The sequence below is a fragment of the Neorhizobium alkalisoli genome, assembly GCF_007829835.1.
Classification (GTDB): Bacteria; Pseudomonadota; Alphaproteobacteria; order Rhizobiales; family Rhizobiaceae; genus Neorhizobium.
On record NZ_VIWP01000014.1, the window covers coordinates 57,672 to 115,091 of the forward strand.

Annotated in this window: 54 protein-coding genes (2 of these 54 running past the window's edge); 33 read left to right on the top strand and 21 right to left on the bottom strand. The window is 60.3% G+C overall.

The window, feature by feature from the left end:
• Positions 1 to 52, bottom strand: partial view of an enoyl-CoA hydratase/isomerase family protein gene (locus FHW37_RS29760; RefSeq protein ID WP_145643140.1) — the beginning only. The gene continues 722 nt to the left of window position 1, outside the view; the window shows 52 of its 774 coding nt (coding positions 1-52); the start codon lies at positions 50 to 52; its stop codon lies beyond the left edge, outside the window.
• 213 nt (positions 53 to 265) lie between these two features.
• Between FHW37_RS29760 and FHW37_RS29765 the strand changes: the two genes are divergently transcribed.
• The gene (locus FHW37_RS29765) at positions 266 to 721 is read left to right on the top strand and encodes a hypothetical protein (RefSeq protein ID WP_145643142.1); all 456 of its coding nucleotides are present in this window, start codon (positions 266 to 268) and stop codon (positions 719 to 721) included.
• Positions 714 to 1,169 (top strand): MaoC family dehydratase, encoded by a 456-nt coding sequence (locus FHW37_RS29770; protein ID WP_145643144.1) that lies wholly within the window; start codon positions 714 to 716, stop codon positions 1,167 to 1,169. The genes FHW37_RS29765 and FHW37_RS29770 overlap by 8 nt, the downstream gene beginning before the upstream one ends.
• Positions 1,170 to 1,252: 83 nt before the next feature.
• Here FHW37_RS29770 and FHW37_RS29775 read toward each other — a convergent pair whose 3' ends face one another.
• From FHW37_RS29775 to FHW37_RS29815, 9 genes are all read right to left on the bottom strand, one after another.
• Positions 1,253 to 1,951, bottom strand: a complete 699-nt coding sequence (locus FHW37_RS29775; protein ID WP_145643146.1) for an ABC transporter ATP-binding protein — start codon at positions 1,949 to 1,951, stop codon at positions 1,253 to 1,255.
• A complete protein-coding gene (locus FHW37_RS29780; RefSeq protein ID WP_145643147.1) occupies positions 1,938 to 2,654 on the bottom strand; it encodes an ABC transporter ATP-binding protein in 717 nt (238 codons plus the stop codon). Before FHW37_RS29780 ends, FHW37_RS29775 begins: the two co-directional genes overlap by 14 nt.
• The gene (locus FHW37_RS29785) at positions 2,651 to 3,640 is read right to left on the bottom strand and encodes a branched-chain amino acid ABC transporter permease (protein ID WP_145643149.1); all 990 of its coding nucleotides are present in this window, start codon (positions 3,638 to 3,640) and stop codon (positions 2,651 to 2,653) included. Before FHW37_RS29785 ends, FHW37_RS29780 begins: the two co-directional genes overlap by 4 nt.
• Positions 3,637 to 4,506 (bottom strand): branched-chain amino acid ABC transporter permease, encoded by an 870-nt coding sequence (locus FHW37_RS29790; RefSeq protein WP_145643151.1) that lies wholly within the window; start codon positions 4,504 to 4,506, stop codon positions 3,637 to 3,639. Before FHW37_RS29790 ends, FHW37_RS29785 begins: the two co-directional genes overlap by 4 nt.
• Before the next feature lie 4 nt (positions 4,507 to 4,510).
• A complete protein-coding gene (locus FHW37_RS29795; RefSeq protein ID WP_145643152.1) occupies positions 4,511 to 5,698 on the bottom strand; it encodes an ABC transporter substrate-binding protein in 1,188 nt (395 codons plus the stop codon).
• A 45-nt stretch (positions 5,699 to 5,743) separates the two neighbouring features.
• Positions 5,744 to 6,532, bottom strand: a complete 789-nt coding sequence (locus FHW37_RS29800; RefSeq protein ID WP_186458472.1) for an SDR family NAD(P)-dependent oxidoreductase — start codon at positions 6,530 to 6,532, stop codon at positions 5,744 to 5,746.
• 114 nt (positions 6,533 to 6,646) lie between these two features.
• Entirely contained in the window at positions 6,647 to 7,363 is a 717-nt protein-coding gene (locus FHW37_RS29805; RefSeq protein WP_145643155.1) for an SDR family NAD(P)-dependent oxidoreductase, read from the bottom strand.
• Entirely contained in the window at positions 7,360 to 7,950 is a 591-nt protein-coding gene (locus tag FHW37_RS29810) for a nuclear transport factor 2 family protein (RefSeq protein ID WP_145643157.1), read from the bottom strand. The genes FHW37_RS29805 and FHW37_RS29810 overlap by 4 nt, the downstream gene beginning before the upstream one ends.
• Before the next feature lie 54 nt (positions 7,951 to 8,004).
• On the bottom strand, positions 8,005 to 9,168 hold the full coding sequence (locus FHW37_RS29815; RefSeq protein WP_145643159.1) for an ABC transporter substrate-binding protein: 1,164 nt from the start codon (positions 9,166 to 9,168) through the stop codon (positions 8,005 to 8,007).
• Between the two features lie 171 nt (positions 9,169 to 9,339).
• On the opposite strand from FHW37_RS29815, the gene FHW37_RS29820 reads away from it, so the two are divergent.
• Entirely contained in the window at positions 9,340 to 10,374 is a 1,035-nt protein-coding gene (locus FHW37_RS29820; protein WP_145643255.1) for a cyclase family protein, read from the top strand.
• A 56-nt stretch (positions 10,375 to 10,430) separates the two neighbouring features.
• Here FHW37_RS29820 and FHW37_RS29825 read toward each other — a convergent pair whose 3' ends face one another.
• Entirely contained in the window at positions 10,431 to 11,636 is a 1,206-nt protein-coding gene (locus FHW37_RS29825) for a CaiB/BaiF CoA transferase family protein (protein ID WP_210249344.1), read from the bottom strand.
• A 246-nt stretch (positions 11,637 to 11,882) separates the two neighbouring features.
• Between FHW37_RS29825 and FHW37_RS29830 the strand changes: the two genes are divergently transcribed.
• Together FHW37_RS29830 and FHW37_RS29835 are read left to right on the top strand one after the other, a co-directional pair.
• Complete coding sequence (locus FHW37_RS29830; protein WP_145643162.1) at positions 11,883 to 12,791, top strand: LysR family transcriptional regulator; 909 nt, start codon at positions 11,883 to 11,885, stop codon at positions 12,789 to 12,791.
• Positions 12,792 to 12,931: 140 nt separating this feature from the next.
• Positions 12,932 to 14,998 carry a 3-hydroxyacyl-CoA dehydrogenase NAD-binding domain-containing protein gene (locus FHW37_RS29835; RefSeq protein ID WP_246690994.1) on the top strand — a complete coding sequence of 689 codons (2,067 nt, stop codon included), beginning with the start codon at positions 12,932 to 12,934 and terminating at the stop codon, positions 14,996 to 14,998.
• Between the two features lie 169 nt (positions 14,999 to 15,167).
• Here the strand turns inward: FHW37_RS29835 and FHW37_RS29840 are convergent, their stop codons facing one another.
• Positions 15,168 to 16,064 carry a LysR family transcriptional regulator gene (locus tag FHW37_RS29840; RefSeq protein ID WP_145643164.1) on the bottom strand — a complete coding sequence of 299 codons (897 nt, stop codon included), beginning with the start codon at positions 16,062 to 16,064 and terminating at the stop codon, positions 15,168 to 15,170.
• Between the two features lie 100 nt (positions 16,065 to 16,164).
• Between FHW37_RS29840 and FHW37_RS29845 the strand changes: the two genes are divergently transcribed.
• Genes FHW37_RS29845 through FHW37_RS29860 form a run of 4 tightly spaced genes read left to right on the top strand, consistent with a single transcriptional unit; the run spans position 16,165 to position 19,986 of the window.
• Positions 16,165 to 16,677, top strand: a complete 513-nt coding sequence (locus tag FHW37_RS29845) for a lactoylglutathione lyase family protein (RefSeq protein ID WP_246690995.1) — start codon at positions 16,165 to 16,167, stop codon at positions 16,675 to 16,677.
• A gap of 1 nt (position 16,678) precedes the next feature.
• On the top strand, positions 16,679 to 17,680 hold the full coding sequence (locus FHW37_RS29850) for a zinc-binding dehydrogenase (RefSeq protein ID WP_210249345.1): 1,002 nt from the start codon (positions 16,679 to 16,681) through the stop codon (positions 17,678 to 17,680).
• Positions 17,681 to 17,701: 21 nt separating this feature from the next.
• Entirely contained in the window at positions 17,702 to 18,817 is a 1,116-nt protein-coding gene (locus FHW37_RS29855) for an NADH:flavin oxidoreductase/NADH oxidase (protein WP_145643168.1), read from the top strand.
• Between the two features lie 35 nt (positions 18,818 to 18,852).
• Entirely contained in the window at positions 18,853 to 19,986 is a 1,134-nt protein-coding gene (locus tag FHW37_RS29860; RefSeq protein WP_145643170.1) for a hypothetical protein, read from the top strand.
• Positions 19,987 to 20,101: 115 nt separating this feature from the next.
• On the opposite strand, the gene FHW37_RS29865 is transcribed toward FHW37_RS29860, so the two are convergent.
• The 4 genes from FHW37_RS29865 to FHW37_RS29880 form a co-directional block, all read right to left on the bottom strand.
• On the bottom strand, positions 20,102 to 21,076 hold the full coding sequence (locus tag FHW37_RS29865) for an aliphatic sulfonate ABC transporter substrate-binding protein (RefSeq protein WP_432442913.1): 975 nt from the start codon (positions 21,074 to 21,076) through the stop codon (positions 20,102 to 20,104).
• Between the two features lie 47 nt (positions 21,077 to 21,123).
• The gene (locus tag FHW37_RS29870; RefSeq protein WP_145643173.1) at positions 21,124 to 21,897 is read right to left on the bottom strand and encodes an ABC transporter ATP-binding protein; all 774 of its coding nucleotides are present in this window, start codon (positions 21,895 to 21,897) and stop codon (positions 21,124 to 21,126) included.
• Complete coding sequence (locus tag FHW37_RS29875; RefSeq protein ID WP_145643258.1) at positions 21,894 to 22,649, bottom strand: ABC transporter permease; 756 nt, start codon at positions 22,647 to 22,649, stop codon at positions 21,894 to 21,896. Before FHW37_RS29875 ends, FHW37_RS29870 begins: the two co-directional genes overlap by 4 nt.
• Before the next feature lie 93 nt (positions 22,650 to 22,742).
• Positions 22,743 to 24,179 (bottom strand): sulfatase family protein, encoded by a 1,437-nt coding sequence (locus tag FHW37_RS29880; RefSeq protein WP_145643175.1) that lies wholly within the window; start codon positions 24,177 to 24,179, stop codon positions 22,743 to 22,745.
• 173 nt (positions 24,180 to 24,352) lie between these two features.
• Between FHW37_RS29880 and FHW37_RS29885 the strand changes: the two genes are divergently transcribed.
• A complete protein-coding gene (locus FHW37_RS29885) occupies positions 24,353 to 25,420 on the top strand; it encodes a LacI family DNA-binding transcriptional regulator (RefSeq protein ID WP_145643176.1) in 1,068 nt (355 codons plus the stop codon).
• 12 nt (positions 25,421 to 25,432) lie between these two features.
• On the opposite strand, the gene FHW37_RS29890 is transcribed toward FHW37_RS29885, so the two are convergent.
• Positions 25,433 to 26,929 (bottom strand): sulfatase family protein, encoded by a 1,497-nt coding sequence (locus tag FHW37_RS29890; RefSeq protein WP_145643178.1) that lies wholly within the window; start codon positions 26,927 to 26,929, stop codon positions 25,433 to 25,435.
• Between the two features lie 169 nt (positions 26,930 to 27,098).
• Between FHW37_RS29890 and FHW37_RS29895 the strand changes: the two genes are divergently transcribed.
• Complete coding sequence (locus tag FHW37_RS29895) at positions 27,099 to 27,770, top strand: SDR family oxidoreductase (RefSeq protein ID WP_145643180.1); 672 nt, start codon at positions 27,099 to 27,101, stop codon at positions 27,768 to 27,770.
• A 10-nt stretch (positions 27,771 to 27,780) separates the two neighbouring features.
• Here the strand turns inward: FHW37_RS29895 and FHW37_RS29900 are convergent, their stop codons facing one another.
• Together FHW37_RS29900 and FHW37_RS29905 are read right to left on the bottom strand one after the other, a co-directional pair.
• The gene (locus FHW37_RS29900; protein WP_246690996.1) at positions 27,781 to 28,698 is read right to left on the bottom strand and encodes a formylglycine-generating enzyme family protein; all 918 of its coding nucleotides are present in this window, start codon (positions 28,696 to 28,698) and stop codon (positions 27,781 to 27,783) included.
• 149 nt (positions 28,699 to 28,847) lie between these two features.
• Positions 28,848 to 29,819 carry a helix-turn-helix transcriptional regulator gene (locus FHW37_RS29905; RefSeq protein ID WP_246690997.1) on the bottom strand — a complete coding sequence of 324 codons (972 nt, stop codon included), beginning with the start codon at positions 29,817 to 29,819 and terminating at the stop codon, positions 28,848 to 28,850.
• A 128-nt stretch (positions 29,820 to 29,947) separates the two neighbouring features.
• Between FHW37_RS29905 and FHW37_RS29910 the strand changes: the two genes are divergently transcribed.
• From FHW37_RS29910 to FHW37_RS29990, 17 genes are all read left to right on the top strand, one after another.
• Complete coding sequence (locus tag FHW37_RS29910) at positions 29,948 to 31,996, top strand: TonB-dependent receptor (RefSeq protein WP_246690998.1); 2,049 nt, start codon at positions 29,948 to 29,950, stop codon at positions 31,994 to 31,996.
• A gap of 6 nt (positions 31,997 to 32,002) precedes the next feature.
• Positions 32,003 to 33,265 (top strand): MFS transporter, encoded by a 1,263-nt coding sequence (locus tag FHW37_RS29915; protein ID WP_145643185.1) that lies wholly within the window; start codon positions 32,003 to 32,005, stop codon positions 33,263 to 33,265.
• Positions 33,262 to 34,461 (top strand): FAD-dependent monooxygenase, encoded by a 1,200-nt coding sequence (locus FHW37_RS29920; RefSeq protein ID WP_145643186.1) that lies wholly within the window; start codon positions 33,262 to 33,264, stop codon positions 34,459 to 34,461. Before FHW37_RS29915 ends, FHW37_RS29920 begins: the two co-directional genes overlap by 4 nt.
• 458 nt (positions 34,462 to 34,919) lie before the next feature.
• Positions 34,920 to 35,414, top strand: a complete 495-nt coding sequence (locus tag FHW37_RS29925) for a sigma-70 family RNA polymerase sigma factor (RefSeq protein ID WP_145643189.1) — start codon at positions 34,920 to 34,922, stop codon at positions 35,412 to 35,414.
• Positions 35,415 to 35,502: 88 nt separating this feature from the next.
• Positions 35,503 to 36,465, top strand: a complete 963-nt coding sequence (locus FHW37_RS29930) for a FecR family protein (RefSeq protein ID WP_145643190.1) — start codon at positions 35,503 to 35,505, stop codon at positions 36,463 to 36,465.
• A gap of 125 nt (positions 36,466 to 36,590) precedes the next feature.
• The gene (locus tag FHW37_RS29935; protein ID WP_246690999.1) at positions 36,591 to 39,014 is read left to right on the top strand and encodes a TonB-dependent siderophore receptor; all 2,424 of its coding nucleotides are present in this window, start codon (positions 36,591 to 36,593) and stop codon (positions 39,012 to 39,014) included.
• 386 nt (positions 39,015 to 39,400) lie between these two features.
• Complete coding sequence (locus FHW37_RS29940) at positions 39,401 to 39,925, top strand: RNA polymerase sigma factor (protein ID WP_145643192.1); 525 nt, start codon at positions 39,401 to 39,403, stop codon at positions 39,923 to 39,925.
• Positions 39,926 to 40,030: 105 nt separating this feature from the next.
• Positions 40,031 to 41,029, top strand: coding sequence for a FecR family protein (locus FHW37_RS29945; protein ID WP_145643194.1), 999 nt, complete (start codon positions 40,031 to 40,033; stop codon positions 41,027 to 41,029).
• Between the two features lie 146 nt (positions 41,030 to 41,175).
• Positions 41,176 to 43,647 (top strand): TonB-dependent siderophore receptor, encoded by a 2,472-nt coding sequence (locus FHW37_RS29950; protein WP_145643196.1) that lies wholly within the window; start codon positions 41,176 to 41,178, stop codon positions 43,645 to 43,647.
• A gap of 143 nt (positions 43,648 to 43,790) precedes the next feature.
• Complete coding sequence (locus FHW37_RS29955; protein ID WP_145643198.1) at positions 43,791 to 44,993, top strand: PepSY-associated TM helix domain-containing protein; 1,203 nt, start codon at positions 43,791 to 43,793, stop codon at positions 44,991 to 44,993.
• Entirely contained in the window at positions 44,990 to 45,535 is a 546-nt protein-coding gene (locus FHW37_RS29960; RefSeq protein WP_145643200.1) for a thiamine pyrophosphate-binding protein, read from the top strand. The genes FHW37_RS29955 and FHW37_RS29960 overlap by 4 nt, the downstream gene beginning before the upstream one ends.
• Complete coding sequence (locus FHW37_RS29965; RefSeq protein WP_145643202.1) at positions 45,532 to 45,861, top strand: hypothetical protein; 330 nt, start codon at positions 45,532 to 45,534, stop codon at positions 45,859 to 45,861. The genes FHW37_RS29960 and FHW37_RS29965 overlap by 4 nt, the downstream gene beginning before the upstream one ends.
• Complete coding sequence (locus FHW37_RS29970) at positions 45,858 to 46,454, top strand: DUF6162 family protein (RefSeq protein WP_145643204.1); 597 nt, start codon at positions 45,858 to 45,860, stop codon at positions 46,452 to 46,454. The genes FHW37_RS29965 and FHW37_RS29970 overlap by 4 nt, the downstream gene beginning before the upstream one ends.
• Positions 46,451 to 47,410, top strand: a complete 960-nt coding sequence (locus FHW37_RS29975; protein ID WP_145643206.1) for a metal ABC transporter solute-binding protein, Zn/Mn family — start codon at positions 46,451 to 46,453, stop codon at positions 47,408 to 47,410. Before FHW37_RS29970 ends, FHW37_RS29975 begins: the two co-directional genes overlap by 4 nt.
• Entirely contained in the window at positions 47,407 to 48,135 is a 729-nt protein-coding gene (locus FHW37_RS29980) for a metal ABC transporter ATP-binding protein (protein WP_145643208.1), read from the top strand. Before FHW37_RS29975 ends, FHW37_RS29980 begins: the two co-directional genes overlap by 4 nt.
• Positions 48,132 to 49,037: a metal ABC transporter permease gene (locus FHW37_RS29985; RefSeq protein WP_145643210.1), complete on the top strand. Its 906-nt coding sequence runs from the start codon at positions 48,132 to 48,134 to the stop codon at positions 49,035 to 49,037. Before FHW37_RS29980 ends, FHW37_RS29985 begins: the two co-directional genes overlap by 4 nt.
• Positions 49,034 to 50,002 carry a metal ABC transporter solute-binding protein, Zn/Mn family gene (locus FHW37_RS29990; protein ID WP_145643212.1) on the top strand — a complete coding sequence of 323 codons (969 nt, stop codon included), beginning with the start codon at positions 49,034 to 49,036 and terminating at the stop codon, positions 50,000 to 50,002. Before FHW37_RS29985 ends, FHW37_RS29990 begins: the two co-directional genes overlap by 4 nt.
• Positions 50,003 to 50,314: 312 nt before the next feature.
• Here FHW37_RS29990 and FHW37_RS29995 read toward each other — a convergent pair whose 3' ends face one another.
• Together FHW37_RS29995 and FHW37_RS30000 are read right to left on the bottom strand one after the other, a co-directional pair.
• Positions 50,315 to 51,433, bottom strand: coding sequence for a mandelate racemase/muconate lactonizing enzyme family protein (locus FHW37_RS29995; protein WP_145643214.1), 1,119 nt, complete (start codon positions 51,431 to 51,433; stop codon positions 50,315 to 50,317).
• A 30-nt stretch (positions 51,434 to 51,463) separates the two neighbouring features.
• Positions 51,464 to 52,480, bottom strand: a complete 1,017-nt coding sequence (locus FHW37_RS30000; protein ID WP_145643216.1) for a GntR family transcriptional regulator — start codon at positions 52,478 to 52,480, stop codon at positions 51,464 to 51,466.
• A gap of 118 nt (positions 52,481 to 52,598) precedes the next feature.
• Between FHW37_RS30000 and FHW37_RS30005 the strand changes: the two genes are divergently transcribed.
• The 5 genes from FHW37_RS30005 to FHW37_RS30025 form a co-directional block, all read left to right on the top strand.
• Entirely contained in the window at positions 52,599 to 53,684 is a 1,086-nt protein-coding gene (locus FHW37_RS30005) for an Ldh family oxidoreductase (protein ID WP_145643218.1), read from the top strand.
• A 70-nt stretch (positions 53,685 to 53,754) separates the two neighbouring features.
• The gene (locus FHW37_RS30010; RefSeq protein WP_145643220.1) at positions 53,755 to 54,468 is read left to right on the top strand and encodes a FadR/GntR family transcriptional regulator; all 714 of its coding nucleotides are present in this window, start codon (positions 53,755 to 53,757) and stop codon (positions 54,466 to 54,468) included.
• Positions 54,469 to 54,530: 62 nt separating this feature from the next.
• Positions 54,531 to 55,505 carry a sialic acid TRAP transporter substrate-binding protein SiaP gene (locus tag FHW37_RS30015; RefSeq protein ID WP_145643222.1) on the top strand — a complete coding sequence of 325 codons (975 nt, stop codon included), beginning with the start codon at positions 54,531 to 54,533 and terminating at the stop codon, positions 55,503 to 55,505.
• Positions 55,506 to 55,578: 73 nt separating this feature from the next.
• On the top strand, positions 55,579 to 56,157 hold the full coding sequence (locus FHW37_RS30020; protein ID WP_145643224.1) for a TRAP transporter small permease: 579 nt from the start codon (positions 55,579 to 55,581) through the stop codon (positions 56,155 to 56,157).
• 3 nt (positions 56,158 to 56,160) lie between these two features.
• Positions 56,161 to 57,420 carry the 5' portion of a TRAP transporter large permease gene (locus FHW37_RS30025; RefSeq protein WP_145643226.1) on the top strand. It continues 147 nt past the right edge of the window, so only the first 1,260 of its 1,407 coding nucleotides appear in the window; its start codon is at positions 56,161 to 56,163; its stop codon lies off the right edge, out of view.

Consider the following 57,420-nt stretch of genomic DNA (forward strand, 5'->3'; position numbering starts at 1 on the left):
TCACGGTCGCAATGTTGCGCTCCACCTTCAGGGTCAAGGTTTCAAATTCCATCAGATGTCCTCCTCAATTCTGAGCGGACGATAGAGGAGCTTTCGGCGAGCCGACACATACGCCGATGGAGAAGCTTGTTTGCGCCAACTGCAAAACGTTGATGGTTCTCCGCCCTGGCTTTCCGCAACCGGCAAAGGTGATGTTCAATTCCCGCGGCTTATCGGTCGGCGGTCAGCTGCTATCCAGACATATCGCAAAACAAGGAGGATTTCCGTGACCACCGGAAGATATGTCAGCGATCTCGACGAGGGGGATGTCTTGGGCCCCGTCGAATATACGATCAGCCGTTTCGTCATACGCGAATATGCCCATGCTGTTGAGCTGCACGAGGACTGCTTTCAGCATAAGAACGGGCAGATCGCGCCGCCCACCATGGTGCATCTCGACAAGCTGCGTCTCTACAAACATGCCTGCCCGGCAGGCACCGGACCGCATGCGCGCGTGCATGTCGAATATGACGCGACCATACATGCGCCGGTTCCGGCAGAGGCCAGACTGAAGATCGAAGGCCGTGTTTCGTCGCGTTATCTGAAGCGCGGCCGCGACTATGTGCATATGGAGATCGAAATGCGCCTGGCGGAGACCAATGCCCTGCTCGTCTCCTACCGCGATACGGTCATCCTTTCCTACAAGGGTGAAGAGAAGGAAGGAAATCGCGCCAATGGCTGACACGACCAAAAGCTTCGAACCGGGGCAGGAATTTACCAGCCGGATGCGCATGATGACGCGCGAAAGAATGCGCTGGTATGTCGATGCCCAGCCGACCGTCGCACTCGATACCGGCCGCATCGAGCGCCAGGAACCGACGATCCACGATGATGACGACTATGCCCGTTCCCAGGGCTTGCCCGGCATCATCGCCGATGGCATGGTTTCCACGAACTGGATCATGGGCCTGCTGATCGATACCTTTGGCGACCATGTCGCCCGCGGCGGTTCTCTTCGCACCCGCTATATCAAGCCGGTCTACGAAGACGACAAGCTCACGTCACATGCCCGCGTAACTTCCGCCGAGAAGGCAGACGGCAAGACCGCCTACAAGCTCGAAGTCTGGTGCTCGAATGGCAATGGCGACCCGGTGACCGTTGGCGAAGCAACGGTCGTCGTTCCGAACTGACGCCTTCATGGCAATGAAAAGCCCGGCTCCTTGAAAAGGGAGCCGGGCTTTTTTGGTTGTCGCGTTTGAGGCAGATCGCAGCCTCAGTGCCCCAGATAACTCGCGGCGACGGCATCGGACGACAGCAGTTCGGCAGCCGGTCCTTCGAGCGCGCAACGTCCGGTCTCAAGCACATAGGCCCTTTCACCGACCGCTTCCGCGAGCGAAAGGTTCTGCTCCACGAGAAGAATACTGACGCCCTGTGCCCGGATCGAGATCAGTGCCGTCGCGACCTGTTCGATGGCGACAGGCGACAGGCCCTGCGTCGGCTCGTCCAGAAGGAGGAGCGAGGGACGGGCCATCATCGCACGCGCAAGAGCCAGAAGCTGCTGCTCGCCGCCGGACATCAGGCCGGCATTCTGGTTCCTGCGCTCCGCCAACCGCGGAAAGAGATCGAAGGCCTTCTGCAGATCCGGGCCTTTCGGCTCGCCATGGATCCAGCTGCCGAGCCTGAGATTTTCCAGCACGGTCATGTCCGGAAAGACCTGCCGCCCCTCGGGCACTTGCACGATGCCGGCGCGCACGCGGTCCGCCGGGCTCGCACCCGTCATGTCCTTGCCGTCGAAGACAATTTTCCCGTGTCGGCAGGGCAGAAGGCCTGAAATGGCGCGGCAAAGGGTCGATTTGCCGGCGCCGTTCGGCCCCAGCACGACGACGGAACCCGCTTCCTCGACCTTGATGCTGATATCGTGCAGCACTTCCAGCCGATCGTAACCGGCGGCCAGATTTTCAATGCTCAACATGTTTCAGTCCCCTGCCGAGATAGGCGTCGATCACGGTCGGATTGTTCTGGCATTCGGCCGGTGTTCCCTCGAACAGCAAACGTCCCTGCACGAAGACGCTGACGCGCGAGGCAAGCTCCATCAAAAACCGCATATTGTGCTCGACGAGCAGCACGGTCAGCCCCTGGCCATGGAAATGCCGGATGACCTCCGCCATTTTCGTAATCTCGTCGGGTGCCAGACCAACGGCCGGCTCGTCCAGAAGCAGGAGTTTTGGCCGCAAGCCGAGCGCAAGCGCCAACGACAGACGGCGCAGTACCGCGTAGGGAAGTTCGCCAGCGACGCGGTCGAGCACATCGCCAAGCGCCAGCGCCTCGATCAGATCGTCGGCATTGGCATCGCCAGCACCGGCCACATGGGCAATGCGCAGGTTTTCGCGTGCCGTCAGTCCCATGAAGACACGGGTCTGCTGAAAAGTGCGGACAATGCCATATTGCACGGCGCTTGCCATCGGCCAGGGCCCGTTCTGACGACCATTGAATTCCATCGATCCTTCGCTCGGCTTGACCAGTCCGGAGAGGATGTTGATGAGCGTGGTCTTTCCCGCACCGTTCGGCCCGATCAGGCCATGGATCGTACCTTCCTCGACCGACATGGTGATGTCACTCAAGGCGGTGATCCCGCCAAAACGTTGGGTAATCGCATTTATGGAAAGAAGGCTCATCGCGCTTCGGCCTCCTTTGATATCACGACGCGTCCTGACCGGCTCATCCGTTTGGCGGCAGCCAGCAGGAAGCCGGCTATTCCCTTCGGTGCGAAGAGAATGAAGAAGAGCAGGATCAGACCGTAGATGAACACGGCATAGGTGCTTGCACCGCGCAGGATTTCGGGAAGAGCGACGATGAGGACGGCACCAAGCACCGGCCCCCAGAGCGTTCCCATGCCGCCAACCACGACATACACGACCGTCTGGAACCCTGTTGCCATGACCGAGAAATCGTCAGGACCGACGAAGTTCGAAATGGCGGCAAACAGCGATCCCGCCGCGCCGGCAAAAACGGCGCTGAAGCTGAAGGCGCAAAGGCGCGCCATGCCGATCCGAATGCCGAGCGACTGTGCCAGGACGACATCCTCCCGCACGGCAAGGCATGCGGCACCGATCGAGCTTCTGAGGAAGAGCATCGAGGCACCGTAAGCGACGGCCAGCACGAGGAGCGCGATGACGAGATTGTTGCGCTGTGGCGCATCCGCGAAACCCGGCAGCGAAGGCAGGCCCGGAATGCCGATGAAGCCGCCGACGCCGCCCGTGATCGGTTCCAGCACGAGAAAGAGCTGGTAACCGACAAGGCCGATACCGAGCGTCAACACGGCAAAATAGATGCCACGCGTGCGGAAGGCGACCAGGGCTATGACCGTTCCCATCACGCCGCTGATCACGGCGCTGGCAACCAAAGCCGGCCAATAACCCCAGCCTGAATTTGTCGTCAGATAGGCCGTCGTATACGCGCCGACACCGTAGAGAAAACCATGCGCCAGCGAGAGATAACCAGTGAGGCCGAGCAGCACGTCATAGGAGACGGCCAGGATGGACATCAGCACGATGATTGTCGCGACATAGAGCAGATAGTCGTTGGCGAAGGGAATGCCGATGACGGCGAGCAGCACGACGATGGCCGGAATGACCCAGCGGAAGGTGATTTCCTGTTTCATCGCAGAACCTCCGCGCGTCCGAACAGACCGTTGGGCCGAACGATAAGAACGATGACGAGAACCGCGAACGTGCCGATATCCTGCAGCTGGCTCGAAATATAGGCCGAGACGAGGATTTCGAGAATGCCGAGTACGAAGCCGCCGACAATCGCGCCCCAGAGGTTGCCGACACCGCCGATGACGAGAATGACAAAGGCTTTCAGTACCGGGTTAAGACCCATGGTCGGATAGATCGGAAAACTTGCGCCGAGCAGCGAGCCGGCAAAACCGCCGATCAATGCGCCGATCGCAAAGGTGGCGATGCGGATCCAGATCAGGTCGATGCCCATCAGCTGCGCCGCCATCTTGTTCTGCGACATGGCGCGGATGGCGAGGCCAAGGCGCGAGCGGTGCAGCACCACCCAGACGAAAAGCCAGCAGGCGATCGTCGCCGCGAAGATCAGCATCTGGTAATAACCGATGCTGAAATAGGCGGTGCGCAAAACGCCGGGAAGCGGCGACAGGGTCGTATGCGGCTCGGCACCCCAGATCAGGGTCGCGACCTGCTGCAGGACGGTCGACATGGCGAGCGCCGAGATCATCAGACTGAGATTGCCGCCGGTATCGATCCGCCGGTAACCGACCTGATCGAGCAAGATGCCGACGATTACGACGGCAAGGCTGGCGATCGGAACCGCCACCCAGAAATTCATGCCATAGGCCACGAGCACATAGGTGAAGCTCGCACCGAGCATATACAGCTCGCCATGGGGAAAGTTCGGGATCTGCAAGACCCCGAAGACGAGGGTCAGGCCGAGCGCGATGAGAGCATAGCTGCTGCCAAGCGCAAGGCCGTTGACCAGTTGCTGTGGAAGAAGTTCGAGCATTTTCTCAGTTCTTCGTGGTCATTTCGATTTTGTCGCCGGGCGGGTTCTGCCAGCTTTCACCCTTCCACACCTGGCAGGCGCTGGGCGGGTTTGCCTGGCCATCCTTGAAGAGGAGACCGTTTTCATAAGGCTGGTACTGGATGATGAGGTTGGGGACATCCGTCACCTTCATCTCCGTCAGGGCCTTGGCGACATCGGGTGCCTTGATGCTGCCGGCCTTCTGCATGGCCGTCGTCAGGATCCAAAAGGCGTCATTGCTGAAGGAGGCGTTTTCACCCGGATCCTCGCCGTACTTCTTCTTGAACTCTTCCTGCAGCTTCAAGGCATTCGGAACATTGAGCCGGACATAATCGGCCATCATGCGCGGGATGCAGTTCGTCACGCCGTCCATCTGCGCCGACGGAATATTCTTCATCACCGTCGAAGGCGGCGCGCCCATTTCCCAGACGATCTGGCCCTTGAAGCCGAGGGCTTCGGCCTGTTTGGTGATCAGCGCGCCCTCGCCCGGATAACCGCGCAGAACCAGCGCATCCGGCATGGAGGCCCGCAGATTGGTCAGCTGTGCCGAGAAATCGGTGTCGCCGATCTGGAAATGTTCAAGACCCGTGACCTTCACGCCCGCCTTTTCGATGGATTCACCCATGCGCTTTTCGGACATGACGAAGCCCTGATGGCTGCGATCGGTCATGACGGCAACGCTCTTGACCTTGTTTTCGGTCAGATAGTTGAGAACCGCATTGTTGTAGGTATCGGCGCTGGCCTGAACGCGAAAACTGTTCTTGCCGTTGACGACGCCATCGGCGATCGACCCGTCGATGATCTGCAGGAGGTCGGTCTGCTTGTCGATGATCGGCTTGACCGCAGGCGCGACGGCGCTGGCGAGCGGGCCGAATATGAAATGCACATCATCCGTCATCAGCTTGCGCAGGGCCGCGACGCCCTTGGTCGCCTGGGCCTGGTCGTCGCCGGTCGCAATCGAAAGCGTGTATTTCGTTCCGCCGACGTCGAGACCGCCCTTCTCGTTCGTCTGCTCGGCGCGCAGCTTCAGGGTCTGGCTCATGACTAGACCGTAGAACGAGGCCGGGCCGGTCACCGGATGCAGCTCGCCCAGGGTCAGGTTTTCGGCAAAGCTGCCAACGGCGCTGGCAGACAGGAATGTCGCTGCCGTCAGCAGGGTCTTCATCATTTTCATGTTTTCCTCCTCCAGGAAATAGTTCGGGTAATCAGGCCTGTCTTGTTAGCGTGTCCTCGGCTCCGCGATCCCGGCGGATGCGCCGCAATCCAGAACGAGCGTCTGTCCGGTAATGCAGCGCGCTTCCTGCGATACGAGGAAGACTGCCGAATCGGTAAAGTCCTGTGGCGTCGGCATGCGGCGCAGGGGAAGATTGTCCGCCATCGCGGCTATGCGCGCGTCGACATTGTCCGTGGTGCGCGAAAGCTGGTCGCGCAGCAGCGGCGTGTCGATGCCGACAGGCGCAAGCGCGTTGACGCGCACGCCCGCAGGCCCGAACTCCAGCGACAGGCTTTTCACAAGACCGGTGATCGCATGTTTCGTCGCGGTATAGGCGCTGCGCCCCGGGCGACCGAGCACGGCTTGCAGCGAGCTGGTGAACAGCAGCGCCGGCTTTTCGCTTCTGCTGAGGCTTCGAAGCGCCGCCTGGGCCGAAAAGATCGCACCGATCAGGTTGATCTGGATCGCCCTTTCGATCTTTTCAGGCGCGATTTCGAGAAGATTGCCGCTGAATGCAACGCCCGCATTGGCATGGAAGATATCGACCGGGCCGCCGAAAAAGGCTTCCGCCTCGTCGATCAGCGTCTCGCATTCCTCGCTTTTCGAGATATCACAGGCCAGCGCCTTTGCGGTCTTGCCGTCCACATCAAGATCCGCCGCAACCTTTTCGGCTTTCGCAAGGTCGATATCGGCAACGATGACGCGTGCCCCTTCCTTGTGAAAACGGCGAACGGTTGCTTCTCCCAAACCGCTTGCCGCACCGGTAACGATCGCTGTCATGCCAGCCAGACGCATTTCATCCTCCTCATGCAATGGCCAAATCATGTTGGCCCGTCTTCAGGACCATAGCTATCCTGTCTTGGGCCAATGCACCTTTGCAAAAAACAAAAAGATAGGTTTCGGATCTGTTCAGAACCGGCCGCCATTCGCATCAACGACGGAACCGGTGACGAAACTCGCACGATCACCGGCAAGAAATGCAACGACATCGGCGATCTCGCTCGGGTCGGCCGGGCGCTTCATGCCGATGCGGGCCGAATTGATCGCCCGCTGTTCCGGACTCATCTCGGCATTCATGTCCGTCACCACCTGGCCGGGAGCAACGGCATTGACCCGGATCTGCTTGTCCGCCAATGCCTTGGCAAGGCTCAGCGTTGCACCGATGACGCCGGCCTTGGAGGTTCCATAGTCCGGCCAGATCGAACCGAAGCGGCCGGCGGAAGACGCCACGTTGACGATCGAACCGGGGCGGTCCTCGGCAATCAGCCGCCGTGCCACATGCTGGCTGGCAAAGATGACCGGCCGCAGGTTGATCGCCACCGTCCTGTCGAATGTCTCGGGCGTCAGTTCAAACAGCGTCTTGGAGGAAAGGATGCCAGCATTGTTGACGAGCACCCGCACAAGGCCATGTTCCGCCTCGATTTTCTCCAGTGTCGCGATCAGCGCCGCAAGATCGGAAATATCCGCGACATAACCTTCGAGATGATCCTGCTTTGCAGTTGTTGCAATGTCGACCGCTGCAACCCAATAGCCGTCTGCAATCAGCGCATCGCAGATCGCGGCACCGATGCCCTTGGCACCGCCTGTCACGACGGCAACCGGCCTGCGCTCTTTCACGGCTGTCATCTTGCCTCTCCCAGCCCGAGTTCGATGCGCAGAAGTTCGAGCGGATCGCGGCCATCACGAGACGAGATCGTCCAGTTATCGCGAAGCCTGCCGCCCGGTATCGTCGGCATGCCGCGATAGACTTCGTAGATGACGGCGCGTTTTTCGATGCGCCATACACCATCGCGCCGCGTTACCCGGTCCGCATAGCGCCCGATCGCCTGACCTTGAACGGCCTCGTCATCCGCCAGCGGTTCGCGCAGAAAATAATTCGCCCGCGCATCGCCGGCGCTCGGCAGGACGCGCTGATAGGTGATGAAATAGCTCTCCACCAGCGCGCTGTCGGGCGTATCAAATTCGATGATGCAATTGGCGATCACATGCATCGATTGTTCGATATGGGCATGCCGCTGCTGCAGGCTGGCGATGAAGCCGTCGATATCGCCCTTGTAATTGCCGTGGTCGTCGAATGCGTCCGGATGATAGACCGCCCGTACGGCGTCCCAGTCCTTTCGATCGACGCCCCGCGCATAACGGTAGAGCAGTTCCTGGATTTCGATACGGTCATACAGACGCGCGAGGCGTTCGTTCGTCATGGCAGATGACATGAGATGCTTCCGATTGTGTCTGGGTAAATTTGGCGGCGCTTCCCGCCGGAGAGATCAGTTGACCAGATGCCAGGCGCCGTCTTTCCAGACCTGCGCCAGCGTCGGCAACTTGGCTTGCCCTTCCTCGAACAGGAGCCCATCCTTCTGCGGCACGAATTCCGTCACGAGGCGCGGGATTTCGCTGACCTTGACGGTCTTCAGCGCTTCCGCCACCGCCTTGGGATCGGTGCTTTTTGCCTTCTGCAAGGCAACGAACAGAAGATTGGCGCTGTCATAGCTGATCGCCGAGTTCTCGCCGAGATCGGCGTTGAACATCGCCTTGTAGGCTTCACGCAAGGCCATCGCCGCGGGCGTTTTCCGGTCCACGAAATAGTCGGTCTTCGGCGGAATGCCATTATAAACGCCGTTCATATCCTCGTCGGTGATGTTCTTCACCACCGTCGTCGCCGGCGCATTGACCTCCCAGACGATGTCACCCTTGTAACCGAGCTGGCGGGCCTGCTTGGTGATCAGGGCATCCTCGACCGGCGCATCCCGCAGGAACAGGGCGTCGGGCTTCAACTGCATGATCTGGGTGATCTGGGCGGAGAAATCGGTATCACCAACCTTGAAATAGGACTGGCTGACGACCTTGTGGCTGCCTTTCTCCAGCTTGGCGACAAGATCCTTTTCCGTCACCATGAAACCGGCGGCGAGCCGGTTGGTCAGGAAGGCGATCGTCTGCGACTTCCTGATATCGGCAATTTTTACGACGGCGTCGTCATAGGTGCCGGCTGTCACCGTCGTGCGGAACGTATTGACGTTGTTGACGATGTTTTCGGCGGTCGAACCGTCGATGATCTGCACGACATCAGCCGATTTCATGATCGGCGCAACGGCGGATGCGACCGGGCTCGACTGCGGGCCGATGATGTATTTCACGCTGTTAGCGATCAGTTTTCGCGTCGCGGCGACACCGGCCACGCCGGTCGCCTGGTCATCACCGGTTTCGAGCCTTACCTGGTAGGTTTCATCACCGATCTTCAGGCCGCCCTGGTCGTTGATCTGCTTGATCGCAAGCTGCATGCCACGGCTCATCGGAATGCCGTAATAGGACGCCTGACCGGTGATCGGGTGCAATTCACCGATCACCAGCTCGGCAGCACTGGCCGATGGCGTGGACATTGCCGTTGCGCTGAAGAGCGCAAAAGCTGCAAAAGACGTGTGCAAGTGGCGCATGTGATCCCTCCCGGTTTTTTATCTATTGTGTCGGCGTCGGAAACCTTGCGTGGCTTCTGTCTGGCCCCGCCTCCTCCGACAGGCCCATCGACCGCTTCCGATGAAAGACTTCGCCGTTTCACCGGCAGGAACAAGTCGCGTTTTGAAGAAAGGAACTTTGCGTTGAACGACATGCCGAGATGGAAAAACCGCCCGGAGGGTTCGAACTGGGGTGATTTCGGACCGGACGATCAGATTGGCAGGCTCAATCTCGTGACCCCCGACAAGGTTCTGGCAGCCGTCCGGGAGGTTCGGGAAGGCCGCAGCTTCTGCCTGAGCCTGCCGCTCGACTTTCCCGGTGGTACCGCCATCAACGCAAGCCGCAAACCGCCGGAAGTGCAGCCCGTGATGGATCAGGGCCGACCGAACATGAACTTCCCCTATTCCTGCAACAACCCGCACCATCTCGACGTGCTCTGCGACGACCAGGTCCTGCTGACGCTGCAATATTCGACGCAATGGGACAGCCTTGCCCATATCGGCCAGGAATTCGATGCCGACGGCGATGGCGTGGCCGAGCTCGTCTATTACAACGGCTTTCGCGGTGGCACGCATATTTCCGGCCCCGCCGACCACCAGACTGGCGGTGACAGCGGCGCCCCGAGCGGCGCCCGTGCCCTCGGAATAGAAAAGATGGCCGAGACCTCCGTGCAGGGGCGCGGTGTGATGATCGATTTCAAGGCGCATTTCGGCGAGGAACGCGTCTATGTGAATTACGATCAGCTGATGCGTGTGCTCGAGGCCGACAAGGTTGTCATCGAAAAAGGTGATTTCGTCTGCTTCCGCACCGGTTTCGACGAGATGCTCCTGTCGATGAACCGGCAGCCGGATGCCAAGAAACTTCGATCCTCCTTCGCAGCCCTGGACGGGCGCGATGAACGCATTCACCGCTGGATCGAGGAGACGGGCCTCGTTGCCCTGATTGCCGACAACATCGCCGTCGAAGCGACGCCGGCAAAGGCAAGCACCGCCGATCGATTCACGGCGCTGCCGCTGCACGAGGTCTGCCTGTTCAAGCTCGGCGTCTATCTCGGAGAATTCTGGCTTCTTTCGCCGCTGGCCGACTGGCTGCGCGAGCGCGGGCGCTCACGTTTTCTGCTAACGGCACCGCCGCTTCGCTTGCCGGGCGCCGTCGGCTCGCCGGCAACGCCGGTCGCAACCGTCTGATGCACAAGAGGGGCTCGCCAGGCGAGCCCCTCTCTCAGCATCTCCCCGTATCAGTTTTACCGGGACGGGCCAAGCGCGCCTTCATCCCACAGGGCCTTGATCCTGTCGGCATCGAGCCCGAATTCCGCCAGAAGCTCTTCCGTATGCTCACCGCAGACGGGCGGGATCCGTGTCGCAATAGCCGGCGTCTCGCTCATGCTGAAAGGCATGTTGACCGATTTCAGCACATGATCGCCCATGCGTTGCTCGACCACGCCGCCGATCGCGGCAAGCTGCGCGTCGTCTGCCGCTTCGCCGATATCGTTGACCTTGGAGACATTGACCTTGGCATCGCCGAGACGTTTGACGAGTTCGGCACAGCTCATCGTCTCGGTCACACTGGTCAGCGCGGAGATCAGCGCATCACGGTTCTGGCGACGATCGAAGGCCGTGTTGAAGATCGGCAGATCCAGGCTTTCCGGATTGAGCGCATGGGCGCAACGCCGCCACATGTCATCCGCCGGTGCGATGATGATGACCGTTCCATCGGTTGCCGGAAATGCCTGATTGGGGACGCTCAAATGGTTCGCCGTCCCCATTCGTCCGCGAATCGTGCCATCCAGCCAGTATTCGGTGTAGAAATAATTGAGCAGATGCGCGCCGCTTAACAGAAGCGAGGTCTCCACAAGCTGCCCTTCACCGCTCTTTTCCCGATGCAGCAGGGCCGCAAGAATGCCTGAAACGAGGCCGAGGCTTGCATGCAGGTCGATGATCGCCGAGCCGGCCCGCACCGGCGGCCGATCGGCCTCGCCGGTCAGGCTCATCAGGCCGCTATGGGCCTGCAACGCGATATCGTTCGCGCCGAGATGGGAGAGTGGCCCCGTCGGGCCGTAGGCCGAGAATTCGCAATAGACCAGACGCGGATTGATGGCATGCAAGGTCTCGTAATCGAGCCCGAATTTCGCCATCGCGCCAGGGCGAAAATTATGCACCAGCACATCGCATTGTTTTGCCATCTCGATGGCGAGATCGCGGGCCGACTGGCGCCGAAGATCCATCACGATGCTGCGCTTGTTCCGGTTGAGCGCCAGAAAGGAAGGGCTTGCGCCGAAATTCGCCATGCCCTCTTCGGTGACGCCGAATGTTCTTGCATCGTCACCATGGCCGATATCCTCAACCTTGATGATATCGGCACCGAGATCGCCAAGGATCTGGGTTGCCGCCGGACCGGCAAAAATCCTCGAAAAATCGAGAACACGGACGCCTTGTAGAACAGTTTGCACGTTTCGTTTCCTAATATCTGCGAGGGGACAGCCGCCAGTAGCGCCTGCCGGTAAGAGCGCGCGGATTTGAACAGGCAGTGTCGTAACACCGCGGCGGAGGCCCCAGAACATCCATCAAGCGAGAGGCAGTTTTGCAATCTTTGAAAGATTGCGCCGGTTTGGGCTTTACAAATGCCTCAGTCTGCTTTGCATATTCTGCAAAGATCATGGCTGCTTCGCAGTCGCCAGTGAGGGAGGAGAAACTCAATGGACAGTCTTCGCGCACTTCGCGTTTTTGCCATTACCGTGCGCAGCGGCAGCCTTTCGGCCGCAGGCCGGCAGATCGGCATGTCGCCCGCATCCGTATCGCGGCACGTCACCTCGCTGGAAGACCGCATCGGCAGCCGGCTGCTCAACCGCAGCAGCCGGAAGCTGACGCTGACCGAAGCCGGAGAACTCTATTTCCAGCATGCCGAGCAGATCCTGCATCAGCTGGAAGAGGCCGAACAGAGCGTATCGCAGCTGCAGGGGTCGCCGAAAGGCACCCTGCGGGTCCATTCTCGGCTTCTGTTCGGCACGCAGCACCTGATCGCCATCATGCCGGAATTCTTGAAAATATACCCGGAGATCAAAGTCGACCTGATGCTTTCCAACCAGGTGATCGATCTGGTCGAGCAGAATATCGATGTCGATATCCGCATCGGAAAACTGCAGGATTCGTCACTCATTGCCAAGAAACTCTGGGGAAGCGAACGGGTTCTCTGCGCCTCGCCCGGTTATCTCGAACACGCGCCGCCGCTGCACACGCCGAACGACCTTGCGGCGCATAATTGCCTCACTTACCGCCTCAACATGGGCCGCACGGTCTGGCGTTTCGCCGATTCCGAGGACATGATCACGGAAATCCCGGTCGAGGGTAATTTCCAGTCCGATTATGGCCCCGCCTTGCGGCAGATGGCGCTTGCAAATGCCGGCATAGCCCTGATGCCGGACTGGTCCGTGAAGGACGATCTGGAGAAAGGGCTGCTTGTCCAGCTTCTTCCGGATTTTCGCGTCAGTTACGCGGCCTTCGAGAACGGGGTCTATGCCGTCTATCAGCCAAGCCGTTACATGTCGGCAAAAGTCCGGGTCTTCATCGATTTCCTTGTCACAACCTGCCGCGAACGCATCGCCTGACAGCTGTCCGGCTTTGCAGTTTTCGGAAAGAAGCTTTTCCCGCCGCTTTCTTTTTCCGCCCCCGTCCTTCCGATAGGCCGTCGTGATCGTAGCTCCGTGCATTCGCGCGGACGCTTGCGGACAGGACGTGGGAGGAAATCATGTCGCAGAGCTTGCAGACGGCACGGATCGAAATGCGGGAGGCCGCTGACGGCAGGACGATCGCGATCGTCGTGATCGATCATCCGCCCGTCAATGCCGGTTCACATCAGATGCGTTCGGATCTGCTGCATGCTTTTGAACGATTGCGCGGCCACAAGAATATTGCCGGTGTCGTCCTGACCGGTGCGAACGAGAATTTTGTCGCCGGATCCGACATCAGGGAATTCGACGCTCCCCCGGTTGCCCCTCACCTTCCCGATGTCATCGCGGCGATCGAAGCATTCCCGCATCCGGTCATTGCGGCGATCGACGGCGCAGCACTTGGTGGTGGCTACGAACTGGCGCTCGGCTGCGACATGCGGATCGCCACCAAACGAAGCGTCGTCGGCCTGCCCGAAGTTTCGCTCGGGCTGGTGCCCGGCGCCGGCGGCACCCAGCGCCTGCCGCGGCTCGTCGGTATTGCCAAGGCGATCACGCTCATCACCTCGGCGCGCAGGGTAAAGGCAGAGGAGGCGAAATCGCTCGGCATGATCGATGAGCTGGTCGAGGGTGACGTCGTTTCGGCGGCAATCGCAATCCTTCCCGAAGCAAGCAAGGCACCGATCCGGGACAGAGGCGTGATCCGGTCCAGCGAGGAAGAGATACAGGAGGCGACCGCCGACGCCTTGAAAAAAGCACGCGGCTCGAAAGCCGCCGCAGCCGCCATCGACATCATCAAGAGTGCAGACCAGCTTCCGATCGACGAGGCGCTCGCTCAGGAGCGCGCAGCCTCGCTGGAAACCCGCGTCGGCGAACAGTCGAAAGCGCTGCGGCATCTGTTCTTTGCGGAGAGAGTGGTGTCCAAGGCCTATTCGGATGTGAAGCCGCGCCCGGTCCGGACCGTCGGGATCGTCGGCTTTGGCCCGATGGGACGCGGCATCGCCCTCGCCTTTGCCTCTCGCGGCTTTTCCGTGATCGCGGCAGAAGCGAGCCGCGAGCTTCTTGGACCGGCCATGGACCTTTTCCGCAAGGACGTCCGCGCTCTGGTCGACAGTGGCCGTCTGGCATCGGAAGGCGACATTACCGAACGCGTCAGCGCGAGCGATATCGATGGATTGGCGCCCTGTGATCTCATCGTCGAGGCAATCACGGAAAACATGGATGCGAAAAAGTCGGTTTTCGCGAGGCTTGCCGACATTGCGCCGGATGCCATCCTTGCCAGCAACACGTCCTATCTCGACATCAACGAGATCGCCTCCGTCACCGCGCGGCCCGAACGTGTCGCCGGCCTGCATTTCTTCAATCCGGCTAATGTCATGCGGCTCGTGGAAGTGATCTGGACGAAATCGAGTTCGCCGGAGACGATCGCGACGCTGATGGCGGTTGCCAAAAAGCTCGGCAAGATTGCTGTACCGGCGCAGGTGGCGGAAGGTTTCATCGGAAACCGCATCTTTAGCGCCTACCGGCAACAATGCGAATTCCTGATCGAAGACGGCGCCTATCCGGAAGAGATCGATCGCGCGATGCGCGAATTCGGCATGGCGATGGGCCCCTTCGCCGTCTTCGATCTCGCAGGTCTCGATATCGCCTGGGCAACACGAAAGCGGCTGGCGCCGACCCGCAATCCGCGCGAACGTTACGTCGACATCGCCGACAGGCTCTGCGAAGCCGGGCGTTTCGGCCGCAAGACCGGCAAGGGTTGGTATAATTACCAAAACGCGCCGGGTGGGGAGCCGGATCCGGCCGTAAACGCGATCATAGAAGAGGCTTCCGCCCGGAAGCGCATCGTCCGCCGCTCCTTTTCCACCGCTGAAATCCAGTCCCGGCTGATGGCTGCAATCGTCTATTCGGCGGCCGAGGTGCTGGCGAGCGGTATCGCCGAGCGCTCCTCGGATATCGACCTTGCCCTTGTAAACGGGTTCGGCTTCCCTTCCCTGAAAGGTGGCCCGCTTCATTGGGCTGCGAACCAGCCTCGGGCGGAGATTTTGGAGAGTATCGAAGCGATCCGGCGTGAAGAAGGCACCCATCGGAAGGCGCATATCGATATCGACGCAATGCTGCAGTCATTACTTCCAGCGGTCGCTTGATTGGAGGATATCGGTTAAGGCAATTCGTGTAAGTGCCAACAACAAAGCGCCCTCACACACAAAATGCGCTGGTGATGGGCTCATTGAGCTTGTCCGCACCGCAAACGGTCGTTGCAGCAGCCGACAAAACTAAACATCCGAGAGATGACCTACCGATACCGCCTACATATCAGGAAAGCTGCGCCAGCTCCCCGACCGTCTCGATCACCGCCGCCATGAGGTGCCTTGTACGCGCCGCAAGAACCTTGCCGCGGCGGCGCACCAGCCAGAGCTCATGATGGACGGGATGGGCAAGTTTTACGCAGGCAAGTGCCTCGCGCCGCGGATAGGTGTTCACGCCGCTGCGCGGCAGGATCGTATAGCCAATACCGCGCGCGACCGGCTCCGGGATCTGGCCGATCTGGTTGATGAAGCTGCGGATACGTAACCGTTCCAGGCCCGGATAGGCATCGGCAAAATTTGCCGAAAGCAGTTCGTCGGCATAGGCAAAACCGTCCGGATGGGCGATGAAGCCAAGCCGCTCCAGATCGGCATAACCGGGCGCCGACGGTTCACCGATCGGCACGAGGAGGCAAAGCTCGTCGGAGCCGATGAGATCCCCATCCAGACGTGGATGGGTCGGCTTGTGATCGGCAATGCCGATATCATAAAGCCCAGACAAGACGCCTTCCAGCACGCTTGCCTGCGGAGCTGCTTCGAGCTTCACGTTCAGGCCCTCGGATTGCTGCATCAAATCCAGCACCCGTGGGTAGATGAGCATGGCAAGACTGCCGGAGCATGCGAGCGAGACCGGGCCTTTGCCTGCGTCATCGCCATCGAATGCCTCGCGCAAGCGGCGCTCCTCCTCGCATCTTCGCCTGCCGTGATCGCGCACGGCCTCGCCTGCAGGCGTCAGGGTAAAACCCTTGCCATCGCGAGTGATCAACGGCTGGCCTATCTGGTCTTCGAGCTTTTTCAGCTGCTGCGACACACCCGGCTGGGTCATGTTGAGCCGCGCCGCAGCACGCGTGAAATGACCTTCCTCACAGAGGGTGACGAAGGTCTCCAGCCATTGGGCATTCAACATGGATCATTCCATTTCGTAATCATCATGCATTCATATCATAATTTTTTATGTCAGCGCATATCCGCTAGCAAGGATCACGATGATTGCCGGAGATCCTCCCTTGAGCCAGCCAACACACAAGACTTCACCCCGCAGCTTTTCGCACATCGGTCTTTCGGTGCCCGATCTCGACAAGGCGGTCGCGTTCTATCGCGATGTGCTCGGCTTTTACGTCATCATGCCGCCCACCCTGATCGAGCAGGACGAAACAGATATAGGCGTGATGTGCAGTGACGTCTTCGGCCCGGGCTGGGGCAAGTTCCGCATCGCGCATCTTGCGACGGCTGACAGGATCGGCATCGAGCTCTTCGAATTCGCCGGCAATCACGCGCCGGACAACAACCTTCCCTTCCGCCAGACGGGCATGTTCCATTTCGCCATCCAGGATCCGGACGTCGAGGGCCTGCTTGCGAAAATCGTCGCTGCCGGCGGCAAGCAGCGCATGCCGGTGCGCGAATATTTTCCGGGGAAGAAGCCGTATCGCATGGTCTATGTCGAGGACCCATTCGGCATCGTCTTCGAGCTCTATTCCCATTCCTACGAACTGACCTATTCGGCCGGCGCCTATAACTGAGATGACGCACGGTCTGACAGCACAATCCGCCATGCAGCGGGCATGGACCTGGCAGGGCAAGGACACGCCTGCCGGCCTCAAACTCTCCAGCATCGCCGTCCCGACACTCGCGGTCGGCGAGGTTCTCGTGCGCAACGAGATCATTGCGCTCAATCCGGTCGACTGGAAGGTACTCGCCAGCCCGCCGTCGTGGTCACAAGGACATGTGCCGGGTGTCGATGGCGCCGGCACGGTGGCGGCTGTCGAGGATGACAGCCTGAAGCCTTGGCTTGGAAAACGGGTCGTCTATCACCAGAGCCTGTATGCGCAGGGAAGCTTTGCCGACTATACGCCAATCGCAGCGCATGCGTTGATGCAGGTGCCGGACGGGCTCGGACTGCCGCTTGCCGCCAGCATGCCCTGCCCCGCGCTGACGGCCTGGCTGGCTCTTGAAAAGCTGCCGACCCGGCCGGGCGCAAAGCTTCTTGTCAGCGGCGCTGGCGGTGCGGTCGGAAACTATCTCGTCCAGCTTGCCTTGCAGCGGGAATTTTCAGTGACGGCGATATGCAACAGACGGCATTGGGATCGCCTGAAGCGCTATGGCGTTCGCGATCTGGTTGCCGGGCCCGTCGCATCGGATGACGAGCTGCCAAGTAATCTTCTCGATCGGTTTTTCGCCGTCATCGATACCGTTGGTGGCGCGCATGCGGCAATGCTTGCACCGGTGCTGGAGGCAAACGGTCATATCGTCTGCATCCAGGATCGCCTCACCGATTGGCCCTGCAAACCCTTCGGCCGCTGCCTTTCCGTTCACGAGGTAGCACTTGGCGCCATGCACGTCTTTGGTCGCAGCGACGCATGGGCGCGACTGGTCGAAGCCGGCAAGGCGATCATGAAACAGATTGCCGAAAACCGACTTCAGCCGGAGCCACTCCTGATCCGCGACTTTTCGATGTTGCCGGAGGTTCTGACCGAATTGAAGAACCGCACCTTCAGCGGCAAGCCGTTGATCAAGGTGAATTGAAGACAAATCCGAGGACTTCAGATGTCTGCAGCTTTTCAGCCCTTCACGCTCAAGGGTGTCACCCTTCGTAACCGGATCGCCGTGCCGCCCATGTGCCAATACAGCGCCAGAGATGGCTTTACCAACGAATGGCACTGGGCCCATTATGCGGGGCTTGCGCGCGGTGGTGCCGGTCTCGTCATTGTCGAGGCGACTGGTGTTTCGCCTGAGGGCCGCATCACGCCCGGCTGCACCGGCCTCTGGAAGGACGAGCAGACCGAAGGTATGGCGCGCATTGCCGCTTCCATCAAGGCGGCCGGCGCCGTTCCCGGCATCCAGATCGGCCATGCAGGACGCAAGGCAAGCGCCAACCTGCCGTGGGAAGGCGATGATCACATTGCCGATCACGATCCGCGCGGCTGGGAAACGATCTCGCCCTCGGCGATTGCCTTCGGCGGCGGCCTTTCCAAGCTGCCGCGGGAAATGACGATTGCCGACATCGAGCGCGTCAAGGCGGATTTCGTAAGCGCTGCAAAGCGCGCGCTTGAGGCAGGGTTCGAATGGCTCGAACTGCATTTCGCGCATGGTTATCTCGCGCAGAGCTTCTTTTCCGTCCACGCCAACACACGCACCGACGCCTATGGCGGTGACTCAGCCGGCCGCAACCGCTTCCTCATCGAAACTTTCGAGGCAGTGCGTAAGGTCTGGCCGGAAAACCTGCCCCTGACGGCGCGTTTCGGTGTGATCGAGTTCGACGGGCGCGACGAGGAGACGCTTGGAGAAGCCATCGCCTTGACGAAGATCCTGCGTGATGGCGGTCTAGACCTGATGAATGTCAGCATGGGCTTTTCCACCGTGGAAGCGAAGGTTCCCTGGGGGCCGTCGTTCCTCGTGCCGACGGTTGCCCGGGTGCGCAGGGAAACAGGCATGCCGGTCGCTTCTGCTTGGTGCATCGATGCGCCTACAGACATCGAAACAGCGGTGGCAAGCGAGCAGATGGATATCGTTATGATCGGCCGCGCCATGCTTGCCGACCCCCATTATCCCTATCAGATCGCGCTGGCCCTGAATGAAGAACGCCCGGCCTGGACGCTTCCGGCGCCCTATGCCCACTGGCTCTCCCGCTATCGCGGCGCCGGAAAAGGCGCAGCGCAATAAGCGCTACCGTTTCACGAACAAGGGAAGACGAAAAAATGGATGCAACACGACGCTCGGTGATCGTGGGGGCAGGCGCGCTCGCTTTTTCAGGCACATTTGCAACGGTTTCGAAAGCGGAAGCGCCGCTCAAGCTTACCGTCGCGACGCGATCTCCCTGGATGGCCAATCAGGTGGCACTGACCAGCAACAATGTCATGTTCCTGGGTTGCCCGCGCTACACGCCAGCGGAAGACACGCCGGCTCTCGTCCGTCGCGACGACACCGGACAAATGCATCCTTTTCCGGGCAATGCTTGGAACGAATGGAAACCGGGGGCAGATGGACGCGACGCCTTCGTCTATCTGAACTCCGTGCATATTTTCGCGGACGATACCGTCTGGGTCGTGGATCAGGGATCGCTAAGTGCAGATGCCTTCGACACGCAATATTCCATTCCGCAAACCGGCGCGCAGAAGATCGTCCAGCTGTCTGCCGAGACCGGTGCGATCCTTAAAATTCTTCGCTTTGATGAGAATATCCTGCCGGCCGGTGCGAAGATGAACGACCTGCGCTTCCACGGGTCAAAAATGTATGTGACGGAATCCGGGCTCGGTGCACTGATCATCCACGATCTGGAAACCGGCCAGACGACAAGGCGCTTGTCGGGCCGCCCGTCGATGATGGCCAAAAGCGTATCCATGACGCTGGCACTGCAGCCGGACGGTAAGGAAAAGCCTTTCACGCCGCCGAATGCCGATCTGATCGAGATCAGCCAGGACGGCCAATGGCTTTTCTGGGCGGCGCCGACCGGGCCGCTCTACAGGATCCAGACAGATCATCTCAACGATCAGACCTTGAGTGACGACGTACTTGAGAAACACATCGAAAAAGTCGCCGACATCGAGTTTTCCAGCGGCTGCGCCATGGATACGTACGGCAATTTCTACGCATGCGAAACCAAGACCGGCAGGATCACGGTGATCGCGCCTTCAGGCAAGAAAACCATACTGACTTCCGATCCCGACTTCGTTCGACCTGACGGCGCCTTCATCTCGGCGGATCGGCATCTTTATGTTCCCCGCAAGCCGCGCGAACCTGGCGGCACGGAAAAAACGCCATTCGCAATCTATTCGATCGCGCTGCCTGAAAGCTTTGATGGCATCCACCTCGGTAATGCAGTCACCGGATAGGCGGCATTGACGACAGCTTCGACGCTTCACGCCGTAAAACAACAATGACCGGAAACCCGCGGCCCCGGCCATTGCTGTCATCGCTTTGGATGTTTCTAGAGTTGGCCCAGCTGGGTCAGGCGCTGGTGAAGAGGTCTCCGGTATAGAATTTTTCAGGTGCCAGCGGATCCTTCACCGTGCCGAATTCCTGGAACATCTTGTTGAAATCGGTCAGCCATTTGTTGACCGTGCCGTCCTTGGTAAAGGCGTCGAGTTCCTTCGAGGTCAGCATCTTGCGGCTGCGGGCGACCTTTTCGGTGGCTTCCTTCGGCGCATTCAGGAAGGCCGTGGTAATCTCGATCGAGTGATCGAGATTGGCAACGCGGTAATCCATCGCCTTCTTCATCACCCGCAGGAATTTTTTGACGAGATCCGGATTCTGCTCGACGATTTCGTTGCGGGCCACGAACGTGTTGATGAACGAGGTCTGCGGATAGAAGTCCTGGTTGGATGCCAATTCCTTCATATCCGGCACCCGCGGCTTGATCGTATCGATCAGCGGATACCAGATGCCGGCCGCCTCGATCTGTTTCGAAGTGAAGGCGGCAACGACAGTGGACGGATCCATCGGCACCATCTGGATATCGTTGATCGTCATGCCGGCCTTGGTCAGTGCCATGCGCAGGATCATGTCGCCGGACGTGCCCTGCGGCACGCCGACCTTCTTGCCCTTGAGATCAGCCATCGAGGCGATGCCGGCCTGCGCGATCACCCGGTCGGAAAAGCCGATATCGTTGACGCCGACCACCTTGGCGCGGCCGCTGGCCGGCAGCCAGAGCGCGCCGGGGCCGATCGTGCCGAAATTGAGGCTGCCCGCCCCCATCGCCTGGATCTGGATCGGACCATTGGTGAAGACTTTGACGGATGGCTCGATGCCTTCCGCTTCCCAGAGCTTTTGCTCCTTGGCGATGGCAAGCACGCTGGCATTCGGGAAATCGGCAATATAGCCGATGCTCATGTCGGCGGACTGGGCGCGGGCCTTGCCGCCGATCGAAAACGCGCTTGCGCCGGCAAGAGCAGCGCTGGTCACCATAAGATGTCGTCTCGTCAGCATAGTCATTCCTCCTTTGACGGGCTGATGCATTTCTTTCGCAAGGCTCAGGCGGCAGCGGCCGGGTGATAGACCGACCGCCAGACCTCATTGCGCAATTCCGAAAATTCCGCCGAAAGCCGCATGTCCTCGGTGCGAGGATAAGGCAGATCGACATTGACGATCTTATGCAGCCGGCCCGGCCGCGCCGCCATGACCACGACACGGCTTGCCAGATAGACCGCCTCGTCCACGTCATGGGTGATGAACATCACCGTGCGCCGCTCCTTGCTCCACATGGCGAGCAACTGATCCTGAAGCTGCACACGGGTCAAAGCATCCAATGCTCCGAAAGGCTCATCCATGAGCAGGATTTTCGGATTGACCGCATAGGCACGCGCGATCGCGCAGCGCTGCTTCATGCCGCCCGACAGAGTCTTCGGCAGCGAATTGGCAAAGTCTGAGAGGCCGACGAGCTCGATGAAGTGATCGGCGATCCGCCGACGCTCATCCTTCGGCTTGCCCGCGATCTGCAGACCGAACTCGACGTTTTCCCGCACCGTCAGCCAGGGAAAAAGCGCATATTGCTGAAAAATGACGCCGCGCTCCGGCCCCGGCCCTTTCACGGGCGCATTGTCAACCAGGACCTGGCCGGATGTCGGCATGGTCAGGCCGGCGGCAATGTTCATCGCGGTCGACTTGCCGCAGCCGGAAGGGCCGACGACCGTGATGAACTCACCATCCTCGATGTCCAGATTGAGGCCTTCAAGCGCAGTGAAGGCCGTCTTGCCGGCGATGTCGAAGGTCTTGCGGACGTTCTTGAACGAGATCTTCGGGGTCATAACTTCTCCTGCCAGGCGGTGAGCACGCCATCGATCGCCATGACGATCCGGTCCATGATCAGGCCCAGAATACCGATCGAGATGAGGCTGACGAAAATGGTCGCAAGGTCGTAATAAAGCTGCGCCTGCTGCATGCGGAAACCGAGACCGGATTGCGCCGCGATGAGTTCGGCCGCAACGACGGTCGACCAGGACGAACCGAGGCCGATCCGCACGCCAACCATGATATAGGGCAGAGAGGCCGGCACGATGACACGGCGAAAAATGGTGAAGTCATTGGCGCCGAGCACACGGGCGGCGTTGATCATCGTCCGATCGACGCTGATGACGCCCTGATAGGTGGCAACGACAGACGAGAGAAACGATGCGAGGAAGATGACGAAGATCTTAGGCATCTCGTCGATACCCATCGTCACGATCGCCAGCGGAATGATGGCAAGCGGCGGAATGGTGCGAAAGAACTGCACATAGGGCTCGATGATCGCACGGGCGATCTTGTACCAGCCCATCAGGAAACCGACCGGAATGGCAACGAGGATGCCGAGCGCAAAACCGGTGAAGACGCGGCCAAGGCTTGCCAGCGCATCCGACCACAAAAGCCCGTTCTCGGCCTGGATCACCGCCTGTTTGGCGACAGCAAGCGGCGTTGGCAGCCCGACCACGCCAAAGGATGTCACCAGTCCCCAGAGGAGAATACCGACGACGACAGCGACGATATTGATCGCCAGCATGCCGAACGGGCGTGAGAGCATCGGCAAGCCCTTCGCACTTTCGGGTGTATTTTCGCTTTCCATGACTGCCAAGATCACTCCTCCCCGAGCATTCGGCCAGTGTATTCGATGGGTTCAGCGCATCGACGCCATGACATCCCGCGTCTTGAAATTGGATTCGATCAGCCAGTCGCGCATGACATCGAGAAGTTCGCGCTTGCGATCCTCGTGGACGGGATCGCTCCAGAGGTTCTTCACCTCACTCGGATCGTTTTCCAGATCGAAGAGCTGACCGTCATCAGACCCCTTGAAATGTACAAGCTTCCATTTGTCACTGCGCACGCCGGTCATGAATTCCACACCGCCGGCCATTGCCACATCGCCGATCTGCTCGCAGAAAACATGCGTCCGTGGCGTCCAGTCCTTGCCCTCCAAGGCTGGGCGAAGGCTCTTTGCCTCGAATGTCTTCGGCGGCGTGATGCCGGCATAATCCAGAATTGTCGGGCCGAGATCGAAGAGCTGGCACAACCCGTCCACCGTCCGGCCACCTTCGAACCTGCCGGCTGTAGACCAGATCACCGTCGGGACGCGGGTGACGATGTCATACATCGACCATTTCTGGATCAGCCCATGTTCGCCAAGGCATTCGCCATGGTCTGACGTGAAGATGACGATCGCATCCTCCAGATAACCGCGCTCCTTCAGCGAGGCGAGCAGCTCGCCAACCTTCTCGTCGATCAGCGTCACGTTGCCGAGATAATGCGCCCAGAGCCGCTGCATCTGGTCTGCCGTCGGATCGAGGCTCCAGACGACGGAATCGTGATCGACCTCGACATCGTGCTGGCGCTTGTCCTTCAACTCCTGATGCAGGCTGTCCAGTTCTTCCCTCGTCGGCTTCGGCAGCGGCAGATCGTTGCGCTTCAGGTAACGCTCCGTGTAGCGCGCCGGCGGATCGAAGGGCGGGTGCGGACCGGGGAACCCGACCTGCAGGAAAAGCGGTTCGGTTGGCGGATAGGTTTCCACCCACCACTTCGCCATATTGCCGACAAAAGCGTCGGAATGCAGCGCCTCCGGCAATTCCCAATCGAAACAGCCGAGCCTGTCGCGATAATCGGCGCGCTCGCGATAAAATTCGCGCTGCTGCTTGACGAGGCCATTGGCGGCCAGCGCCTTGTCCCATTCGTCAAAGTACCAGCGCCCTTCCATGTAGCGGTCCTTGTTTTCCACCACGTAGCGTTCATGGAAACCGCTGTCGGAATTATAGGGAATGGTGTGCATCTTGCCGACATTGACGCAGCGATAACCGGCGTCACGCAGGCTCTCGACCCAGGTATGCTGCCATTTCTGGCCATTGGCGAGCACGCCGGTCGTATGCGGATAATAGCCGGTGAACAGGCTGGCGCGCGACGGCACGCAGCTTGGCGCGGTGATATGGCAATTGGTGAGCGCCACGCCCTTTTCGATCATCGCATCGATATTCGGTGTATGGGCATAAGGATAACCGAGCGCCGCGATGGAATCGTAGCGCTGCTGGTCAGTCATGATCAAAATGATGTTCGGCCTGTCAGCCATAAATCCTGCTCCTCCCGGCACGCCGAAACGTGCGTGCGACGGTCACTCGACCATGCAAAAGGACCCTCTCTCCCGCCTTTTGCTTGCCTCTCCTCACAATTGATGGCACAAAGTTATCGTTAACGCAACGATCACTTTTCTCGTTCTCAGAACATGGCCTGCAGGTAAGACCTATGACGATCGACATGGATGGCAAGCACATTGACGAAACGAAGGAGCTGGATGGAAAAGATGTCCGCAGCGTTCCGACACTTGCTTCCATCGCCGAAAAAGTCGGCGTTTCCGTCAATACGGTGTCGCGCGCCTTGCGGGCGCCGAACACGGTGCGCGCCGAACTGCGCAAGCGCATCAATGTGGCGATGGACGAACTGAACTACGTGCCGAACCGGCTGGCGGGTGGCCTTTCTGGCATGCGCACGGACATTGTCGGCGTCGTCGTCACCTCGCTCTATTATTCAGAATTCGCCAGCATTATCGACACGCTGCAATCTGCCCTGCTCGAACGCGACCTGCAGGTCATGCTCGCCAACACTCGCTATAATCCCGATCAGGAGATCAAGCTGGTCCGCTCGATCCTCAGCTGGCGCCCGGCGGCCGTGGCGATCATCGGCATCGATCATCCGCCCAAAGTGGTTGAGCTGTTGAAAGCTTCCGGCATCCCGATCATCGAAATGTGGGATACCGGCGGCAACGTGATCGATACCGCAATCGGCTTCGACCATCAGGCCGTCGGCGCCGCCCAGGCGCGCCACCTGATCGACCAGGGCTACAAAAAGCTCGCCTTCGTCGGCAGCCTGCGGGAAAACGACCGACGCGCGCAAAAACGCCTTCTCGGCCTCGAGGCAGAGGCTGCCAGGGCCGGCATCGCGGCGATTGCCAAGCGCACCGAACCGCAGGGCGGAAGTCCCGATCTCGGTGAAAGGCTTGCCGGGGAACTGCTCGAAACCCATAGCGAGATCGGCGCCATCGTCTGCAACAGCGACGTCGTCGCTTTCGGCGTTCTGCGCGCCCTGAAAAAGCGCGGCAAGCGCGTGCCCGAGGATATCGGCGTGATCGCCTTCGGCGACAACGAGGCCGCCGCCTGTGTCACCCCCTCGCTCACCACCATCCGCCCCGACCGTGAAAAGATCGGCCGGCTGACCGCCGACGCCATTGTCGCCCGCATCAATGGCGGTGAACCGCAGACGACGGTGGTGGATTGGCAGCTGATGTTTCGCGACAGCACGCGGCGGAAGGATTAGTGCCCCTGCCGCTTAAGCCCCGCCCTGCCGCGACCTGCTTTCCGGCGTCCGGCTGGAATTGGCGCCGAGCCTGACGCTTGCCAGCGTCCAGCCCTGCGTTTTCAGCGAGCTTTCGATTCGCCATGCCAGGATCGCGTTGATCAGTTCCTGTTTCACCGCCTGATGCGCCGGATCAGACCAGAGATTGTTCACCTCCGTCGGATCGGCCTGCATATCGAACAGCTGCCCTTCGTTGCTGTCAACGAAATGCACGAGCTTGTAGCGGGCGCTGCGGATCATCGTCATGAATTTCGTGCCGCTGAAAATCCGGTCGCCCGCATGTTCGGAAAAGACGTAATTTCGCGGCTCGCATTCCTCTCCGCGCAGATAGGGCATCAGCGACTGCGCTTCCATCCAGTCCGGAACTGGCACACTCGCCATCTCCAGAATGGTCGGCGCGAAATCGAACAGCGACACGAGGTCGTCCACAACCCTGCCTTCCGCCACTTTGCCTGGCGCCCAGACGATCGCCGGCACACGCACACTGTGCTCGTACATCGACCATTTCTGGCTATGGCCGTGATCGTTCAGGCTGTCGCCATGGTCGGAGGTAAAAATGATGATCGTATCGTCGAGCACGCCGCGTCGCTCGACCGCCTCGATAAGCTTGCCCATCTGGGTGTCGATCATGGAAACATTGGCGAAATAATGCTGTCGCTGACGGCGCGTCTGGTCACTTGTCGGATCGGGCAGATGCACGACCGCATCGTGATCGACAGAGAGATGCTGATCGCGCAGCACTTTCAGGGCTGCCGGCTGGGCGGCGATATCCTCGGCGCTGAGGATCGGTTCCGGCAGGTCGGCGTCGGCATACATGTCCAGATAATCCTGGGTCGGATCATAGGGCGGGTGCGGGCCGGGAATGCCGATCTGCAGGAAGAAGGGTTCATTGCCGGTATAGGCATCAAGCCACATCTGCGCGAGCGCCGAGACGAAATTGTCGGAATGCAGATCTTCCGGCAGGTTCCAGACGAAGGCGCCGAGCGAAGAGCGGTAATCTTCCCGCCGGCGATAAGTGACCCGACTCGGCTTTTCGAAACCGCGTGTCCAGATCGCCTTGTCCCACTGGTCGAGAAAGAAAGGCAGGCGCGCCGTGGCGCGATCCTTGTTCTCCACCACATGCCGCTCGTGAAACCCGAAGGAATCCTCGAAGGGCGATGTGTGCATCTTGCCGACATTGACACAGCGATATCCGGCATCGGCCATCAGCTGCACCCAGCTGAAAGCCCAGGGTTCGTCATTGCGGAAAACACCGTTCGTATGCGGATAGACACCGGTAAACAGGCTGGCCCGCGAGGGTGCGCAGGAGGGTGACGTGACATAGGTTTGGCGGAAATAGGTGCCTTCCTTCACCATCCGGTCGAGATTGGGCGTCTTCATATAGGGAAAACCGCCGGCTGCGATCGTGTCGAACCGCTGCTGATCCGTGATGACGAAGATGATGTTCGGCTTTTTCGTCTGCTCTGACACGTATTCCTCCATTTGATGCCTGCATGCTATCTGCCTGCCGCGGCGGCCTCCCCGACCGCTCCGGCCCTAACACTCTGTGCTATGCCCGACCGCAGAAAATCTGTAGCACGAAAAGGAAAGCCTGCACCCCACACGATGCCGGCTTTGCCTGCGGACAAGGGGAGAACCGATGGCGACCATCCTGATCACCGGCTGCGACCGCGGCCTCGGCGAGGAATTCGCGCTTCAATATGCAGCCGACGGAAACCGGGTGATCGCCACCTGTCTCGACCCCGATGCGTTCAAGGCACGCCATGCTGGCCAAACCGATATCGAGGCGGTCAAGCTCGACGTTACCGATGAAAGCGCCGTCGCGAAACTTGCAGCCCGGCTGGACGGCGTCGCAATCGACATCCTCATCAACAATGCCGGCATTCCGGGTCCGCACCCGCCTCTTGGCGAAACGGACCTGACGCTCTGGCGGCAAATGCTGGAGGTCAACCTGATCGCCCCCTTCATCATCTCGAAGGCCTTTGCCGCGCATGTGGAAAAGAGCGAGCAGAAGGTGATCGCTTTCATCACCAGCCGCATGGGCTCGATTTCCCTCAACAATACCGGCCGATCCTATGGCTATCGCTCTACCAAGGCCGGCCTCAATATGGTGATGAAAAGCCTCGCCATCGATCTCGGACCGCAACAGATCTGCGTGCTCGGCATCCATCCCGGCAATGTCGCGGCGACCGGCGGCCGTGGCCTAACTTTCTCCGAGAGCGTGATGCGCATGCGCGAGGTGATCGACCATTCCGGCCCGCACCAGACGGGCACGTTCTACAACTACAATGGCCAGATCCTGCCCTGGTAGGATTCGTCGCTCAGGACGGCAGGCGATCATAGGCAACGCGAAAACCGGTATTGCTGCCGGCGCTGTCGGCGGAAAGGCCCATACGGGCGGCGATCCGATACCGGTAGCAATAGCTCTTGTGGCAGAGAAACGAGCCGCCCTTCAAAACCTTGTCGGCCGATTTCTTCGCCTGCTCATTGCGCAGCTTTGCCGCTTTGGAAAGCGAGCGCACCTTGAAGGCATCGCCGCTCCATTCCCAGACATTACCGGCGAGATTATAGAAACCGGTCTCGGTCGGCTGAAAACTGCGCGCCGGCGCCGTGCCGAAATAACCATCCGCCAGCGTGTTATGGCGCGGAAACTCGCCCTGCCAGATATTGCAGAAGATGTTTTCGTCTGTCGGTTCGTCATCGCCCCACGGAAAGCGGCGGCACCGGTTGCCGCCCCGCGCCGCATGTTCCCATTCCGCCTCCGTCGGCAGCCGCCCGCCGACCCAGGCGGCAAAAGCCGTGGCGTCGTTCCATGACACCTGCGTTACAGGATGGTCCAGTCGCTCCTCAATCGAGCTGCCCGGCCCTTCCGGATGTTTCCAGCTCGCGCCGTCGATCCGGGTCCACCAGGGCGTGTTGACGACACCACCGGTCACCATGCCCTGATCTTTCAAGAGAGGCGCAAACACCGCGGACATGCCGAACCGTTCCGACTCCGTCACATGCCCCGTAGCGTCAACAAATTCGGCGAAGCGGCGAACCGTCACCGTCTCGACCTCAAGATGAAAATCCTGCAGCAGGACCTTCCGCGCTGGCCCTTCGCCATCACCGGAAATCACCGGATCGTCGGTACCGACAAAACTCTCGCCGCCCTTGACCGCAATCGTCTCAGCCGCCTGACCCTGGATCTTGGAACCTGCAGTTTCAGCCGCTGCCTGCCCCTGCCCGGTTCGCGCCATCCCCGAACAACACCCCTCCATGCCCATCTCCCGCATGCACTCCAACCACAAGCCTATATCAGCCGTTGAGGCGTGCGATACAACAGCTGATCGAATGATCACCGGTGGGACCAGCGATAATCCCGATCTCGGCAAAAGACGAAAGCCAGCTAGCCGCGGTACTGGCTTGGCAAAACGCCTTTTTCCTCGCGAAAAGCCTTGCTGAAATGGCTGAGATTTTCGAAGCCCACCGTGTAGGCGGCATCCGTCACGCTGGAACCGGATGCCAGGAGCGTCGCTGCCGCATTGATCCGGGTTGAGCGAAGGTAACCGTGCACCGTATTGCCGATCGCCATCCGAAACCCTTCCTTCAGCCGGCGCTCGTTCAATCCGACCTCACGGGACAGGCGGGGAATGGTCCAGTCGGAACTATATTGATTTTCTATCAATGCAATGGCCCGGTTGAGTCGCCGCAACTCCTCTTCGTTGAGGGGCTTCAAAGGTTTGCCGTCCGCCTGCTTGATCACCGCGTCCAGCCCGATCCCCAAGGCTTCAATTGCCTTGCTGTAGAGATAGGCCCGCCGCGCCATTCCCTCGGCGAAACTGCATTGCAGCAGGCTGCGGGCGACAGCGATGAGTTCCGGTGGCGCCTTGAACCCGATCAGAAAAACGTCCTGATCCGGCAGGCTGTGTTCGGTGATCACGGCCCCGCCAAGTCGCGAAAGCGATATGCCTCCCAGCTTTTCAAGCAGGGGCCGCTCCACACGAATATCGATCACGCAAAGCCTTTGGCCGGCACGAATGTGATTTTCACCACGCGTGACACGGTCGCAGGCAAAGAAGACCGCAGTTGCCGGCTGCACCGGAAAAGGTTTTGCGCCATCCACCGATAGCGTGCCGGAGCCATCGATGAATATCGACAGAGAGAAGGTGGCCGGTCCCTCCGGATGAAACACCTGATCCTCAAGAGGCATGGTGTCGATCATGTAGATTGAAACATCATCTCCCGGCTGTTCGACCCGGGTCGCATCGCGCCAGCCGAGCTGGTCGATCTCCGAATCGACCGTCTCCCGCCATGTCTGTCCGGGCTGCGGCATGCCGCCACCACGCTCTTCATGCTGGGAGGTCTCGGGCAGGTTCATCAATTCGGTCTCTCGCGCATGATTTTAGTCCGGTTTCCGTCAATCCCGGTCCGAAAAACGTTAGCCCGCTCGATAATAAACTGGAATAGAAAGCTCAAGTTTTATTTCAGCAATGTGAGAGGATCGATATGGCGCGCGGCAGGAAGATGGCACTGGCGGCATCGGCATGCATCTGGACGATCGGCGTTCCAGGCGCCTGGGCCCAGGACGGTGATGATGCGACAGAACTGCAGCCAATTGTTATCACCGCAGGCAAGCGCGATCAGGAAATCGGCAAGGTGGATGCCTCCGTCTCCGTCGTAACCCGCGAGGAACTGGATGCGCGCGGTATCCGCACCGTCGAGGATCTGCAGAAGGTCTTTCCCGGTGTCAGCATGGGCAATCGCGGCAACCGCGTTTATTCCAATGTCACCGTGCGCGGCATGTCCTCTCCGGACTATTTCAATCCGACGGTTCAGGTCTATGTCGATGGCGTCCCCCAATTGCCTTCGACATTTTCCCAGATGCTGACGGATGTAGAGCGCGTCGAATTGCTGCGCGGCCCGCAGGGCACGCTCTACGGTGCAAACGCCTATGGCGGCGTCATCAACATCATCACTAAGAAGAAGGACGCCAATCGCTTCTACGTCCAGACCAATATCTCCGATAGCGAGCCATCAGTGGAGATCGGCGGAACCGCCGTGGTCGTTCCGGACACGCTTTATTTCGATTATGCCGCCAGTTTCCAGCATTTCTCCGGCGATATCGACGACGCCTCGACCGGCCGGGACGATATCAACACGTCCAATAACGGATACGGCCGGGCCACTCTGCGATACGCCCCGACAGGCGGCGATTTCGACGCCGCGATCAGCTATTCGAAAGAAAAGCTGCTGTCCCGCGAAGAACTCTATTCCTTCAATGCCGATGTCGATGATCGCATCTATCGCAGCAGCATCTATGGCGACATTCCAAGGCTCGAACGGGATGTGACCAGCATTTCGGGTCAGCTGAATTATCGCTTCGGCGAATACACGCTCTCCAGCATCACCAGCTATCAGAAAAGCGATGTCCTGCGTGACTTCTCGGCCGGCGCCGGCTCCCGTTATTCCTGGCCGCAGAATGACGAGACGATTTCGCAGGAATTGCGCCTGAGCTATGACGGCGACATGTTCAGCGGCGTGGCCGGCCTCTGGTACAGCCACAATGATTTCGATGGCTGGAAGAGTGCCGTCGCCCCCTATTACGGCGCCTCCACCAATAATGTCGTCACCGACAGCGCCGCCGCGTTCGGCGAACTGACCTGGCATGCCACCGACCGGCTTGATCTCACAGGCGGCCTGCGCGCAACTTACGACCATTCTAGCATCGATGCCTACCGCGCCGACAGTTACGGCATGGGAATGGGCTTCGATTTCGAGCGCAAGGCCGACTTTACCAGCATCCAGCCGAAATGGGCGATCGGCTATCAGCTGACGCCGGACATGCGTCTGTTCGGCGTCATATCGCGTGGTTACAAGCCGGGTGGCTTCAACCACAGCATCTCGTCCTCGGTGGATTCCGCTTCCTATGATCCCGAAAGCGCCTGGAATTTCGAGATGGGCGTGAAATCGACCCTCTTCGACGGGGCACTGGATCTGTCGACTTCGGTCTACCATATCCGCTCGTCGGACAAGCAGATCTATGTCGGCATGATCGGCCAGCAGTTTCTCCGCAATGCCGGCGAGGCGACCAGCACCGGCATCGAGCTGGAAGCTACATGGCGGGCGACAGACCGGCTGACGCTGAGCGGCAATGCTGCCTACGGCCGCTCGGAATTCACCAATTCCACCGATCCCTATACCGGCACATCCTATAACGGCAATCGCCTGCCCTATGCGCCCGATGTCTCTGCCCATCTGAACCTCGGCTATCTGCTGACCGAAAATCTGTTCGATGGCACGCTGACGGCCAATGCGGCGGTCAATGCATTCTCAAAGACCTATTTCGACGAGGCGAATGCCGCAAGCCAGTCGGGTTTTGCCACATTCGACGCCAGCCTCGACTTTGCCAAGGCCGACGGCTTTTCCGCCAGGCTCTATGTCCAGAACATCGCCGACAAGTCCTACAAGACATCGGGTTATATCAACGGCACGTCGGAGCTCGGCACGCTTGGCAAGGGCCGTACCTTCGGCCTGACGCTCCGTAAGGAGTTTTGACACCCAATGCTCTCGTCCCCTTCGGCGCCTGTCGCACTGCCTCTCGCTCAGGTGCCATCATCGCCCCTCCCCCTGCCTCGGCTCCTTGCCGCGGCCGGGGGAGTCTATACCGCCCAGAGCCTTGTCGGAGGGCTGACCTTTCTCGGCATGCCGGCCATCTTGCGGGCAGAAAACGTTTCACTCGACCGGATCGGGCTGGTCTCGCTCGCCATGCTCGTCTGGGCGCTTAAATTTCTCTGGGCAGCGCCCGTCGAACGGCTGCGGCTGCGCCCGGACGGCCATCGCCGGTCACGCCGGCTGGTTCTGGTCGGCGAGGCCGTCGTGGTTGTCGCCCTCGTCCTCTTCAGCCTGGATGAAGGGGCCGGTTTTACGACACTTCTTGCCTTGCTGATCCTGATGGCGATCGCCTCCGCCACCGTCGATATCGTCTGTGATGCCTTCGTGATCGAGCAGTTTTCCGAAAGCCGCCGCGGCCTCGGTAATGTCGCGCAGGTGGGCGGCGGGTATCTTGGCATGATCTTCGGCAGCGGGCTTTTCGTTGCTGCCTATTCCGCCTTTGGCTGGATGGCGGCCTCGTTCATGCTGGCGGCACTGGTGGCGGTCTTTTCGATACCGATGGCAACGATACGCGAACCGAAAGGCGAACCGTTTCCCCGGTCCTCGATGCCAAGCCTTGCAAACGGGTTACGGCGACGAGACGTGCAAATCGGCATTGCCATGACGATCGCGCTTGAAATGGGCGGCCGCATGGCTCAGGCACTGGCGGGCCCATTTCTCGTCGATGCCGGTTTGCCGCTTGCAACGCTGGGCCTCCTGAACGGTATCGGGGGCGTCGCAGCGGGACTTGCCGGAACGGCCCTCGGCGGGCTGCTGGCCCACCGGCTGGGACCTCGGCGAGCCATGTTTGCGGTAGCCCTTGCCCATGTGGTGACTCTGTCGCTTCTGGCAGTCGCCATCATTACCGGAGCCGATAACCTGCCGCTTCTCACCGCGCTGTTCGTGATCGAAAGCGCGATGATGGCAGCGACATTCGTCACCAGCTATGCCCGCCTCATGGGCCTTACTTCGCCGTCCCAGCCCGGCGTTGACTTCACCCTGTTCCAGTGCGCCAGCGCGATTATCGCGGCTCTATGCGGCATGACAGCCGGTCTACTGGCAGCCCGCACGGGCTATGCCGGCACCTTCGGCCTGGCCGCAATCCTCTCGGTTGTCGCCCCGCCCTTGCTTCTCGTCTTCGAAAATCGCCTGGCGAAAGGATCCCGCCCATGACCAAACCTCTTGCAGTCATTGCCGGTGCCGGTGTGGCGGGTCTGGCTGCTGCATGGTGGCTGGACAAGGCCGGCTGGCGCAGCGTGATCATCGAACGCGCCCATAGCCTCAGGGAAAACGGATACATGCTCGGCCTGTCCGGTCTCGGCTTCGAGACGGCCCGCAGGATGGGATTGCATGAGCGTCTGGAAGCCGGCGCGTTCCGCATAGACGAAAACGTTTACAAGGACAGCAAGGGTCGCGAGTTGCTGCGTCTCCGCTACCGGGATTTCATTCGTGACCTTCCCTATCTTGCCGTGCGCCGCACCGATCTTGTCCGGGCGCTTGCCGAAATATTGCCGGCGACCGCGACGATCCGCTTCGGCGAGACGATCGCCGGTTTCACCGCGACGGAAGATAGGGTCGATGTCACCCTCTCCACCGGCGAGACGATCGTGGCGGATCTCGTGATCGGCGCCGATGGTTTTCGCTCGAGCCTGCGGCAAAAGCTGTTCGGACCCGATGACAACTGTCTTCGACCGCTCGGCTATTATTTCTCGGTCTACGATGTCGGCGCGCCAAAACAATTCGACACCGATTTCGTCTCTTACGCGGAGCCGGGCCATCTGGCCGAATATTATGCGCTGCACGATGGCCGTCTGGCGGCCATGCATGTATGGCGCGAGACACGCCCGGGGCTGGAACAGCGGCAGGACAGGATCGATCTGCTGCAGACCGTTAGCGTCAACAGCCACCCGCAGGTCCGTCAACTTCTGGAACAGACGCGACGCGAAGACAGCCCGGTCCTGATCGACAGCCTGACAATGATAGACCTGCCGAAATGGTCGAAGGGACGGGTTCTGCTGATCGGTGATGCCGCGCACTGCCTGACGCTTGTTTCGGGTCAGGGCGCCGGCATGGCCCTTGCCTCAGCCGAAATGCTCGGCGAGGCCCTGCGCCAAGCCGGCGATATCGGCACAGCACTTGCCCATCACGAGCGGTTGCTCAGGCCAATCATAACCCGGCTGCAGTCGCGCAGCCGCAAGATGGCTGCCGTCTTCATTCCCGAGAACGCGTTCGCTTTCAAACTGCGCAATCTCGTGATGCGCTACATGCCGCGCTCCTGGCTCGGACGCTATTTCAGCAATGCCATCAGGGCCGAGATAACTTTGGCTGCCAACGTAGGGCCTGGTGGCAAACCGGCTGCGGATCGTTGAGGCTTAAAGTCCTGCAAGGCGGCTTGCTCCTGATCGTAACGGACTACCGCCAGACGATTCAGGCACGCACATTGGCCGTTAATCTCAAAAGGCCCGCAACTCCTCCGGGCGTTCGCAGTTCGGCTAAAGAACGGGCAGCAGGTCACATGCCGTTGCGACCTTGCAACATGATCCGCAAATAGCGATCGCCCTGCCGCCTTCCTTCTCCGAGCGATCCAAAACCGGTTCACGTTCACCTGTAAGACATGCTAGATAACATGAATATTGCAGACAAGTTATGACGCGACGACATAGGCGCCGCCGTGATAAATGGATCGGACGCCCATCGTGCCACAGCCCGCCGCAACGTTCCCCAAACTTAAGGTCGAAGCTTTGACCGCCGGCCTTGCCGATCGCGTTGCTCGCAATCGACCGCTTGCAGATTGCCTGCAGTTTTTTGAGCGGACGAAAATCGGCCGATGACCTGGGACATCAACCATCTCTTCCGCTGCCATGCCAGAGGGATCGCGAATTCCCTTAAGCGCCGTGGCTTCAAGGAGGATGTCGCCTCGGATCTGACACAGGATGCGTTTGTGCGCGTCATTGCCAAACAGCCGACGGGGTCGGGGCAGAACCACAATCCGAAAGCCTATCTTTATCAGGCGGCACGCAATCTCGGCATCAATCATCGGCGGCGCGAGGCGCTGATCGAGACAGTCGAGATCGACACGGTCGAAATCGTCGATCCCGCGCCGTCGCCGGAGCGGATCGTTTATTCGAGACAGTGCCTCGCGCAGACCTATGAGGCCCTTGGCGCCCTGCCGGAACGAACCCGCCAGGCTTTCGAAATGCACAGGCTGGGTGAAAGGACGACCGCCGAAATCGCCCAGGAACTCGGCATTTCCACCACCCGCGCCTGGTGCCTCATTCGCGATGCCTATCGTCATCTGGTCGGCCAGGTCGAGAAGCCTTGAAACGTCCGATCCCGGTGTGAAAATATCTGCTGCTCGATCGGCATCACGGGTAAAAAAGCCGAGTGCGCGATATCCTGGAACAATGAACATGAACGAAACGACGCCAGATCATGCTCGCCTTCTCGATGAGGCGATCGATCTGATCATTCGGTATCAGAACGATCCGGAAAATCCGGTGACCAGCGAGATGATCCGCGCATGGCGTTTGCGCAGCCGGGATCACGAAGAGGCCTGGTCGGGCGTTGCGACCGTGTATGGCGCCTCCGGCAAGATCCTTGCCGAAAAACGCAGGCTCGAACGTCGCGACAGCCTGGTATCAACGCGGCGGACCCTGGTATTTGGCGGGATTTCCCTTTTGGGCGCCGGCGCTGCCGCCTATTCCTTCGGGCCGGGCCTGCTGCTGCGTGCACGCGCCGATTATGTCACGACCCAGGCCGAGATAAGGCAGCTTGCACTACCGGACGGCAGCACGGCGACGCTTGGCCCACAAAGTGCCATTGCGCTCAACTTTTCCAAAGAACATCGCAGCCTCGAACTTTTGGCCGGCATGTCCTTTTTCGAGGTCTCGCGCGATCCCGCCCGACCGTTTTCGGTTCGCAGTGGACATTTGCACGCGGTCGCCACCGAGGCATCATTCGACATGTCGAATGATGCCGATGTCCTGTCGGTCAGCGTCGACCACGGCCTCGTCGATGTGGGCGGAGCGGATTTGGCTGCAAAGCCGATCGTATCACTGGCGGCCGAGGAATGGGCCACGATCGATCCATCCTCCGGCATGATCGACCGCGGTCAGCGTGAGGCGGGACAGATCGCGTCTTGGCGCAACAAGATCATCATTGCCGAAAGAGAGACGGTCTACGCTTTGACCGCCCGCATTGGCCGCTGGATGTCCGGCCGCATCATCATTGCCGATCCGTCGATCGGACGGCAACGTGTCAGCGGCGTGTTCGACCTCAGCGATCCGCGTGGTGCCCTGCAGGCCGCGGTCCATCCGACAGGCGCCCGCTTGCGCCAGATCACACCCCTCATCACGTTGGTTTCGCCGATCTGAGAAAAAAACGTCCAGACGGTGAAAATCCTCTGATCCCGATTGTAACAGTAGAAGGGATGACGGTAGCCGGTTTCCAGGCATTTCCGCTCCCCCGAAGAACACGCGGAATTGGAGTGGCAGGAAGCATGACGAACAGGATGGGCGGCCGGACTTTGGGAAAGACGGGCAAGGCATTGATAACGGCGGCTTTGATGACGACAACCGTCGGCATCAGCCTCGCCGCAATGCATCGGGAAGCCGTCGCGCAATCTGAAATGATGGCGAATTTTTCCATCCCGGCAGGGCCTCTGAGCAGCGCCCTGACGGTGTTCGGGCGCCAGGCCGGCCTGCAGGTCACCTATCTTGCTTCGATCGCGGCGGGAAGGAATTCCGCCGGCTTTTCCGGCAAGGCAACGCCCCGGCAGGCGCTATCGACCATCCTCGCCGGATCGGGCCTGCAATTTTCATTCGCTAGCGCCACGACCGTCGCAATATCGGCACCGGCAGGGCAGGCTGCGGGTGCGGTCGGCGACGATGCTACCGAATTGAAACCGATCGTGCTGGGCTCCGCCTCGGGAGCGAGCGACAATGAAACGATCGCCGCGCAGGCCAGCAGCGCTGCCACCAAACTCGACACGCCGCTCGTCAAGACCGCCCGCTCGGTTTCGGTTGTGACGAAGAAGGAACTCGAACAGCGGCAGGCCCAGACCATTCTGGAGGCGGTCGGTTATTCGGCGGGCGTGACAACGAGCCAGAGCGGCTTTGACCCGCGTTTCGACGAACTGCATATCCGTGGCTACGAGGCGACCTATACGAGCGACTACAAGGATGGGCTGCAGCAGCCCTATATGAATTTCTCGATGTTCCGGACCGAACCCTATTCGCTGGAACGCGTCGAGGTCGTCAAGGGACCGGTCTCGGTGCTTTATGGTGCCGGCACGCCGGCCGGCATTGTCAACAAGGTCTCCAAGGTTGCCGATGGCAGCCGCATCCGCGAAGTCGAAACGCTTTACGGCACCAAGGACCGCAAACAGGTCGCCTTCGACATCGGCGATACGGTCGGCGAAGACAGCGACCTGTCCTACCGGGTTGTCGGTCTGGCACGTAATGGCGAAACCAATTTCGACATCGAGGATGACAGCTACCTCGTTCAGCCCTCGCTGACCTGGCAGCCCACCAATCAGACCAAAGTGACGTTCTATGGCCTGGCGCAGAAGATCGAGACCGATGGCTCTGTCAGCGCAATCGTCGACGAAAGCGGCAAGGTGCATGATCTGCGGGCCAGCGACCCGAAATACGATTATCAGAGGACCAGCCAGCAGCAGATCGGTTATCAGGTCGAACACGAGTTCAATGATCTGCTAACCTTCCGACAGAACCTGCGCTATTCCCATCTCGGCCTGCAGGCGCGCTATCTTGAAGTCTATGACTGGTCGGGAACCGTCGCACATCGTTACCCGTTCGCGTTTCGCGAAAACATGAATGTTTTCCAGGTCGATAACCAGCTGGAATGGACCTTCGACACGGGAGCACTGTCGCACAAGCTTCTGACCGGCATCGACTATACAAAAGCTGGCTCGACCTTCCGCTACGGTTATGGCGACGTCGATCCTGCCTTTGATCTCGACATCTCCAATCCCCGCTACGGCATTTCCGGCGCGACCGCCGGTTATGACAATTACCGGCAGAAGGCACGCCTGCAGCAGACGGGCGTCTACGGTATCGACCAGATCGAGCTCGACAACTGGAACTTCACGCTTGGCGGCCGACAGACCTGGGTCCAGCAGAGCAATGGGGGTCAGAGCGAAAGCGAGCCGATCGACGATCATCTCGCCACCGGCGCCTTCAGCTATCAGGCGAGTGCGCTCTATGCCTTCGACAATGGCATCTCGCCCTATCTCAGCTATGCGACCTCTTTCGAGCCGGTGACAAACCGTTCAGCGACCAACGAGATCCTCGATCCTGCTCGAGGCTCCCAGATCGAAGCCGGCGTCAAATACCAGCCTCCCGGCTCGGACATATTCCTGTCTGCAGCCGCCTATCACATCGTCGAAAAGAACAAGCCCGTCCTCGATCCGTCAGACCCGACACAGACCACATACCGGTCGCTTGGCGAGGTCACCAATAACGGCTTCGAGCTGGAAGCTCGCGCGGAAATATCCGAGAGCCTGAACCTCGTGGCTGCCTATACCTATACGCATTCGGAGATTACGGGCGGCGAGGACGTCGGCAACATGACAGCCGTCACGCCCGCCCATGTCGCCAGCCTCTGGGCAAATTACACGTTACTGGACGGCAGTGCCCTGCCAGGTCTGTCGGCCGGTGCAGGCCTGCGTTATGCCAGCTCGAACTACACAAGCACGGCCAATACCGACAAGAACAGTGCGCATGTCTATTTCGATGCTGCGCTTGGATATGACTTCGGCGCCGTCGACGCCAAATATGATGGCCTCGTCGCCGCGCTGAATGTTCGCAACATAGCCGATGATCGCAGCGGCATCTGCAATGAAGGCGCCTGCTACCTCGGCCAGGGCCGCAACATCACGGTGTCAGTAAAATATCGCTGGTAAGGGCGGATCGATCAGCCATCAGTTTAAAGGAGCGCAGGGCAGAATGTTCTGCGCTCCTTTTCGACCTCAGCTGACGAATGCAAAAACGGACTTCTTGCGCGCAATACGCTCGACCTTTGGCGCGCGTATGACCGGATGGTGGCCGATGTTGCAGAAGCGCAACTGTCTCACAATAACATCAAGAAATGTGACAATCCTGCGCATGACCAGCTAGGCTTGAAGGCTTGGAGGATCTAACAGAATTCTCAATAAACATGAGTTTATTCCGCAAGTTTTGTTGAATACAAAACGTTCGGATGAAACCTTGTCATTGAATAATTTTGGGGTCCTTACGTTCGTCGCTTTGCCTAAAGCGTGCTTTGGACAAAGCGCGACGACCAACGATCGTGACTGCCGTGAACAAGCTGAAGCTTGCAGAATTGATCGGTGTCTTCGTCAGGATGCGGCCACGCATGGAGCGGGTCGCACGCATGCGAACCGGATCGCATGCGCTTTCCGAGGATCTCATCCAGGACGTCTGGCTGAGGCTTGAGAATTCACCGATGGGCGAGCGGATCGAAAATCCGGCCGGCTTCCTGACCCACGTTGCCAATACGACCATTGCGGGCCACATGCGCAAGGAACGGCGCCGCGCAGAGATCGATCTCGAAATCTCCGAATTGATATGGGAGACGAGCGACGAGATCTCGCCGGAACGCCTGATGATCGGCCGCGAAAATCTGAAGACCGTTCACGCCGCGCTCGATGACCTCTCGGAAAAGACGCGGCGCATCTTTCTGATGAACCGCATAGAGGGCATATCTCACCGGCGCATTGCCGAGATGCTCGGTGTCAGTGACGAGACGGTCTATTATCATATCCGTCGCGCGCTCGAGCGCTTGGCCACGTTGCGTGATGAGATCGCCGACTGATTTTTTCCGAGAGTTTCCTTTGGCAAATGACGCTCTCGCGCGTCTATAATGTAGAACCACTCCAGACAGGGTGGATTGCCATTCGAACCGACACTGCCCTGACCCATGGATGAGCCCGAGAAAACCGCAGACCTCGAGCGTCGCATCGCTCTCGATGCGCGTGACTGGATCGTGCGGCTGACATCCGGCAATGTCAGTGACGCAGCACTGCAACGTTTCAAGGCGTGGCGTGATCTCTCGCCACAGCACCGGCTCGCTTTCGAGCGGGAAAAGATCTTCTGGCAACAGCTTCAGAGCATCGATAGCGAAGCCGGCGGCTCATATCCTCTTGCCGGTTCACCCGTACCCGCTCCCCATGGCATGCGCCGCCGCGCCTTCATGGCCGGTGGCGGCGCCATCGCAGCCACGGCCATTGCCGCGGTTTCCCTGCCCCGATTGCGTGACTGGTGGTCCGCCGACTTCGAGACCGCGGTCGGTGAACAGGCCGAGATCGCCCTGCCGGATGGCTCTGTCGCTACCCTCAACACGGACAGCGCAATCGCCGTGGACTTTACACCCCAGCTCCGCCTCGTCACCTTGCTGAAAGGGGAAGCCGGGTTCAGCGTTCGCCCCGGTTCGACCTCGCTTTTCCGGGTTTCCGCGCTCGGCGGCAACAGCGATGCACAGGTCACACGATTTTCGGTAAGATCTGTCGAGGATGTCGCGACGGTAACGGTGGAGCAGGGAGACGTTCGGGTCGCCGGCCAGGTCGCGCCGACGGCTCTCTACGACAGAGCGCCCGGCGAGGTTCGCCTCACCGCCAATCAGCAGACAAGTTACAGGGCCGGCGAAAGACCGGAGACGGCTCTTGCTGTCGATACCGATCTCGTCATGGCCTGGCGAAGCGGCCGCCTCATTTTCGAGGGCCGCGCATTTTCATCGGCCATGGCCGAGGTCGGCCGCTACGTTCCGGAACACATCGTTCTCGGACCACTCGTCCGGCCGGATATCCCAGTCAGCGCAATCTTCTCGACCCGTAATGCCTATGATGCCGTCCAGGCGCTGGCAAAGACCCAAGGGCTGACGGCACGACGGATTCCGGGCGTGCTGATCATCCTCACCTGACGCTCCGAATTTTCTGAAAAAATTCCCGTCACGTCTTTAGGCAAACCGTCCCTTCACGCGTCAAGTCGATGAAGGGGTCGGACAGCAATGCCGGATCCCCGATCTGAGGCCCGTGGGGGGCCTTTCTTCTAGAGGGGTTGAGTTTCATGATGGATGGGGCAAAGCGGCGCGTTCTGCGACGGGCAAGCGCAAGGCTGTTGAACACGATAGCGGTCGGCACCGTGCTTTGCCTGGGTGGTCTTCCCGCCCTGATGGCCTCAACCTCGGCCATGGCACAGGCCGCAGCCCACACATTCGAGATCCCGAGCCAGCCGCTCAATCGCGCCCTGCGTCAGCTTGCCGACCAATCCGGCGTTCAGATCGCCTATCGGACGTCGATCGCTGCAGGCGCAACGGCGCCGACCGTTTCCGGCTCCATGTCCACCGAACAGGCCATCTCAAGACTGTTGAACGGCTCCGGCCTTCGCTACAGCTTTACCAATGCCAGTACCGTGACGATCCTTGATGCCGCCGCCGGTGACGCTGGTGGCACAGGCGCGACCACTCTTGCGCCGATCGTCCTCGAAGCGAACAGGGAAAACGCCTTTGGTCCGGTAGACGGTCTTGTCGCGACACGAAGCGGAACCGGCTCCAAGACGGATGCGCCGATTATCGAGATCCCGCAAACGATCAATGTCGTCACCGCAGAGCAGATCAAGGCCCAAAGCTCGCAGAGCATAAGCGAAGCCCTGCGTTATACACCCGGCGTCCGCTCCGAAGGTTATGGCGCAAGCTCTCCCTTTGACGCCTATACCCAAGTTCGCGGTTTCCGCTCGGACCTCTATCTCGACGGCTTGAAACTTCCCGGCGGCAATATCGACGGCACGGCGAGCGGCGTGGTCGATCCCTGGGCGCTGGAACGTCTTGAAGTGCTGCAGGGGCCCTCGTCCGGACTTTACGGGCAGGCCGGACCGGGCGGCATTATCAACATGGTGACGAAGCGGCCGACCGAGGAACAGATCCGTGAAGTCCAGGTCCAGGCGGGCAGCTACGGCCGCATACAGACCGCCTTCGATTTCGGCGGCCCGATCGACGACGATGGCCAGTTCCTCTACCGGATCACCGGGCTTGGTCGCAGCTCCGGCACGCAGGTCGATTTCGCCAAGGATGACCGCGCCTACATCGCTCCCGCCTTCACCTGGAAACCCGACGAGGACACGTCGTTTACGATCCTCGGCATGTATCAGCGCGATCGCGGCGTATGGCCGTTCTTCAACTATATGCCGGCGGTCGGATCGCTTCATGATTTCAACGGCCGGAAAATCGCGACGGACACCTATCTCGGCGAACCGGATTTCGACAAACTGGACCGCGATCAGGCCTCGATCGGCTACGAGTTGCAGCACCGCTTCAACGACACTGTTGCCGTGAAGCAGAGCATGCGTTTCAACAGTTCGGATTCCTACACGCGCGGAGCAGTGACGGGGCGTTCCTACCTCAGTGGCACCGGTATGATCGACCGGATGGGCATCCGCGTCGACAACGATGTGAACACATTCACGGTCGACAATCAGGTCAAGCTAGATATAGACAGCGGCCCGCTGGATCACGATGCGGTCGTCGGCGTCGATTACCGCCACGAGACCTCCGACTATCTCTTCACCGGTGGCTCGGCGCCTTCGCTCGATGTCTTCGATCCGGTCTACAATTCCGGCCCGATCACCACCAATGACTTCTCGCTGACAGATTACGAAGGCAGGCTCGATCAGGTCGGCATCTATGCTCAGGACCAGATCAAGTTCGGCCAGTGGATCGCCACCTTTGGCGGGCGGTATGACCGGGCCTGGAACGACCTCGACAATGCGGCGACAAGTTTCGGCGCGGCAAGTCGGACGGAACAGCACGACCATGCTTTTACCGGACGTGTCGGCCTCAGCTATCTTTTCGACAATGGCATTGCGCCCTATGCAAGCTATGCGACCTCGTTCCAGCCGGAGACCGGCGTGGATGCGGTCACGGGCGGTGCCTTCAAGCCAAGCAAGGGCAAGCAGTATGAGATAGGCGTAAAATACCAGCCGCCGGGCAGCAATACGCTCATCACGCTTTCGGCCTTCGACCTGACCCAGACGAACCGCATCACCACCGATGCGGCCTTCCTGCAGCGGCAGATCGGCGAAGCCCGCGTAAAGGGCATCCAGATCGAGGCCAAGTCCGAAATCACCTCCAACTTCGACCTTATCGCCACTTATTCCTATCTTGATCACGAGATCACCAAGAGCGCCAACCCGGACGAGGTCGGTCGCGAACTCTTCTCGACACCCAATCATCAGGCATCGCTCTGGGGCGATTACAGCTTTGACGGCGGCGTGCTGGAAGGCCTGACGCTCGGTGCCGGCGCACGTTATGTCGGCTCCTCCACCGACAGCACGAACACGCTCCACATACCCGGCGTCGCGCTGTTCGATGCGAGGGTCAAGTTCGACCTCGAACACCTTTCGAGCGAGCTTGCCGGCGCCACCTTCGCGCTCAATGCCACGAACCTGTTCGACAAGGAATATGTCAGCCAGTGCGATGGCGACACCATGTGCACCTACGGCCAGCGGCGCATGGTTCTCGCCACGCTGAACTACAAATGGTGAGAGCCGGCTTTCCTTGAGACGAGGCCGCCGATCGCCAATGGCACCCGGTGCCGCATTGCGGTGCCGGGTGCCGATATCATGAAGACGCTCGAAGAGGATCGCGGTCTCAGCTCACCGCCTGTGATCCGAATACTGGAATGAGGATGGACGCCATCAGCGCCAGACCCGTGAAGAAGAAAAAGACGACGGCGCGGCTGTGGCTGATCATCCACAGCTGGCTGGCGCTGCCGCTCTGGGCGCTTGTCTTTTTCATCTGTCTGACCGGAACGATCGCCACCGTCAGCCAGGAAATCCTCTGGGTGCTGAAACCGGAAATCCGCGCGAACCGCCCTTCGGCAGAAGCGCCGCCTCTGGGTTACGACGCGGTCCTGTCTGCGGTTGAAAAGGCGGATCCCGGCGTGAAGGTGGATTTCATCTCACGGCCGGTGAAGACGATCTACGCGCTGGAAGTCTTCGTCACGGCACGCGATGGCCAGAGCAGCACGCTTTACGTCAATCCCTATACAGGTGCCATCCAGGGCACCGGCCAGACCTATGATTTCCGTTTTTTCATGCGCGCTTTGCACGGCTGGCTGCTGGTGCCGTTCAACGGCCTGACCAGCTGGGGATGGTTTCTCGTCTCGTCGCTCTCCATCCCCATGCTTGGCTCTCTGGTAACCGGCATCCTCGTCTACAAGAAGTTCTGGCGGGCCTATCTTCATCCACGCTTACGGTTGCGCAGCGGCGCGCGCATCTTCTGGGGTGATTTCCATCGGCTTGCCGGCATCTGGTCCCTGCCCTTCATCGCCATCATGGCGACGACGGCCGGCTGGTTTCTGATCCAGCATATCCTGACCTATAACAATATTACCGTTTCGACCGTCGGCATACCGCAGACCATCGCCCGCGAAGACGTGCCATCGGGTACCGGCACGACGGTTCCATGGATCTCGCTCGACAAGGCGGCCAGCCTTGTGCACCAGGAATTCCCCGACCTCGATCCCGCCTATGTGCAGATGCCGGTCAATGCCTATAACCACATCGTGGTCGGCGGCCGCGGCAATTACCCGCTGATCTTCGAGACGGCCAACGTCAATCCCTATAATGGCAAGGTCGAGTCGACGCGGCGCGTTTCCGATCGCTCCGTCGTCGAACTGGTGACGGAAAGCATGCGGCCTCTGCACACCGGCGACTTTGCCGGCATATGGCTGAAACTGCTCTATTTCCTGTTCGGTTTGCTGCTCAGCGCGCTGGTCTTTTCCGGCATGATGGTCTGGACCAAGCGCACCGCGCAGGCCACCAAATCGCTGATCCGCGATATCCGTGAAGTCCGCACCTCAACCGCCGCCCTGGAGGATGGGCAATGACGGAGGCGCGCATCAAGCCCAATCCACATGCCGGCCTGCCGGGCGGCAAGCGCCGCTGGCCCTTCCACCTTTCCATTTTGCTGCTGCTGATGCCGGCATTGCTGGTGCCGAACTATTTTCGACAGGTGGCACTGTTTTCCGGCACGGGCGGCCTGGGCGAAAGGAAGCTCGGCGAGATCACGATCGGGCCCTGGAAAGCGCAGCTTGCGGAATTCAGCGTGGAGGAGCCGCTCGATCAGGGCCTTGCCGGACATATCAAGAGCTTTGCGCTGGGCCTTGAGCCCGAGAGCGCTACCCATGTCAAGGCGAGCTATATGCGCGTTGGCAAGCCGCGCACGCTGAGGGCCGCGGGGGCGATTTTTTATGGTCCGCCCTATCGCCAGCTTGTCGATCTCCCCATTCCGCAGCGGACCGAGCCCGGCGAGCGCTTGTGGCTGACCATGGAGGGTTGGGACGGTTCCGTGCATCAGGCATCGATTGCCCTCTCCGAGGCATCGCCGGTGACGGAAGCATGGCTTGCAAAACAGAAAGGCACGCGATGAAGGCGAAGCTCAAAACCGCGCTCATGGCAGTTCTGGCGACACTGGCGATGACGGCCCCGGCGCTGGCGCATTATCCGTTCTGCACCTGTGCGCTTCGGGATGGCAGCATCACCTGTACTGGCGGGTTTTCCGACGGTACCGGCGCCGAGGGCGTCAAGCTCGATGTCATTTCCTATGACGAAGAGGTCTTGATCCCGGGCAAGTTCGGTGCGGATTCGAAGGTCAGCTTCAAAAGACCGGACGGGGAATTCTATATCCTTTTCGACGCCGGCCCCGGCCATGTCGTGGAGATAGACTGGCACGATATCGACGGGGTGGAGAAATGAGGGAGGCCCCGCAAACCCGCCTGGTGCGGCCGGCCGGTGCCGGAGCCGAGACGGTTCTCGTTCTCATCCTCTGCGGCGCCATTCTCATCACCTCCACCGTGATCGTTGCCCTTCGTACCGCACCTGCCGTGCAGACGGCGCTCGCGAACTGGCAGATCGACGCGCGCATGGACCTGACCGCCGCCGAACAGGGCATCAATGCCGATCTCAGGATTGCCGCCGACGATATTGCCGTTGCCTTGCAGGGCGGGGAAGTACCGACAGCGGAAGCTCTGGCCGCAGAAGCACTGGCGCCCTTCCTCAAGGATGCGACGACCGGCGCGCGCGGCGGCCATGCCTGGGTGACGATAGAGGGCAGCGACGGCTTCACCGGCTGGCTTGGCCGATCCGCCTCGCCCGAGCTTGCCGGGTCCATGCTGCTGCGGATCGCGGCGGATGGCGAGACTACACGGAAGGCTGGGATCTCCGTCTGGCTGAAACGCTCGACAACCGCCACCGTCGCCCGTCTTACCGATGAGGCACTCATCTCCTCCGGTTGGAAGGAGATCACCATCCGATACGATGCCTCCGTCACGCGGGATCTCCGTCCATGAGATACAGTCTTTCGCGACGGTCCTTTGTCGCCGTCTCCGCCGTTCTTCCCCTCTTTTCACGACTTGTCGTTGCCGCCGAAAGGAGGCTGCAGATCGGCGTGACACTGCATCCCTACTATTCCTTCGTCTCCAATATCGTCGGGGACGCGGCGGACGTCGTCCCGCTCATCCCGGCCGGGTTCAATCCGCATGCCTATGAACCGCGTGCCGAGGACATCCGCCGTCTCGGCACGCTGGATGTGGTTGTCCTGAACGGCATCGGCCATGACGATTTCGCCGAGCGGATGATCGCGGCCTCCGACAGGCCTTTAATGCCGACGATCGAGGCGAACAGGGATGTCCCCTTGCTTGCCGCGGTCGGAGGCGCATCGAGCCGCATGGGCAACAGCCGCATGGTGGCGGGCCAGGTGGTGAATTCGCACACCTTCCTTTCGATCACCGGCGCAATCCAGCAGATCCAGACTATTGCGCACGAACTCGCCGGGCTCGATCCAGACAATGCGGCGACCTATACGAAAAACGCCCGCGCCTACGCGCAACGGCTTCGCAAGATCAAGGCCGCCGCCTTGTCCGAGCTGAAGACCATGCCCGGCAACAGCTTTCGGGTGGCGACGATCCATGGTGCCTACGACTATCTCCTGCGGGAATTCGGACTGGACGTCACGGCGGTAGTGGAGCCGGCGCATGGTATCGAACCCAGCCCGTCGCAGCTCGCCAAGACGATCGACGCGATCAAGGCGCTCGATGTCAAAGTCATCTTTTCCGAGCTGGATTTCCCGGCGCCCTATGTCGAGACGATCGAGCGCGAGACCGGCATCCGGCTCTATCCGCTTTCTCACATCATCTATGGCGAATACACGCCGGAGAAATTCGAAGTGGAGATCGCCCGGAATTTCGCAACCGTCGTCAGGGCGATCCGGGAGCAGAGCGGCCAACAGGACGGAGTGGTCCGATGACCGAAATGGCGCCGCGCGGCCCCGCTATCCTTTTCGAAGACGTATCCCTGACGCTTGGACGAACGACCATTCTGTCCGACGTCAGCCTGCGGGTGCAGGCCGGTCGCATCCATGGGCTGATCGGCCCGAACGGCGGCGGAAAATCGTCGCTTATCCGCTGCCTGCTCGGCCGGGCACCGCATGGCGGCAGGATCGGGATTGAGTGGCCGGCAAAGGCGGGCATCGTCGGATATGTGCCGCAGGCGCTCGATTTCGATCGTGGCCTGCCGATGACGGTGATGGACTTCATGGCGGCGATCGTCACAAGCCGACCGGCCTTCCTGTCTCCGAAGGCATCGACGAAGCAGGTCATTCTCGGCGCCCTGGCGCAAGTAGGCATGCAGGACCGGGCCTATCGGCGCATGGGCGCGCTTTCAGGTGGCGAGCGCCAGCGCGTGATGCTGGCGCAGGCGCTGATGCCCGCGCCCGACCTGGTCGTGCTCGACGAACCGATGGCTGCGCTCGACCGCGAAGGAGCCGCCGTTTTCGAACAGGTCATTCTGGATCTGCGGCGAAAGGGGGTGACCATCTTTTGGGTGGAACACGATCTCGATGCCGTGCGCCGCCTCGCAGACGAGGTTACGGGCCTCAGCCGTACCGTGCTTTTCGGCGGTTCCCCTGACCATGTTCTCACTTCGGAGCAGGTCCTGAACCTATTTTCGCATCGTGCGGGCGCGCTGTCATGACCGGCGGCTTCGAAGCTTTCCGCCAATGGCTGCAGGCGCTGGCGGCAGGCGGATATCTGCCTCCGTCGCTGGGCTATGGATTTGCCGTCAATGCGCTTCTGGCCGGTCTGATCGCCGGCCCGATGCTCGGTTTCCTGGGCACGCTAGTCGTCGTCAAGCGACATGCCTTCTTCTCCGAAGCGGTCGGACACGCGGCCCTGACCGGGGTTGCGATCGGCATTCTTGCAGGCGAGCCCTATACCAGTCCCTACGGCTCGCTGTTCGGCTATTGCCTGATCTTCGGCTTCGCGCTCAACTATCTGCGGCACCGAACCGGCCTTTCGCCCGATACGCTGATCGGCGTCTTCCTCTCCATGTCGCTGGCGCTCGGTGCAAGCGTGCTTCTGGTGCTGGCCGGCCGCATCAATGTCCACATTCTCGAAAACGTCCTGTTCGGTTCGATCCTGACCGTATCCGGCACGGATATCACCATCCTGGCAATCATCGGCCTCATCGTCGTGACCATGACTGCGGTCTTCTTCAACCGGTTCATGCTGGCGAGCTTCAACCCGATGCTTGCATCGGTGCGCGGCATTCCAGTGAAGGTTCTCGACTATGCCTTCGTCATTCTGGTGACGATCGTCACGGTCGCCTGCGTCAAGATCATCGGCGCCGTCCTGGTCGGAGCATTGCTGGTCATTCCGGCTGCAGGTGCGCGCATCGTCTCGAAATCGCTCAAAGGATTTGTGGCGCTCTCCACAGGCTTTGCCCTTGTCGCGACGATCGCCGGCATCCTCGTGCCGATGGAAACGGATCTGCCGGTTCCCTCGGGCGCCGCCATCATCCTTGCGGCCGGGTGCCTGTTCATCGCCTGCGCCGTGCTGCGCACGCTGATCCCGTCCATGAGAGGAGAAAGCCAGTGAGCCCGTACCTGAAGCGCCGCCTCGTGATCGCGGCTGCATTCGCGATACCGGCAGGCAAGGTTTTCGCCCAGGTGAAACAGGGCGGCTCCGCCGACATGCCGGTGACCATCCTGACCGCCCATCCCGCCGCTTTCGCGCTTGCCGCGACCCTTGCCAAGGGCAGCCTGATCGTCACGAAGACAGTACAGCCGGAGCGCCTTCCGGCAAGCCGCCTCGCATCCTTCCTGGCGGGGCGCGGCAAAGCGGCACTGGAGAGCGCTGCCGCGGATGCCGATGCCGTCATCACCTTCCGGTCCTTCTGGCCAGAAGATCCACTCTATCCGCATGCGCGCCGCGCCAATATAAGGCTGATCGAAATCGATGCCGCAAGACCAATCGACGGACGCCTTCCCGGCATCGCAATCGCGGACCCGACCGACGACCGGGTAATTTACGATGCGCTGATGCTGACGCCGATGTCCCCATCCGGCGAAGCCATGGCGCCATGGCTGTCGCCGACCGTGATGGGTCGGATGGCTGACATAATTGCAGCCGATCTGTGCCGGCTCGTTCCATCTGCGGCGGCCAGCATCACAAGCAATTGCGCCACCCTGAAGCAGCGGCTTTTCGCGATCAGGGCGGATATCGAGCTGGCTTTGGCAGGAGCCGACAATCTGACGGCACTCGCGCTGTCACCGCATTTCCAGTACCTCGCCCAAGACCTTTCGATCGAGCTTCTCGGCTCCATCACTGCCGCACCGAACGAGTGGACGCCGGAGCGTTGTGGCAAGCTCGTAGCCTGGCTGCGTGATCACGACGTCAAAGTCGTCCTGCTTGACGCCGACCCTGGTGACGATCTGCAAGATGCCATCCGAAACGCGGGCAGCACCCCGGCCGTGCTTTCGACGATCGGTGAAAAGCTCGACGACCCCCTTTCGTTTGTGGATTTCAACATGTCGGTAATTGCGCGAGCATTTGCTGGTTGATCGGTGGAAGCGAGCAGTACCAGCATTCGACGGCGAGACATGAGGAGGCGATAACATCTTCCTCCGACCCCGCCAATTGGCTCTTCATGCCGATGAGCGGCAGATCTTTTGATGATCTTCATTCGGAGTTTTGCTTGCGGAAGCCTAAATGCATATGGGCTTGCAGATCTCTCACCCCTTAGTGGCAACCGAACTAAGCGTCACTCGATATCACCCACTCCAATGAGTTGGCGCGACTTAAGCAATCCCGATATCCGAGAATGGACTGCCGCCCTCATAGCTAACGCGAGCGGCCTCGCCCTTTCCGTACCGTCAGCTCAGGCTTTTGCTGTAACGCTCAAAGCTCTTCGACAGGATCGTCGTGCTGGCGCCCGGCTGCTGCGGTCGCCGAAACACGCCGCCTTCAACATTGGCGGGCTCCTCGAAATGGTCCTTGATCCAGGGAATATATTCCAGAATGGTCGAAGCCGGATGCCAGTAGCTCAGCTGCACATGCACTTGGCTCATCTCGCCGGCATGCGGCACGACCGGTAGCCGGTGCGCCAGCGCCAGATCAGCCACCTGAATATATTCGGTCACGCCGCCAAGGCGGGTGACATCGGGTTGGACATAATGAACGGCACCGGCCGAGATGAACGCGCGAAACGCGTCGACGCTGTAAAGCTGTTCGCCGAGCGCGATCGGCATCGACGTGCTGCGGGCAAGCGTCGCATGGCTGCCGACATCGTCGTACCAGAGCGGCTCCTCGAACCAGTAGATATCGAGATCTCGGGCGCGTTCGCAAAAACGCTGGCAGGTCGGCAGGTCCCATTTGCCATTGCCGTCGATGGCGATCCTGACATCGGCGCCCAGCCTTTTGCGCACCGCTTCCAGCCGCCGCACATCGGCATTCGGATCGTCATGGCCGACCTTGATCTTGAGCCGGGTAAAGCCGTCCTCTTCGACAGCCTTGACCGAGCCGGCGAGCAGCGCATCGAGTGAAAAGGAGAGCCAGCCGATATCGGTATTATAGGCTTCGAGCCTGTCCGTCCGGGCACCGCCGAGATGCGCCCAGAGCGGCACGCCCGCCCTCTTGGCGGCGAGATCCCATAGCGCCACATCGACTGCGGCAAGCGCAAGCTGGGTAATGCCGGCGCGCCCGACCCATTGCAGGGCCGGATGGCGGGCGAGTTTTGTCCAGAGCCGCGCATGATCCGAAGCGTCCTCGCCGATCAGGAGCTCCGCATAACAATCGCGGATACAGACTGTGATCAGCCGGTCGGAGGCGAGATGCGAATGCGTGCCGGTGAAGCCGTAACCCTTCAGGCCATCCGTCGTGGTGATGATCGTGCCGACCACGCCCCAATGGGTGATGCTGTGGGTCGAATCCGAAATGGAATCCGAGGTCAGCGGCAAATGCAGGATGAAGGGTTCGACGGATTTGATTTTCATGGCTGGGCTCCTCCCCATTTTTCCAAAAATTCAGTCGGGCCTGATCGGATCCAGACGTTCCAGATAAGGCAGATCCCGCGGCGACATGGTGCTGGCGACGGCGCGGATGCGCAGCATCGCCCGTTCGCGCGAGACCTGCAGATGCCGCACGAGCGCCGTCTTGGCGGACGTGACGTCACCGCTCGACAAGCGCTGCAGCACGTCGAGATGTTCGGGCAGAAACGGCTCCGTCTCGAACAGTTCCGACGTGCCCTGATAGAGAAAATGATGCGCCACCAGCAGCGCCTGCGGCAGGCTGATTGCCTGCATCAGGGCCTGATGATCGCAATGGCCGAGCAGTTCGACATGCAGTTCCTGTTCGAGCGCATCCAGGCGACCCGCATCGATTTCGGCACCTGAGACCATCGATGCCTCGACATTTTGAAGCAGACGACCGAGCAGATCGGGCGGCAGGCGCGGAAACGCCTTTTCCAGCGCCAGCGGTTCCAGCGCCCAGCGCAGCTCGTAGAGCTCGCCGATATGTTTTTCGGTCAGCGCCGGCGCATACCATCGGCCGCTGTCGTCCTTGCGCACGATGCCACGCTGCTGCAACCGCGCCACGACATCGCGCGCCACGGTGCGGCTGACATGATAGGCCTTGGCCAGCGCCGCCTCGTTGATGCGCCAGCTCGCCAGCGAGGTACGCGAAACGAGTTCGATCTCGATTTCCCCATAGATCAGCTCCCAGCTCGGCTGGAACTGGATCCGGTCGGCTGCCAAGGCGGAAATACTGGGGGGCTGATGATCCGGCTCGGGAGGACGGCCCGACAGTGGCAGGACCTCATATCCCCGCGTCTGCGATTTGCGAACAAAACCTTCCCGCTCAAGCTCGGACAAAGCCTGGCGTGCCGGAGCACGGCTGATGCCGAAACGCTGGGCGATGGCGGTTTCAGCCAGATGCGTGCCGGCCGACACCGCACCCGAAACGATCTCCTCCGCCAGAACCTCGAAAGCGCGTCGGTAGAGTTTTGGCGACAGGCCGACGGCTCGCGGTGTCGGGGAATTCATGGCCTGGTCCCTGGGCTCCGGTGACGACAATTCGAAAAATCTCCTCTCCCCATGGATTGCACTCCTCAAGGATAATGTCTAGTGTGCACACAAGACATTATAGCGCCTGGGGAGGAGAATGTCGGAATTGGCCACGAATACCAGCGTCGCGCTTGCCGGACTGGACGCCTTCTGCCGAAACGTGTTGAAGGCCTGCGGTGCGGATGACGCGACCGCGGATGCAACGACGCGGGCGATGATGCATGGCACCCGCCATGGCGTGGACAGCCACGGCATCCGGCTGTTGCCGCATTATGTCCGGGCACTGGAGGGCGGAAGGCTGAACAAGGCACCGAAACTGGCCAAAGTCCACGGCTTCGGTGCCGTCGAGACGCTTGATGCCGACAATGCGCAAGGCGCGCTCGGCGCCTACACCGCCATGGACCGCGCCATCATGCTTGCAGGAAAGTTCGGCATCGGTGCTGTCGGCATCCGCAACACGTCGCATTTCGGCCCGGCCGGTGCCTTTGCCATCGAAGCCGCACGGCGGGGCATGATCGGCCTCGCCTTCTGCAATTCCGACAGCTTTGTGCGCCTGCATGACGGCGCAACCCGGTTTCACGGCACCAATCCGATCGCGGCCGCCGTGCCCGTTCCCGGCCAGAACCCCTGGCTGCTCGACATGGCGACCAGCGCAATTCCGTTCAATCGGGTGATGCTCTACCGCAGCACCGGTGCGCCCCTGCCCGACGCCGTCGCCTCCGATGCGAGCGGCCACAATACGAATGATGCAACGATTGCCGAGATGCTGGCGCCGCTTGGGGCAGAATTCGGTTTCAAGGGCGCCGGGCTTGCCGGCCTTTCGGAAATCCTGAGTGCGGTCCTGACCGGCATGCGGCTGAGCTTCGATCTCGCCCCGATGATGGGCAAGGACTTTTCCACGCCGCGCGGTCTCGGCGCCTTCGTTCTGGCAATCGCGCCGGAAGCATTCGGCGATCGGTCGACTTTCGATGCCGGCATGAACCGGTATCTCGAAGTACTGCGGACCTCGCAGCCGCGCGAAGGCTGCAAGGTCATGGCGCCTGGCGACCGGGAATGGCAGGTTGCTGCAAAGCGTGAAGAGTTGGGCGTCGTGGTCGATCCCGTCACCTTGTCAGCCTTCGCAGAACTCGCCGCAACCTACGATTTGCAATTGCCGCCGCTTGCTCAGGAAATTAACCCTTGACTTACCAAAATTGGTAAGACAACCTGACAACATTCGCGTCTGGGAGGGAAACTGGCGCGGGGAGGATTTCATGTTCGTGGCACTGGAACCGCGCCGCCTTTACCGGCAGGTCGCGGAAGAAATACGTGCGCTTATCGACGCTGGCGGCATTGCCGTCGGTGAGCGGCTTCCCAGTGAACGGGAACTCGCCGAACGCTTCGGCGTGTCACGACCGACGGTACGAGAAGCGCTCATCGTTCTGGAAGTCGAAGGACGTATCCAGATCCGCGTCGGATCCGGCGTTTATGTCACCGGCAAACCCGCGTTTCCGGCAAAGGTGCTGCCCCATGACGACAGCGAAAGCCCCTTCGAAATCCTGCAGGCGCGCTGCCTGATCGAAGGCGCGATTGCCGAAGAGGCAGCAAGGCGGATCACGCCGGATGGAATTGCCCGTCTCAACGAGACGCTGGAGCGGATGGAAGCCTCGGTCGAGGACGCGTCCCAGGCGCTATTCTGGGACCGCGCCTTTCACACGGCGATCACCGACATGATCGGCAACGGCGCGCTCAACCGCTTCACAGGCATCATCTACGACAGCCGCATGTCGCCCTATTTCGAAAAGCTCGCCAGCCATTTCGAAGGACCACACACCTGGCGGCTCGCCGTCGAGGAACACAAGGCCATTCGCGACGCCATCCGGACTGGAGACCCGGCCGGCGCCCGCGAGGCGATGCGTCATCACCTGACGCAGTCGCAGCAGAGATTCTCGGAAAGCTTCGGGGAGGAGCCGACAAGAGAAGACTGAGCCCAAGGCCCGCCGGGCCGAGGGTTAAGACCCATCATCTGACATTCTTTCGGGAGGAGAATATGAAGTTCAGATTGACAGCACTCTTGGGCGCAGCGGCCATCAGCATGGTCACCGCCCTTGCCGCACATGCGGAAACCACCCTGAAATGGGCGCATGTCTATGAGACATCCGAGCCGTTCCACACGGAATCTCTCTGGGCCGCTCAGGAGATCGCCAAGCGCACCAATGGCCGCTACAAGATCGACGTGTTTCCTGCCTCGCAGCTTGGCAAGGAAGCCGATATCAACCAGGGCCTGAAACTCGGCACGGTCGATATCATCATTTCCGGCTCAAGCTTCGCGGCCCGCGACTTCAAGCCGATCGGCGTTACCTATTTCCCCTATATCTTCCGTAATCCGGAACACCTGATTGCCTATACCAAGAGCGACGTCTTCAAGCGCCTCGCCAAGGGGTATGAGGACAAGACCGGCAACGTCATCACCGCGGTCAGCTATTACGGCACCCGCCAGACAACGTCGAACAAGCCGATCACGAAATGCTCGGACCTCAATGGCGTGAAGATGCGCGTTCCGGACGTACCGGCCTATCTCGCCATGCCGCGCGCCTGCGGCGCCAACACGACGCCGATCGCATTCGCGGAAGTCTATCTCGCCCTGCAGAACGGCACCGTCGATGCCCAGGAAAACCCGCTGACGACGATCGAGGCGAAGAAATTCTTCGAAGTGCAGAAGAACATCGTTCTGACCGCACATATCGTCGACCACCTGAACACGGTCGTTTCCAAGAGCCGCTGGGCGAGCCTGTCCGACGAGGACAAGCAGATCTTCCGCGACGTGATGCAGGAAGCTGCAGCCCGAACCACGAAGATCATCGAAGATCGCGAAAAGGCGCTGGTCGACGAGTTCAAGAAGAAGGGCGTCAACGTCGCCGAGATCGACAAGGCCGACTTCGAGAAGAACGTGCTGGAAAAGGTCAAGTTCGAGGACTTCGGTTACGAAAAGGCCGACTGGGAAGCGATCCGCGCCATCAAGTGACGCGGCACGCCTGATACCCGCAGGGCGTGGCCGAAGGGCCGCGCCCCACCCAGCTCTCAAGACGGGAACGCCCATGTCCACTGCACAGGAAGCCCATACACCGGTGACGCCGGAAGAACTTGCCCACACATTCGATGAAGCCCCCGCCGACGTGGATCTTTCGGTCTACGCCTTCGAAGACTGGATCACCGTCGCCCTGTTCTGGCTGATGACGGGCTGTGTCTTCCTGCAGTTCTTCACCCGCTACATTCTCAACAACAGCTATGCCTGGACGGAAGAGATCGCCGTCAACTGCCTGATCGGCGTCGTCTTTCTCGGTGCCGTCATGTGCGTGCGCACGTCGCGCCATATCCAGGTGGATGTGCTTTACCATTATCTGCCGGCCAGGGTGACGCGCGTCATGGCGACGCTCGTCGATCTTATCCGCATCGCCTTCTTTGCCTACGGGTCCTGGCTGATGTGGCGTTACATGGACATCGTCTCCGGCGAAGAAATGGTCACGGTCGATCTGCCGCGCAGCATCGTTTTCTATTCTGTGCTGATCGCCTTCGTCCTGATGTTCCTGCGGTCCATTCAGGTTTTCGTCGCCAACATGCGGCGGGGTTATTCCGTGCTCGAACGGCCGGAAGAATTCCAGAGCGCCGGGGATTAAATCATGCTGCTTCTGATCGGTTCCTTTCTCGGCCTGATGGTCATCGGCCTGCCCGTCGCCATTTCCATGGCCACGTCCTCCGTCCTCTACATCGTCTTTTACGGCGTAGCCCCCGACATTATCGTCGCGCAGCGCCTGATCGCCGGCGTCGAGAGTTTTCCGCTTCTCGCCGTGCCCTTCTTCATTCTGGCCGGCAACCTGATGAACATTGCCGGCGTCACAGGCCGCATCTATTCCTTCGCCGTCGCCCTTGTCGGTTGGATGAAGGGCGGCCTAGCGCAGGTCAACATCATCGGTTCGGTCGTGTTTTCCGGCATGTCCGGCACGGCCCTTGCCGATGCCGCCGGCATCGGCACGATCGAGATCAAGGCGATGAAGGATCACGGTTATCCGATCGAAGCGGCCGTCGGCGTCACTGCCGCTTCCGCAACGCTCGGGCCCATTTTCCCACCATCCCTACCCTTCGTCATCTACGGCATGATGGCCAATGTCTCGATCGGCGCGCTGTTCATGGCCGGCATCCTTCCGGGCGTCGTCATGACGGTCCTGATGATGATCACGGTTGCCGTCTTCGCCTGGGTGAAGCGCTGGGGTTCCGACACGCCGTTCAGCCTCAAGATGATTTTTGGCGCCTCGCTGGAAGTCATCGTGGTGATGATGGTGCCGCTCGGCATCTATCTTCTGATGCTGCTCGGTCTGTCCCTGAATTTTGCAATCCTGATCGGGCTTGCGGTTCTGCTAGCCTGCGACTGGTATTTCAACTTCTCGGCCGTGATGGCGCTGATGACACCGGTCATCCTGATCGGCGGCATGACGATGGGCTGGTTCACACCGACGGAAGCGGCGGTCGCAGCCGTGCTCTGGTCGCTGTTTCTTGGCCTCGTGCGCTACCGCACCATGACCTTCAAGACGCTGGCGAAAGCGACGCTCGACACGGTGGAAACTACCGCTTCAGTGCTCTTCATCGTTGCTTCGGCCTCAGTCTTCGCCTGGCTCCTGACGGTCAGCCAGACGGCGCAGCTGCTCTCGACGGCGATCCTGTCGATCACCGACAGCAAGTGGGTTTTCCTCATCCTGGTCAATCTGCTGATGCTGTTCGTCGGCTGCTTCCTCGACACGATCGCGGCGATCACCATCCTCGTGCCGATCCTGCTGCCGCTGGTGCTGCAGTTCCATATCGATCCGGTGCATTTCGGCCTGATCATGACGCTGAACCTGATGATCGGGCTTCTGCATCCACCGCTCGGCATGGTGCTGTTCGTA

Coding starts and splice junctions, on each gene's coding strand:
- FHW37_RS29770 (WP_145643144.1), top strand. CDS start 714: ATGGCTGACACGACCAAAAGCTTCGAACCGGGGCAGGAATTTACCAGC.
- FHW37_RS29775 (WP_145643146.1), bottom strand. CDS start 1,951: ATGTTGAGCATTGAAAATCTGGCCGCCGGTTACGATCGGCTGGAAGTG.
- FHW37_RS29780 (WP_145643147.1), bottom strand. CDS start 2,654: ATGAGCCTTCTTTCCATAAATGCGATTACCCAACGTTTTGGCGGGATC.
- FHW37_RS29785 (WP_145643149.1), bottom strand. CDS start 3,640: ATGAAACAGGAAATCACCTTCCGCTGGGTCATTCCGGCCATCGTCGTG.
- FHW37_RS29790 (WP_145643151.1), bottom strand. CDS start 4,506: ATGCTCGAACTTCTTCCACAGCAACTGGTCAACGGCCTTGCGCTTGGC.
- FHW37_RS29795 (WP_145643152.1), bottom strand. CDS start 5,698: ATGAAAATGATGAAGACCCTGCTGACGGCAGCGACATTCCTGTCTGCC.
- FHW37_RS29800 (WP_186458472.1), bottom strand. CDS start 6,532: ATGCGTCTGGCTGGCATGACAGCGATCGTTACCGGTGCGGCAAGCGGT.
- FHW37_RS29805 (WP_145643155.1), bottom strand. CDS start 7,363: ATGACAGCCGTGAAAGAGCGCAGGCCGGTTGCCGTCGTGACAGGCGGT.
- FHW37_RS29810 (WP_145643157.1), bottom strand. CDS start 7,950: ATGTCATCTGCCATGACGAACGAACGCCTCGCGCGTCTGTATGACCGT.
- FHW37_RS29815 (WP_145643159.1), bottom strand. CDS start 9,168: ATGCGCCACTTGCACACGTCTTTTGCAGCTTTTGCGCTCTTCAGCGCA.
- FHW37_RS29820 (WP_145643255.1), top strand. CDS start 9,340: ATGCCGAGATGGAAAAACCGCCCGGAGGGTTCGAACTGGGGTGATTTC.
- FHW37_RS29830 (WP_145643162.1), top strand. CDS start 11,883: ATGGACAGTCTTCGCGCACTTCGCGTTTTTGCCATTACCGTGCGCAGC.
- FHW37_RS29835 (WP_246690994.1), top strand. CDS start 12,932: ATGTCGCAGAGCTTGCAGACGGCACGGATCGAAATGCGGGAGGCCGCT.
- FHW37_RS29840 (WP_145643164.1), bottom strand. CDS start 16,064: ATGTTGAATGCCCAATGGCTGGAGACCTTCGTCACCCTCTGTGAGGAA.
- FHW37_RS29850 (WP_210249345.1), top strand. CDS start 16,679: ATGACGCACGGTCTGACAGCACAATCCGCCATGCAGCGGGCATGGACC.
- FHW37_RS29855 (WP_145643168.1), top strand. CDS start 17,702: ATGTCTGCAGCTTTTCAGCCCTTCACGCTCAAGGGTGTCACCCTTCGT.
- FHW37_RS29860 (WP_145643170.1), top strand. CDS start 18,853: ATGGATGCAACACGACGCTCGGTGATCGTGGGGGCAGGCGCGCTCGCT.
- FHW37_RS29870 (WP_145643173.1), bottom strand. CDS start 21,897: ATGACCCCGAAGATCTCGTTCAAGAACGTCCGCAAGACCTTCGACATC.
- FHW37_RS29875 (WP_145643258.1), bottom strand. CDS start 22,649: ATGCTCTCACGCCCGTTCGGCATGCTGGCGATCAATATCGTCGCTGTC.
- FHW37_RS29880 (WP_145643175.1), bottom strand. CDS start 24,179: ATGGCTGACAGGCCGAACATCATTTTGATCATGACTGACCAGCAGCGC.
- FHW37_RS29885 (WP_145643176.1), top strand. CDS start 24,353: ATGACGATCGACATGGATGGCAAGCACATTGACGAAACGAAGGAGCTG.
- FHW37_RS29895 (WP_145643180.1), top strand. CDS start 27,099: ATGGCGACCATCCTGATCACCGGCTGCGACCGCGGCCTCGGCGAGGAA.
- FHW37_RS29900 (WP_246690996.1), bottom strand. CDS start 28,698: ATGGCGCGAACCGGGCAGGGGCAGGCAGCGGCTGAAACTGCAGGTTCC.
- FHW37_RS29905 (WP_246690997.1), bottom strand. CDS start 29,819: ATGAACCTGCCCGAGACCTCCCAGCATGAAGAGCGTGGTGGCGGCATG.
- FHW37_RS29910 (WP_246690998.1), top strand. CDS start 29,948: ATGGCGCGCGGCAGGAAGATGGCACTGGCGGCATCGGCATGCATCTGG.
- FHW37_RS29915 (WP_145643185.1), top strand. CDS start 32,003: ATGCTCTCGTCCCCTTCGGCGCCTGTCGCACTGCCTCTCGCTCAGGTG.
- FHW37_RS29920 (WP_145643186.1), top strand. CDS start 33,262: ATGACCAAACCTCTTGCAGTCATTGCCGGTGCCGGTGTGGCGGGTCTG.
- FHW37_RS29925 (WP_145643189.1), top strand. CDS start 34,920: ATGACCTGGGACATCAACCATCTCTTCCGCTGCCATGCCAGAGGGATC.
- FHW37_RS29930 (WP_145643190.1), top strand. CDS start 35,503: ATGAACGAAACGACGCCAGATCATGCTCGCCTTCTCGATGAGGCGATC.
- FHW37_RS29935 (WP_246690999.1), top strand. CDS start 36,591: ATGACGAACAGGATGGGCGGCCGGACTTTGGGAAAGACGGGCAAGGCA.
- FHW37_RS29945 (WP_145643194.1), top strand. CDS start 40,031: ATGGATGAGCCCGAGAAAACCGCAGACCTCGAGCGTCGCATCGCTCTC.
- FHW37_RS29950 (WP_145643196.1), top strand. CDS start 41,176: ATGATGGATGGGGCAAAGCGGCGCGTTCTGCGACGGGCAAGCGCAAGG.
- FHW37_RS29955 (WP_145643198.1), top strand. CDS start 43,791: ATGGACGCCATCAGCGCCAGACCCGTGAAGAAGAAAAAGACGACGGCG.
- FHW37_RS29960 (WP_145643200.1), top strand. CDS start 44,990: ATGACGGAGGCGCGCATCAAGCCCAATCCACATGCCGGCCTGCCGGGC.
- FHW37_RS29965 (WP_145643202.1), top strand. CDS start 45,532: ATGAAGGCGAAGCTCAAAACCGCGCTCATGGCAGTTCTGGCGACACTG.
- FHW37_RS29970 (WP_145643204.1), top strand. CDS start 45,858: ATGAGGGAGGCCCCGCAAACCCGCCTGGTGCGGCCGGCCGGTGCCGGA.
- FHW37_RS29975 (WP_145643206.1), top strand. CDS start 46,451: ATGAGATACAGTCTTTCGCGACGGTCCTTTGTCGCCGTCTCCGCCGTT.
- FHW37_RS29980 (WP_145643208.1), top strand. CDS start 47,407: ATGACCGAAATGGCGCCGCGCGGCCCCGCTATCCTTTTCGAAGACGTA.
- FHW37_RS29985 (WP_145643210.1), top strand. CDS start 48,132: ATGACCGGCGGCTTCGAAGCTTTCCGCCAATGGCTGCAGGCGCTGGCG.
- FHW37_RS29995 (WP_145643214.1), bottom strand. CDS start 51,433: ATGAAAATCAAATCCGTCGAACCCTTCATCCTGCATTTGCCGCTGACC.
- FHW37_RS30000 (WP_145643216.1), bottom strand. CDS start 52,480: ATGAATTCCCCGACACCGCGAGCCGTCGGCCTGTCGCCAAAACTCTAC.
- FHW37_RS30005 (WP_145643218.1), top strand. CDS start 52,599: ATGTCGGAATTGGCCACGAATACCAGCGTCGCGCTTGCCGGACTGGAC.
- FHW37_RS30010 (WP_145643220.1), top strand. CDS start 53,755: ATGTTCGTGGCACTGGAACCGCGCCGCCTTTACCGGCAGGTCGCGGAA.
- FHW37_RS30015 (WP_145643222.1), top strand. CDS start 54,531: ATGAAGTTCAGATTGACAGCACTCTTGGGCGCAGCGGCCATCAGCATG.
- FHW37_RS30020 (WP_145643224.1), top strand. CDS start 55,579: ATGTCCACTGCACAGGAAGCCCATACACCGGTGACGCCGGAAGAACTT.